General features: G+C 60.8%; 54 protein-coding genes and 1 tRNA gene (1 of these 55 only partly in view). 19 read left to right on the forward strand and 36 right to left on the reverse strand.

Annotation, left to right across the window (positions count from 1 at the left end; genetic code table 11):
• Positions 1 to 393: 393 nt before the first annotated feature.
• Positions 394 to 470, forward strand: a tRNA-Val gene (locus tag QCE58_RS26385).
• Between the two features lie 60 nt (positions 471 to 530).
• Here QCE58_RS26385 and QCE58_RS26390 read toward each other — a convergent pair.
• From QCE58_RS26390 to QCE58_RS26440, 11 genes are all read right to left on the reverse strand, one after another.
• Positions 531 to 749, reverse strand: a complete 219-nt coding sequence (locus tag QCE58_RS26390) for a hypothetical protein (protein WP_033536141.1) — start codon at positions 747 to 749, stop codon at positions 531 to 533.
• A 101-nt stretch (positions 750 to 850) separates the two neighbouring features.
• The gene (locus QCE58_RS26395) at positions 851 to 1,591 is read right to left on the reverse strand and encodes a DUF429 domain-containing protein (RefSeq protein ID WP_250521678.1); all 741 of its coding nucleotides are present in this window, start codon (positions 1,589 to 1,591) and stop codon (positions 851 to 853) included.
• Positions 1,592 to 1,699: 108 nt separating this feature from the next.
• Entirely contained in the window at positions 1,700 to 2,914 is a 1,215-nt protein-coding gene (locus QCE58_RS26400) for a porin (RefSeq protein WP_250521679.1), read from the reverse strand.
• Positions 2,915 to 2,924: 10 nt separating this feature from the next.
• Entirely contained in the window at positions 2,925 to 4,430 is a 1,506-nt protein-coding gene (locus QCE58_RS26405; protein ID WP_250521680.1) for an aldehyde dehydrogenase family protein, read from the reverse strand.
• A gap of 11 nt (positions 4,431 to 4,441) precedes the next feature.
• Entirely contained in the window at positions 4,442 to 4,900 is a 459-nt protein-coding gene (locus tag QCE58_RS26410) for a c-type cytochrome (RefSeq protein ID WP_409014173.1), read from the reverse strand.
• Positions 4,897 to 5,382 (reverse strand): cytochrome c, encoded by a 486-nt coding sequence (locus QCE58_RS26415; RefSeq protein ID WP_033536142.1) that lies wholly within the window; start codon positions 5,380 to 5,382, stop codon positions 4,897 to 4,899. Before QCE58_RS26415 ends, QCE58_RS26410 begins: the two co-directional genes overlap by 4 nt.
• Positions 5,379 to 5,900 carry a methylamine dehydrogenase light chain gene (locus QCE58_RS26420; protein ID WP_250435831.1) on the reverse strand — a complete coding sequence of 174 codons (522 nt, stop codon included), beginning with the start codon at positions 5,898 to 5,900 and terminating at the stop codon, positions 5,379 to 5,381. The genes QCE58_RS26415 and QCE58_RS26420 overlap by 4 nt, the downstream gene beginning before the upstream one ends.
• Positions 5,901 to 5,939: 39 nt before the next feature.
• Entirely contained in the window at positions 5,940 to 6,593 is a 654-nt protein-coding gene (gene mauD, locus QCE58_RS26425; RefSeq protein ID WP_250435832.1) for a methylamine dehydrogenase accessory protein MauD, read from the reverse strand.
• Entirely contained in the window at positions 6,590 to 7,147 is a 558-nt protein-coding gene (locus tag QCE58_RS26430) for a MauE/DoxX family redox-associated membrane protein (RefSeq protein WP_008353336.1), read from the reverse strand. Before QCE58_RS26430 ends, mauD begins: the two co-directional genes overlap by 4 nt.
• 9 nt (positions 7,148 to 7,156) lie before the next feature.
• Positions 7,157 to 8,287, reverse strand: a complete 1,131-nt coding sequence (locus QCE58_RS26435; RefSeq protein ID WP_250519904.1) for an amine dehydrogenase large subunit — start codon at positions 8,285 to 8,287, stop codon at positions 7,157 to 7,159.
• 241 nt (positions 8,288 to 8,528) lie between these two features.
• Complete coding sequence (locus QCE58_RS26440) at positions 8,529 to 9,470, reverse strand: helix-turn-helix domain-containing protein (RefSeq protein WP_250502983.1); 942 nt, start codon at positions 9,468 to 9,470, stop codon at positions 8,529 to 8,531.
• A 421-nt stretch (positions 9,471 to 9,891) separates the two neighbouring features.
• Here QCE58_RS26440 and QCE58_RS26445 point away from each other — a divergent pair, with 421 nt between their 5' ends.
• Entirely contained in the window at positions 9,892 to 11,301 is a 1,410-nt protein-coding gene (locus QCE58_RS26445) for an MFS transporter (RefSeq protein WP_250521682.1), read from the forward strand.
• A gap of 32 nt (positions 11,302 to 11,333) precedes the next feature.
• On the opposite strand, the gene QCE58_RS26450 is transcribed toward QCE58_RS26445, so the two are convergent.
• Positions 11,334 to 12,803 carry a sensor histidine kinase gene (locus tag QCE58_RS26450; protein WP_250435835.1) on the reverse strand — a complete coding sequence of 490 codons (1,470 nt, stop codon included), beginning with the start codon at positions 12,801 to 12,803 and terminating at the stop codon, positions 11,334 to 11,336.
• 224 nt (positions 12,804 to 13,027) lie between these two features.
• On the opposite strand from QCE58_RS26450, the gene QCE58_RS26455 reads away from it, so the two are divergent.
• The 3 genes from QCE58_RS26455 (at position 13,028) to QCE58_RS26465 (ending at position 15,414) form a co-directional block, all read left to right on the forward strand.
• Positions 13,028 to 14,203, forward strand: coding sequence for an acyl-CoA dehydrogenase family protein (locus QCE58_RS26455; RefSeq protein WP_250521683.1), 1,176 nt, complete (start codon positions 13,028 to 13,030; stop codon positions 14,201 to 14,203).
• Positions 14,204 to 14,246: 43 nt separating this feature from the next.
• Complete coding sequence (locus QCE58_RS26460; RefSeq protein ID WP_175979352.1) at positions 14,247 to 14,603, forward strand: hypothetical protein; 357 nt, start codon at positions 14,247 to 14,249, stop codon at positions 14,601 to 14,603.
• Between the two features lie 67 nt (positions 14,604 to 14,670).
• Positions 14,671 to 15,414 (forward strand): SDR family oxidoreductase, encoded by a 744-nt coding sequence (locus tag QCE58_RS26465; RefSeq protein ID WP_309780492.1) that lies wholly within the window; start codon positions 14,671 to 14,673, stop codon positions 15,412 to 15,414.
• Between the two features lie 10 nt (positions 15,415 to 15,424).
• Here the strand turns inward: QCE58_RS26465 and QCE58_RS26470 are convergent, their stop codons facing one another.
• Positions 15,425 to 16,057 carry a response regulator transcription factor gene (locus QCE58_RS26470; protein ID WP_250521685.1) on the reverse strand — a complete coding sequence of 211 codons (633 nt, stop codon included), beginning with the start codon at positions 16,055 to 16,057 and terminating at the stop codon, positions 15,425 to 15,427.
• 289 nt (positions 16,058 to 16,346) lie between these two features.
• On the opposite strand from QCE58_RS26470, the gene hpaC reads away from it, so the two are divergent.
• Positions 16,347 to 16,883, forward strand: coding sequence for a 4-hydroxyphenylacetate 3-monooxygenase, reductase component (gene hpaC, locus QCE58_RS26475; protein WP_008353320.1), 537 nt, complete (start codon positions 16,347 to 16,349; stop codon positions 16,881 to 16,883).
• A 43-nt stretch (positions 16,884 to 16,926) separates the two neighbouring features.
• Here hpaC and uraD read toward each other — a convergent pair whose 3' ends face one another.
• Both uraD and QCE58_RS26485 read right to left on the reverse strand, forming a co-directional pair.
• A complete protein-coding gene (uraD, locus tag QCE58_RS26480; RefSeq protein WP_250440617.1) occupies positions 16,927 to 17,451 on the reverse strand; it encodes a 2-oxo-4-hydroxy-4-carboxy-5-ureidoimidazoline decarboxylase in 525 nt (174 codons plus the stop codon).
• A gap of 110 nt (positions 17,452 to 17,561) precedes the next feature.
• A complete protein-coding gene (locus QCE58_RS26485; protein WP_008353318.1) occupies positions 17,562 to 18,509 on the reverse strand; it encodes a LysR family transcriptional regulator in 948 nt (315 codons plus the stop codon).
• Positions 18,510 to 18,797: 288 nt separating this feature from the next.
• On the opposite strand from QCE58_RS26485, the gene QCE58_RS26490 reads away from it, so the two are divergent.
• The 4 genes from QCE58_RS26490 (at position 18,798) to QCE58_RS26505 (ending at position 21,789) form a co-directional block, all read left to right on the forward strand.
• On the forward strand, positions 18,798 to 20,138 hold the full coding sequence (locus QCE58_RS26490) for an MFS transporter (RefSeq protein WP_250521686.1): 1,341 nt from the start codon (positions 18,798 to 18,800) through the stop codon (positions 20,136 to 20,138).
• 1 nt (position 20,139) lies between these two features.
• Positions 20,140 to 20,658: a hydroxyisourate hydrolase gene (locus QCE58_RS26495; RefSeq protein ID WP_175979356.1), complete on the forward strand. Its 519-nt coding sequence runs from the start codon at positions 20,140 to 20,142 to the stop codon at positions 20,656 to 20,658.
• 39 nt (positions 20,659 to 20,697) lie between these two features.
• Complete coding sequence (uraH, locus tag QCE58_RS26500; protein ID WP_008353315.1) at positions 20,698 to 21,036, forward strand: hydroxyisourate hydrolase; 339 nt, start codon at positions 20,698 to 20,700, stop codon at positions 21,034 to 21,036.
• A gap of 255 nt (positions 21,037 to 21,291) precedes the next feature.
• Positions 21,292 to 21,789 carry an H-NS family nucleoid-associated regulatory protein gene (locus QCE58_RS26505; protein WP_008353314.1) on the forward strand — a complete coding sequence of 166 codons (498 nt, stop codon included), beginning with the start codon at positions 21,292 to 21,294 and terminating at the stop codon, positions 21,787 to 21,789.
• A 70-nt stretch (positions 21,790 to 21,859) separates the two neighbouring features.
• Here QCE58_RS26505 and QCE58_RS26510 read toward each other — a convergent pair whose 3' ends face one another.
• The 5 genes from QCE58_RS26510 to QCE58_RS26530 form a co-directional block, all read right to left on the reverse strand.
• Positions 21,860 to 22,261, reverse strand: coding sequence for a VOC family protein (locus tag QCE58_RS26510; protein ID WP_409014174.1), 402 nt, complete (start codon positions 22,259 to 22,261; stop codon positions 21,860 to 21,862).
• Between the two features lie 58 nt (positions 22,262 to 22,319).
• On the reverse strand, positions 22,320 to 22,745 hold the full coding sequence (locus QCE58_RS26515) for an organic hydroperoxide resistance protein (RefSeq protein ID WP_008353310.1): 426 nt from the start codon (positions 22,743 to 22,745) through the stop codon (positions 22,320 to 22,322).
• Positions 22,746 to 22,928: 183 nt separating this feature from the next.
• Complete coding sequence (locus QCE58_RS26520; RefSeq protein WP_250521688.1) at positions 22,929 to 24,734, reverse strand: alpha/beta fold hydrolase; 1,806 nt, start codon at positions 24,732 to 24,734, stop codon at positions 22,929 to 22,931.
• A 312-nt stretch (positions 24,735 to 25,046) separates the two neighbouring features.
• Positions 25,047 to 26,045 carry a PDR/VanB family oxidoreductase gene (locus QCE58_RS26525; RefSeq protein WP_250521689.1) on the reverse strand — a complete coding sequence of 333 codons (999 nt, stop codon included), beginning with the start codon at positions 26,043 to 26,045 and terminating at the stop codon, positions 25,047 to 25,049.
• Positions 26,046 to 26,110: 65 nt separating this feature from the next.
• The gene (locus QCE58_RS26530; RefSeq protein ID WP_250521690.1) at positions 26,111 to 27,655 is read right to left on the reverse strand and encodes a Rieske 2Fe-2S domain-containing protein; all 1,545 of its coding nucleotides are present in this window, start codon (positions 27,653 to 27,655) and stop codon (positions 26,111 to 26,113) included.
• A 221-nt stretch (positions 27,656 to 27,876) separates the two neighbouring features.
• Here QCE58_RS26530 and QCE58_RS26535 point away from each other — a divergent pair, with 221 nt between their 5' ends.
• Entirely contained in the window at positions 27,877 to 28,569 is a 693-nt protein-coding gene (locus tag QCE58_RS26535) for a GntR family transcriptional regulator (RefSeq protein WP_008353303.1), read from the forward strand.
• Between the two features lie 77 nt (positions 28,570 to 28,646).
• On the opposite strand, the gene QCE58_RS26540 is transcribed toward QCE58_RS26535, so the two are convergent.
• Complete coding sequence (locus QCE58_RS26540) at positions 28,647 to 29,960, reverse strand: MFS transporter (RefSeq protein WP_175979360.1); 1,314 nt, start codon at positions 29,958 to 29,960, stop codon at positions 28,647 to 28,649.
• A 120-nt stretch (positions 29,961 to 30,080) separates the two neighbouring features.
• Between QCE58_RS26540 and QCE58_RS26545 the strand changes: the two genes are divergently transcribed.
• A complete protein-coding gene (locus tag QCE58_RS26545; protein WP_008353300.1) occupies positions 30,081 to 30,992 on the forward strand; it encodes a LysR substrate-binding domain-containing protein in 912 nt (303 codons plus the stop codon).
• A gap of 7 nt (positions 30,993 to 30,999) precedes the next feature.
• Here the strand turns inward: QCE58_RS26545 and QCE58_RS26550 are convergent, their stop codons facing one another.
• From QCE58_RS26550 to QCE58_RS26560, 3 genes are all read right to left on the reverse strand, one after another.
• A complete protein-coding gene (locus QCE58_RS26550) occupies positions 31,000 to 31,395 on the reverse strand; it encodes a hypothetical protein (protein WP_033536146.1) in 396 nt (131 codons plus the stop codon).
• A gap of 973 nt (positions 31,396 to 32,368) precedes the next feature.
• Entirely contained in the window at positions 32,369 to 33,898 is a 1,530-nt protein-coding gene (locus QCE58_RS26555; protein WP_250435852.1) for a HAMP domain-containing sensor histidine kinase, read from the reverse strand.
• A complete protein-coding gene (locus tag QCE58_RS26560) occupies positions 33,895 to 34,626 on the reverse strand; it encodes a response regulator transcription factor (protein ID WP_250521691.1) in 732 nt (243 codons plus the stop codon). Before QCE58_RS26560 ends, QCE58_RS26555 begins: the two co-directional genes overlap by 4 nt.
• A 183-nt stretch (positions 34,627 to 34,809) precedes the next feature.
• Here QCE58_RS26560 and msrB point away from each other — a divergent pair, with 183 nt between their 5' ends.
• Genes msrB through msrA form a run of 3 tightly spaced genes read left to right on the forward strand, consistent with a single transcriptional unit; the run spans position 34,810 to position 37,914 of the window.
• Positions 34,810 to 35,313: a peptide-methionine (R)-S-oxide reductase MsrB gene (msrB, locus tag QCE58_RS26565; RefSeq protein WP_250521692.1), complete on the forward strand. Its 504-nt coding sequence runs from the start codon at positions 34,810 to 34,812 to the stop codon at positions 35,311 to 35,313.
• A gap of 43 nt (positions 35,314 to 35,356) precedes the next feature.
• Positions 35,357 to 37,177 (forward strand): cytochrome c biogenesis protein DipZ, encoded by a 1,821-nt coding sequence (locus QCE58_RS26570; protein ID WP_008353295.1) that lies wholly within the window; start codon positions 35,357 to 35,359, stop codon positions 37,175 to 37,177.
• A 41-nt stretch (positions 37,178 to 37,218) separates the two neighbouring features.
• Positions 37,219 to 37,914 (forward strand): peptide-methionine (S)-S-oxide reductase MsrA, encoded by a 696-nt coding sequence (gene msrA / locus QCE58_RS26575; protein ID WP_250521696.1) that lies wholly within the window; start codon positions 37,219 to 37,221, stop codon positions 37,912 to 37,914.
• On the opposite strand, the gene QCE58_RS26580 is transcribed toward msrA, so the two are convergent.
• Positions 37,878 to 39,005 (reverse strand): aminotransferase class I/II-fold pyridoxal phosphate-dependent enzyme, encoded by a 1,128-nt coding sequence (locus QCE58_RS26580; RefSeq protein WP_175979366.1) that lies wholly within the window; start codon positions 39,003 to 39,005, stop codon positions 37,878 to 37,880. The genes msrA and QCE58_RS26580 overlap by 37 nt on opposite strands.
• Before the next feature lie 94 nt (positions 39,006 to 39,099).
• On the opposite strand from QCE58_RS26580, the gene QCE58_RS26585 reads away from it, so the two are divergent.
• Positions 39,100 to 39,993, forward strand: coding sequence for a LysR family transcriptional regulator ArgP (locus QCE58_RS26585; protein WP_008353291.1), 894 nt, complete (start codon positions 39,100 to 39,102; stop codon positions 39,991 to 39,993).
• A 3-nt stretch (positions 39,994 to 39,996) separates the two neighbouring features.
• On the opposite strand, the gene QCE58_RS26590 is transcribed toward QCE58_RS26585, so the two are convergent.
• From QCE58_RS26590 to QCE58_RS26600, 3 genes are all read right to left on the reverse strand, one after another.
• The gene (locus tag QCE58_RS26590; protein WP_250521693.1) at positions 39,997 to 40,374 is read right to left on the reverse strand and encodes a DUF427 domain-containing protein; all 378 of its coding nucleotides are present in this window, start codon (positions 40,372 to 40,374) and stop codon (positions 39,997 to 39,999) included.
• Between the two features lie 94 nt (positions 40,375 to 40,468).
• The gene (locus tag QCE58_RS26595; RefSeq protein ID WP_008353289.1) at positions 40,469 to 40,801 is read right to left on the reverse strand and encodes a DUF4148 domain-containing protein; all 333 of its coding nucleotides are present in this window, start codon (positions 40,799 to 40,801) and stop codon (positions 40,469 to 40,471) included.
• Between the two features lie 103 nt (positions 40,802 to 40,904).
• Positions 40,905 to 41,798, reverse strand: coding sequence for a ketopantoate reductase family protein (locus QCE58_RS26600; protein WP_250521694.1), 894 nt, complete (start codon positions 41,796 to 41,798; stop codon positions 40,905 to 40,907).
• A 458-nt stretch (positions 41,799 to 42,256) separates the two neighbouring features.
• On the opposite strand from QCE58_RS26600, the gene QCE58_RS26605 reads away from it, so the two are divergent.
• The gene (locus QCE58_RS26605; RefSeq protein WP_008353287.1) at positions 42,257 to 42,967 is read left to right on the forward strand and encodes a FadR/GntR family transcriptional regulator; all 711 of its coding nucleotides are present in this window, start codon (positions 42,257 to 42,259) and stop codon (positions 42,965 to 42,967) included.
• 176 nt (positions 42,968 to 43,143) lie between these two features.
• Entirely contained in the window at positions 43,144 to 43,617 is a 474-nt protein-coding gene (locus QCE58_RS26610; protein ID WP_250521695.1) for a bacterioferritin, read from the forward strand.
• 66 nt (positions 43,618 to 43,683) lie between these two features.
• Here QCE58_RS26610 and QCE58_RS26615 read toward each other — a convergent pair whose 3' ends face one another.
• Complete coding sequence (locus QCE58_RS26615) at positions 43,684 to 44,340, reverse strand: peroxiredoxin (protein ID WP_008353285.1); 657 nt, start codon at positions 44,338 to 44,340, stop codon at positions 43,684 to 43,686.
• A 432-nt stretch (positions 44,341 to 44,772) separates the two neighbouring features.
• On the opposite strand from QCE58_RS26615, the gene QCE58_RS26620 reads away from it, so the two are divergent.
• A complete protein-coding gene (locus QCE58_RS26620) occupies positions 44,773 to 46,281 on the forward strand; it encodes an amino acid permease (protein WP_175979570.1) in 1,509 nt (502 codons plus the stop codon).
• Positions 46,282 to 46,315: 34 nt separating this feature from the next.
• Here QCE58_RS26620 and QCE58_RS26625 read toward each other — a convergent pair whose 3' ends face one another.
• The 7 genes from QCE58_RS26625 to QCE58_RS26655 form a co-directional block, all read right to left on the reverse strand.
• Positions 46,316 to 48,316 (reverse strand): acyl CoA:acetate/3-ketoacid CoA transferase, encoded by a 2,001-nt coding sequence (locus tag QCE58_RS26625; RefSeq protein ID WP_250456793.1) that lies wholly within the window; start codon positions 48,314 to 48,316, stop codon positions 46,316 to 46,318.
• A 96-nt stretch (positions 48,317 to 48,412) separates the two neighbouring features.
• Positions 48,413 to 50,338 (reverse strand): potassium transporter Kup, encoded by a 1,926-nt coding sequence (locus QCE58_RS26630; protein ID WP_008353280.1) that lies wholly within the window; start codon positions 50,336 to 50,338, stop codon positions 48,413 to 48,415.
• Between the two features lie 122 nt (positions 50,339 to 50,460).
• A complete protein-coding gene (locus tag QCE58_RS26635; RefSeq protein ID WP_008353278.1) occupies positions 50,461 to 51,297 on the reverse strand; it encodes a shikimate dehydrogenase in 837 nt (278 codons plus the stop codon).
• Between the two features lie 82 nt (positions 51,298 to 51,379).
• Positions 51,380 to 52,114: an ABC transporter ATP-binding protein gene (locus tag QCE58_RS26640; RefSeq protein ID WP_175979375.1), complete on the reverse strand. Its 735-nt coding sequence runs from the start codon at positions 52,112 to 52,114 to the stop codon at positions 51,380 to 51,382.
• A gap of 662 nt (positions 52,115 to 52,776) precedes the next feature.
• Positions 52,777 to 54,720, reverse strand: a complete 1,944-nt coding sequence (locus QCE58_RS26645) for an ABC transporter permease subunit (RefSeq protein WP_008353274.1) — start codon at positions 54,718 to 54,720, stop codon at positions 52,777 to 52,779.
• A gap of 10 nt (positions 54,721 to 54,730) precedes the next feature.
• A complete protein-coding gene (locus QCE58_RS26650) occupies positions 54,731 to 55,603 on the reverse strand; it encodes a branched-chain amino acid ABC transporter permease (RefSeq protein WP_008353273.1) in 873 nt (290 codons plus the stop codon).
• Between the two features lie 764 nt (positions 55,604 to 56,367).
• Positions 56,368 to 56,557 carry the 3' portion of an ABC transporter substrate-binding protein gene (locus QCE58_RS26655; protein ID WP_008353271.1) on the reverse strand. 1,022 nt of this gene lie beyond the right edge of the window, so only the last 190 of its 1,212 coding nucleotides appear in the window; the start codon falls outside the window, past its right edge; it ends in the stop codon at positions 56,368 to 56,370.

The following is a 56,557-nucleotide window of genomic DNA, read 5'->3' on the forward strand; positions in this document are numbered from 1 at the left end:
GCTGGTTTCCGACTTCGACAATCAGATTCTCAGCTGAAACCACCACCGCCTTCAATTTCCCGCCTCAACTCCCCCGTACACCACTTCCGACTTTATCTCACGGTCGAGTTCGCGCATGTTCAATGTCACCAACGTTGCTGGCTTCATGGACGGCTCCTGCAGTGGTGCAGTCAGTCGCCAGCTTGCCAGTGGTCGCAAAAACACGACATTTGTATCTTGCTAGAACACGACATTCTCATGTTGCTCCTACAAATAAAACTCCGATAATTTGTGTTATGTAAACTGACGAAGTTGCGGTCGAGCGGTCTTCACGTCCGAAAAATCCTCGATCAAAAATTTTCGCCTGAGAATCCCCACAACGCGAAACTTTCCCCTATAATTCGCGGCTTCCGTAGGCTCGTAGCTCAGCTGGTTAGAGCACCACCTTGACATGGTGGGGGTCGTTGGTTCGAGTCCAATCGAGCCTACCAACGACATTCAGACGCACCGTCGCGATCGTATCGCCACGGTGCGTTTTCATTTCAGGCGCGTCAGTCCCAGCAGTTGCGGAACGCCACCGCGACGATCACCGGCACCGTCAGCACGAGCGGAATCGCGAAGTACGGCACTTCGAGATGGACGATCCACGTATAGATCAACCAGGCGACGCCCAATGCGAGCGTGGCAAGTCCGATGAGCGCCGTCAGCACGTTGAGCGTGCGTGGCGTCATCCGCTTGCGGGAGGCTTCTTTGCCCGACGGAGTTTCCATGGCAGCGGGCGCATTCGAGCGCGATACGAGTACGTCTCAATTTTATACCGCCGTGCTCGCCGTCGTATTTCGAATTCTTTTGACGAAACCGTCCGCCAACATCAGCAATGAATGGCCATGGGAAGACTTTCCGAATCGAACTCGATGTCGTCGGGCAGACGGAATGTCGTTCCCGAAACGATTCGGCGCGCGGTCCATAACGCCGCGAATGCGTCGAGCACGTCGTCCAGCGACGCTTGCGCGGGCTTGCGCGCCGCGAGCGCCGTATCGATCGAGCCGCCGAAGCATCGCACGAGCAACGCGCGACGCAATGCGAATCCCGATGCAATCGCCTTGCTTTCGCGCAGGCCGTGCGCCGGACCGCCCTGCTCCATTCGCAGATGCATGAAGCTCAACTCGGGATGCACTTCGAAGACGCGCACATCATCATCGGCGAGCGTGCGCAGCATGTCATCGACTTCTGCAATCTTGTTGCGAAGGTGAAATGCCTGAATGGAGATTCGTTTTCCGGTGACGGCCTGATTGACCGCACACGCTTCTTCATAGCTCGACGAGACTAAAGCCGCGCGAATCGGCGGCGTAAAGACAGAGCTTGCGCGCGGACGTCCGAGTATTTTTCGAGCGAGCGTGTCACACGTCCGAACGCCATTCGATGAAAGACCGATCGGCATATCCACAGCAACGATAGCATTCGCGCGCTTCCATTCGAGCAGATCTTCGAAGCGGCCGATAACTTTCGTCGCGATCGTTCCGGTGCGACCGCATTGCTTCGCGACGAACCAGCCCGCCTTGCAGCCATCGACTCCGTACAGATCGGCATGTACATCGCGCTTAATGTTCATGCTGCGATCGTATCAACGATCATCAAATCATGCGTATCTCTTGAACGCGAGAAAAAAAGCCCGGCGGGAAATCGTTCCGGCCGGGTCAAAGCACGCCCCTGGAAATACTTAAAAGTTATGCCGTATGCCGAGCGTCACGGACAACTGGCGATCGCTGTTCGAATTCGGCAGATTGGGAATCTGCGCGTAATTCGCCGGTCCACCCGTCGCCGGATCGATGCCTAGTCCCGCGCCGACCGCCTTCTGCATGATCGCGACGCCATACAGCGCAGTACGCTTGGACAGCGCATAGTTCGCGCCGACGTTCACTTGATGAAAACGCGTCGATGAACCCCCGTCCGGCTTCGCATTGTTATAGATGTAGGCAAGCCCGAGTTGCAGGAACGGCGTCGCGGCATAAGTCAGATTCACTTCGCCGATATCGAACGCGATGTCGCGGCCCTGCGGATTAGCGCTATCGGCAAAGTACTGGCTATGCTCGAGACGACTATGCGTATAAGTCAGCGCGATAGTCGCCGGCCCGATTGCATAAGATGCGCCCGCGCCATACGCCTTCAACGCTTCCGCGTTCTGCAATTGACAATAGAGTGCCGACGGATTCGAACACGCGAAATCGCCGATGTAGCCGTTTGCTCCGCCCAAAGCCGCATCGAGCGGATTGTGCAGGTTCAGATAACCTGCGCTGATCGAGATGGGCAAACGCGTATAAGCCGCGGCGAACGAATATCCGCGCCGTTGCCCGAAGTCGCCTGCAATGCCGCCGAGGCTATAAGTGCCGCCCACCGAAAAGCCACTCCAGTCCGGGCTCGTGTATTTGATCGCGTTGTTGAAGTTGAACGCTTCGTTAAGGTTATCGACGTCGCCGATATGCGAACCATAAAGCGTCGCCCACGAATTGCTCGATACGTAAGGCCCGAGGAAATCGCTATACGAGTCGTATTGACGTCCGAGGGACAACGTGCCGAACTGTTCGTGCGCGAGGCCCACCCAAGCCTGACGGTTGAATAGCGCCCCGCCCTGCACCAGGCTTCCCGTTCCCGTATAGAAACTGTTCTCCACGTTGAATTTCGCTTGCAAGCCGCCGCCGAGATCTTCCACACCGAGCAAGCCGAAGCGTGAAGGCACGAGATTGCCGCCGGAGAACGCGAAGTTATGCCCCGAACCGACGCTCCCGTCTGCATTGGTGACTTGCTGATTGGTCGTATAAGTCAGCCCTGCATCCACCGTTCCATACAGCGTCACATTGCTTTGCGCCGATGCGCTCGCGCACACGGCGAGCGCCGCTGTCGAGACAAGTTGCCGCGCGATCGTTTTAGTTGTCATGCAAGCGTCCTCACGCGTAGTTGATCAGCACCGACTTGGTCTCTGTGTACATGTCGATCACCGCGCGTCCGAGCTCGCGCCCGAAACCCGACTGCTTGAATCCGCCGAACGGCATCGCGTTATCCAGCAGCGAGTGGCAATTGACCCATACCGTGCCCGCCTTGATGCGCGGCACGAGCTTGTGAATTTCCGAGAGATCGTTCGACCAGATGCTCGCGCCGAGTCCATAAGGCGTGTCGTTTGCCTTGGCGACCACGCTGTCGATATCGTTGAACGGCATCGCGACGAGCACCGGTCCGAAGATCTCTTCGCGCACGACCCTCATCGAATGATCGGTATCGACGAGCACTGTCGGCTTCACGAAGAAACCGGCGCCGTCCTTGCGCGCACCGCCCGCGATAGCACGCGCGCCTTCATCGCGGCCCGCTTCGATATAGCTCAGCACACGATCCATTTGCCGTGCGGAAACCAGCGGGCCGATCTGCGTCGATTCATCGAGGCCCGGTCCCATCTGCAAGGATTGCGCGATCGCCGCGACACGCTCCATCACGCGATCGAATACTTTCTCGTGCACATAGACGCGCGAGCCCGCAGTGCAGACTTGTCCCGAGTTGAAGAAGATCGCATTGGCGACGCCTTCTGCCGCTTTATCGATATCGACATCCGGCAGCACGATAACCGGCGATTTGCCGCCGAGTTCGAGCGACATGCGCGTCATGTTATCGAGCGCCGCGTGACCGATAGCTTTACCCGTCGGCGTGGAACCCGTGAACGCGATCTTGTCGATGCCCGGATGACGCGCGAGCGCCGCGCCCGCCGTGCGGCCGAGGCCGGTGACGACATTCACGACACCCTTCTCGATGCCCGCCTCTTCGATCAGCATCGCGAGCCGCAATGCGGAAAGCGGCGTGTCTTCCGCAGGCTTCAGCACGACGGTGCAGCCAGTCGCGAGCGCGGGCGCGAGTTTCCACGATGCCATCAGCAGCGGAAAATTCCACGGAATGATTGCGCCGACGACGCCGACCGCTTCCTTGCGCGTATAGCCAAAGAAATCGTTCGACGGGCTATATGGAATCGATGCTTCCAGCGTGCTGCCTTCGATCTTGGTCGCCCAGCCGGCCATATAGCGGAAGCATTGCGCGGCCATCGACACATCGAGCCCGTGGGCGACCGTGACCGGTTTGCCATTGTCGAGCGATTCGATTTCCGCGAGCTCGCGCGCGTTCGCTTCGATAAGATCGGCAACGCGCAGCAAGAGACGCTCGCGATCGGTCGGTTTCATGCGCGACCATGCGGAGTCGTCGAACGCGCGGCGTGCGGCTTGCACGGCGCGATCGACATCGATTTCGTCGGCGCTCGGCACGCGTGCGAGCAGTTCTCCATCGGCGGGATCGATCACATCGAGTGTCGCGCCGCTCGCGCTATCGACCCATGCGCCATCGATGAGCATTTTCTTCGCCGATGCGAGGAATGCGCGCGTGGAATCGAGCATCGCGGGATGCCGGCTGTTATTCATCGGGTTGTCTCCTAGTAATGTTCCGGGACGGCGTTCACGCCGTTCTCCTGCAATTCCTTGACGAGCTTCATGCGGATACGCGCGACATCGGTGAGCGCGGGTCTGCGATGCGCCGCAATTTCTTCCGCCGTATAAGGCTTGAACGATGCGGGCCGCGATTGCTCGTTCATCGTCGCGAGCAACCAGTTCAAGACGTTCGCGAGCTCTGCGTCGTTCAATGCGGAATTGGCAGCGCCCGGTACTCGCATCACAAACCGACGGCCGTCGGGAAGCGAGACGAAATGACCGAGCGAGTTGCGCAATGCGGGCACCTTGCCGGGAATGCCCGAGCCATCGGCGGTGTGGCATCCCATGCAATTGAGCACCCAGTCCTGTCGCGCGCGCGCCGCGTCGTACGCCTGCGTCTGCGATGCCGCCGTCGTCGACAGCGCGGCCAGCGTCCCAGCGACGAGCATCGCCCGCGGCTTCATAGCCCCAGGCCCTTCACGACTGCTTCGCGACGCTGGTGCACGGCGGTCTGATCGAGCGGGCCCGCGCGCCATGCCTTGACTTCGGCGACGTCGAAAGGCTTCGCTGAACCATGCTGCGCGTTCAGATCGAACACGACGTAGTTCAACACATCCGCGATCTCTTCATCGGAGAGCGATGCGAAGCTCGGCATCTTGAAGTTATAGCTTTTCTCCTTGACCTTGATCGGGCCGAACATGCCATAGAGCACGGTGTGCCCTAATTGCGCGCGGCCATCGGCAGAGCCCGCATATTTGCCGGGATATTCGACGAGCGGCGGCGCAAGTCCGTCCATGCCTTTTCCGCCTGCCTGATGACAGACCGCGCATTTGCCATCGAAGGTCGATTTGCCGCCCGGGTAATGCACTGTCTGTGCAAAAGCGCCCGAAGCAAAGCTCATTGCGCCGGCGAGCAACGCCGCCATCAAAACAGTTGCAGTCTTCATTGCGTTGCCGCTCCCAACAGGACCGATACCGAGCAGTGGTAATTCGAATTGCCGTTCGCCATGCACCAGTTGATATCGTTATTGAGCGATAGCTTGTAAAGCGGCTTTTCGCGTTCATTGCGATTGCAGAAGCAGCGTCCGCAGCTCGTCTTGCCGCAGCAGTCGTTGTACGACACGATGTAATCCGAGCCGTCGTGCGGATTGCGGCACGTACCGATCCACGTGATCGGCGAAGGCGTCGTGCCCGGCGGGCAACTGCTCGACGTGCCGCCACAGCAGCTGCAAAGCCAGCCGTCGATCGCGCAATACTTCCAGTAGTCGCAACTCGTCGGATCATCGCTCGCCGATGAACCCGGCTTCTTCGGCTCCGTTGCATAGGCGGTGCGATCGACCGGCAACAGCGGCACCATTGCCGATCCGACCAGCACTTTCCCGAGCTTCGCCATCGCGCTGCGCCGCGAACTGCGTTGCGCGACGCCGCGCGCCTTTTGTTCGAAGAATGAATCCAGCCATTTCATGGACGCTCACCTGTAGGAATGGAAAAGTTATCGGCGTCTTCAGGCGTGCTGCCCGACTTGCGCTTCGTGGTCGTGATGGCCGTGATGCGCGTGGTCATCGTGCTTGCCGTGCACGAATTCCTGCAGCGACGCGACACCGCGTTCCTTCGCTTCGAACAGGCTTTCCAGATGTTCACGCGTGTTCACGAGACCTTTCGCGCGGACCTTGCCTTCGTCATCGAGCAGCACGGCATAGGGCAGCTTGCCGATCTGATAAGAAAGGCCGAGTTCCTGCGACAGCACATACGGATATTGCGAAAGACCGGACTTGCGATAGAACGCGGCGTGCTCTTCGAATTCGCCATCGCTGGCGAGCACGATGTCGACCGAACCTTCGCGCGCCTGGATCGACGGAAGCAAAGGCAGCAGCTTCTTGCACACGGGGCACGTCGGCGAAAGGAAGAAGACGAGCGTGTTGCGCTTCGAGTTCGACAGGCCGCCGACCTTCACTGCGCGGCCGGCGATATCGCCGAGTTCGAACACCGGTGCGATCGCGCCGACGGCCGGTCCCTTGTCGATCATGAGCGCGCCCGCGGGCATCATGCGTTCATAGAGAATGCCGACTTGGCGAACAAGTGCGAGACAGATCGCGCCGAGCGCGAGCAAAGCGGCCCACGACAGTGCGGCCGAAATCATCAGGGCGGTTTGCATCATGAATTCCTCAGAGAATCGAGCTTGGGAAGATTGACCAGCAGCACGTCGAGCGTGAACCACGCGGCGACGGCGAAAAGCGTGCAGGCGCCTGCGCTCAGATAGTCGAACCACATCAGCGCGCGGCTCGTAGCGGGAATGAGTGCGGCGGCCGCGAGCGCGGCGAGCATCAGAGCACGCGCGACGTGCCACCATCCGATCGACTTAGGCGTGCGCGTCGATGAGCTTGCTGCGACGAAGCCCGAGCAGCCACAATCGATGTCGGTATGACCGCGCAGCACGTTGATCGCGAGCGCCGCGCCGAAGAGCACGAAAAGCGCGGCCAGCACGATGGCGCTGACCATGCGGGTATCGGCGAACAAGACGCCGATCGCGCCAGCCGCTTCGAGTGCAGGCAACGCGAACGACAACGGCGTCACTGCGAACGACGGCAGCAAGGCGAACGCTTCGAGCGAAGCGCGAAAGCGTGATGGTTCGCGCCACTTCGGCGCCGTGCCCGCAAGTGCGATGATCGTCGCGCTTGCGATGCACACCATGAGAATGACGGGATCGATCATCGCGTCACCTCAAGGGTTGAGCAGCAACGTCGACGTCGTGCCGAGTTGCTTTTCGACGTGCTGGCGCTTGCCGGTCGTCGCGTCCATCACGACGAGATCGGATGTCGGCGTGAGGCCGTAGAAGAGCGGCTTGTCATCGGTGCTGACCTGAATCGCGAGCAGCGGATCGATCTTCTGCTTCGCGAGATCCCAGCGTGCTACGCGCTTCTTGCTCTGCGTGTCGTAGACCCAGATCTCCGTGCCCGGCTCTTTATGCGAACCGTCCGCGCCCTTGTGCATGGCCACGTAAAGACGATGTGTGCCCACATTCAGCGCGGTCTGCTGCAAGCCTCCCGGACGCCAGCCTGCCTTGCGTTCCTGATCGCTCAGCAAGGACCACGACGTTCCGAACACCGGTGCATCGCCGGAGAAATCGGCGGTACGCACGTTGCCGTTGAACGTGGTGAAGAGATACTGGTTGCCGTCGCGCACCGCGTTGATGAAGGCCGGGTCTTTATCGACGTCGATGAACGCGTCGGAGAGCTTGCGGCTCGCTTCCTTGCCGCTTGCATCGAGCTTGATGGTGAGCGCCTTGCCGCTCTCGCACAGTGCCGAGAAGCGGTCATTGCCGCTCGGATACGCGAGCACGCAAGCATCGGTGTCGATCTCTCCGAGAACCTTCTTCGCGGCCGTATCGATGACCGTGACCGATGTCGACGGCGTGATGTTCGACACGTAAAGTCGGCTACCGTCTTCCGAGAGGATCGTGCTGTAAGGCGTCGGCACGGTCTGACCGTGCTTGGCCGGGATCACGATTTCATCGGTCACCTCGAGCGTCGTGTTATCGATGATCTCGACTACATCGGTGCGTGCGCCATGGCTGCCGCGCGCGAAATACGTCGTCGCGACATAGCTCGTCTTGTGGTCGGGGGAGATCGTGAAGCCCGGAGCGAAGCCTGCATCGATCTCGCCGAGGAAGCGCTTCGTGTCGCCGTCGAAGACATGAACGCGCGCATCGGTCATGCTCGCAAACGACACATCCGTCACGAACACGCGATGCGGGCTATAGGGCGGGACCTTCGCAACCGTCAGTTCTTCCGGCTTTTCGGCCGCGCCCGCGTGCGGCTGACACGCAAGCAGTCCATACAGTAAGGCCCCCATGGCGGTGGCTAGCCGTCTCATCTCCATCTGTGCGTCTCCTTGTTTATCGTCGAAACGACTCTAAAGACGACAATAAAAAGAAGCACTTCGGAACCGGCAGCGCGTGCGTGCCGAAATGGAGCATTCGAAAGGGAGCCGACAGAGATGAGGCTTTTCGCGCAGATTTTCGAAGCACGAATGCCGATATCAAGCCGCGACAATGCGGCCTGTTATCGGCAACCAGGAATGCGTGAAGCGCTGTTCAGCGGGCGCGCGGCGTTTGAGAGGGAAGTTCGCCGAACAGGCTTTTGTAATCGCTCGCGAAGTGGCCGAGGTTGGAAAATCCCCAGCGCATTGCAGCCTCGCGAACCGGTACTTCGCTTTGCGATGTCGTCGTAAGAAGCCGTCTCACCTGAGCAAGGCGCACGGCTCGCAGATAACTTACAGGGTTCATCTGCGTGACGGATTGAAAGCTGTTTTGAATGGTGCGGCGGCTCACGCGCAGTTTTTCGCATAAATCCAGCACCGATATCGGCTGCTCCGGACGCGCAAGCACGAGATCGTGTGCGCGCCGCACGACGTCGGCGCGGCACGCATAAGTGAGCCGGTCCTCGCGCGTCGGTACATGAAACGTCAGGAGGTCGAGGATGCTTTCGGTGACCGTATGTGTGAAGCAATGCGCGCCATCATCGGACAAAATCGGATTCCGGTCCGCCAGCACGGTCTCGACCGCCGCGATGATGCGCTTACCCGCACGCGCGCCGGCCGCGCCGGGAATGCTCAGCACATGACGGCTGAGGATTTCGTCCTGCACATCGACGCCCGCCGCGTCCGCCGCTGAAGCAAGCAATTGCGCATCGATGGCGACGCCAAGCATCGACATATCGGGCGGCGAATGCAGAAGAAATTCCTTGTCGCCGGGCGCGACGACGAGCGCGTTTTCGTCGACCCGCACGCCCTGAAACGAGAACGGCGCGCCACCGCCGAGCACGAGTCCGAACGTGACGAATCCGGCCGGCAATTGCCCGCGCTGAACGATACGCACGTTCGCAGATTCCTGAAAGACCTGAACGCCCGCTAATGAAACCTGCTTCACCGTGCTGCGGAATGCGCCCTCGCCCACCTGGTCATAGCGCTGCTCCCACCCCGCCAGCGCATGCGCGTGGTGGTCGGCGTCCTCGAAGGTTTCGTAGTTGGCGTACATGCCCTCCTCCTGCTGCTTGCGTCGCCTCGACGCGACTGCTTATAGGTTTTCAATTTTTTTGCGTCAAGCTTTTCGATTCTTCTCCTCTAGTGCCTGTTGCGCAATCCTAGGAATGCACGATTGAAAAACACATGCGCTCATGCGTAGGCGATCACGCGCTATCGCGAAGTTCAGTAATTACTTTAACAACTAGTTCGCAAGGATTGCACCCTGATAGTGCGCCCAAGAAGGTTCGCAGATCAGAAGTCTGCGTTTTGACCTCGCGACACGGCAAATCAGTCAAAAGCGCATCTATCGATAAATTCCGCCGATGTCGATTCAAATTTGCCTCACTGATGATCGCATCCCTTTTCGGCGAATTTGACGCCGATATCCTCCGCATCGACACTGCCTCACACCCGAACCTCACTTCCCAACCACCATGAAGCCCAAAAGCAAGCGCTATACATACGAGTGGTATGTCGTCGTGATCTGCATGCTGGCTTATGTGTTCTCGTTCATCGACCGGCAGGTGCTCGCGCTTATGATCGAGCCGATCAAGCGCGATCTGCATCTCAGCGATACGCAGTTCAGTCTCTTGCACGGCTTCGCGTTCTCGCTGTTCTACGCGGTGATGGGCATGCCGATCGCGTACCTCGCGGACCGTTTCGCACGTCCGCGCATCATCGCTGCGGGCATTGCGCTGTGGAGCGTCGCGACCGCGGCATGCGGCCTGAGTCAGAGCTTCGTTCACATGTTCGTCTCGCGCATGAGTGTCGGCGTGGGTGAAGCCGCCCTATCGCCGGGAACCTATTCGATGCTCGCGGATTTTTTTCCCAAGGAAAAGATGGGCCGTGCAATCGGCATCTATTCGCTCGGCTCGTTCATCGGCGGCGGCATTGCATTTCTTGTCGGCGGTTATGTGATTGCATTGCTCAAGCACGCGAGCGTGTTCGCCTTGCCGCTGGTCGGCGAACTACGCGCATGGCAATTGACGTTCTTCATCGTCGGATTGCCGGGTCTTCTCGTCGCCTTCGTCTTCATGCTGACGGTACGCGATCCCGCGCGCAAAGGACTTGCGCAGGACGGGTCGGGCAAGGTCAAGCGAGTCGCGATGGGCGATGCGCTGCGTTTCATCGCCAATCATCACAAGACCTTTTTCTGCCACTACGTCGGCTTCTCGTTCTATGCGATGGGCCTGTACTGTCTGATGAGCTGGACACCTGCGTTCTATATGCGCCGTTTCGCTCTCTCGCCGGTCGAAACGGGTTATATGCTCGGCATCGTGATGCTCGTCGCCAATACGACGGGCGTCTTCTGCGGCGGCTGGCTCAGCGACTGGCTGCTGCGTCGCGGACACACCGATGCGCCGATGCGCGCAGCGTGGATCGGCGCGGCATGCATGCTCGCTCCTGCGATCGCGTTCACTCAGACGACGAGCCTCGCCGCATCGCTCGCATGGCTCGTCGTGGCGATGTTCTTCGCGTCGTTCCCGTTGCCGACTTCCGCCGCCGCCATGCAGGCACTTGCGCCGAACCAGATGCGCGCACAGATATCCGCGATGTTCCTGCTGGTATCGAATCTCATCGGACTGGGTCTCGGCACGACGCTCGTCGCGCTTATCACCGACAAGGTATTCGGATCGCCGCTCGCGGTTGGACACTCGATGGCCATCATCAATGCCGTGGCGATCGGGCTTGCTGCCGTGCTGCTTTTCGTCGGATGCAGTCAATACCGATCGAGTCTCGAACGCGAAACGCGTGAAGCGCGCGTGACGATCGATAGCCCGGGCCTGCATGAGAGCATGCCCAGCGGCGCAACGCCGACACCTCGATATGCCGAGCGCTTGTGATCCATGTTGCTCACTCAACGCGCAACGTCGTGTCAATCCGTATGGTGCAACAAGGGCAACGCGAAGCAGCATTCCAGTCCGCCGCCCGCCGCGCGTTGCGCCCAGATCCGTCCTTCGTGACGCGACACGATGTTCTTGCACAGCGACAGGCCGATGCCGTTGCCGCCCGCCTTCGACGACGAGAAGCCGTCGAACAGGCGTTCGAGCGCATCATCGGGCACGCCTGGTCCGTCGTCGATCACATGCAGTTCGGCTGTCTTTCCGTTCGTCATCGCGGCAAGCGTGACGGTGCCGGCAGACGGTTTCATGCCGCTCATTGCTTCGACTGCGTTGAATGCCAGATTGAGGATCACCTGACCGATAAGCACGCGCTCGCAACGTATCGGCAACGGCTCGTGCGATGGCTCGATCCTGACCGTCACGCCTTCGTCTCGCGCGCGCAACTGGATGAAGTAAGCGACATCCGCGAGCACGTCGCGAAGATCGGTCTGAGCTTCGGCAGGCTCCCGCTTCACGATGAACTCGCGCACGCTCTTGATGATATGCGCCGCGTGCTCTGCTTGCCGGTCCGCTGCACGCAGGCCCCAGATCGCGCTGTCGATGGAATCTGGCTGCGCGAGCCGCTGAATCGCGCCTTCGATGAAGTTGCGCACGGCAGCGAGCGGCTGGCTCAACTCGTGTGCGATCGCGGTCGCCATTTCGCCCATAGCGTTATAACGTCCCGCGTATTCGAGCATCCGCGCTTCGCTTCGCCGGGCTTCCTCGATCGCCACTTCATCGCTGATGTCGCGGAAATGAACCAGTGTGCCGTCTTCGATATCGATGCGCCTGCACGTTATGCGCAGCCATCGTTTCGCGCCGTCACGACGCGTGATCGCATAGCGTTGCGCGGGCGTCGAATGTTGGCGCGTCGCACTGCGCAACTGGGTGACGAGCCGGTCGCGATCGGATCTCGTGCAATAGTCGAGCGCGACGCCGAGCGGCGCATCGTTCGCGACACCGAGCACGCGTCGTCCCGATTCGCTGATGAAACTCACCTTGCCGCGCGGCGTCAGCACTGCAACGCCCTCACCCAGATCCTGCATGTATTCGCGCAAGCGTGTTTCATAGCGGCGCAATTTCTGCCGCATTGCATCTTCAGCGCTGATGTCGCGAAACTGCACCATCACAACTTCGCGTCCCGTGAGCGGTACGTATGTCGCGATTGCCTCGGACAGCATGTCGACGCCCGCGCGCGAGCGATAACACCACTCATAACTTTGCGGACCTTCCGTGATGGAGCGATCCATCGCATTCACGGCAATTTCGCGGCGATACCTGATGTCATCGCGCGTCATATCGTGCGCCTTGAGCGGAAGCAATTCTTCCACCGAAAAACCCAGCGCGATGCATGCTGCGCGATTGGCCCACACGATGGCCTTCGTTTCGGCGTCGTGTAGCAGCACGCATTGCGTCAGCGCATCGAGCAGGCGGTGGAAATCGTCTTCGGTGGGGAAGTTCATGTCGTGGCGCATGGGATACATGGTTGCAACGCTAACCATAGCATCGGCGCGTCCCGCACGTCCCTAAAGATTTCTTTAGCCGGACGGGAGGCTTCACCGAATCGCACGCTCGCCTTCCCAATTGTTTCAGCCTTTTTGCATTCCTAGACTGGCATTACTGCGTGTGGCTCGAAAGCACTTCAACTCAATCTCATGCGCCATACGAACGAAAAGGAGATGTCCCCATGTCAGCATCCGCGATTGCAGTCGCCCTTCGCGACGATCTGTCCAGTCAAACCGACGCGATAGCGCTCGACGATGTGATCGCCGAAATCGCCCGGCGTCGCGATGAATTCGACCGCGTGTCGCACGTACCGCGCGATGTCATCGACAAGCTCAAGCGCGCAGGTATCTATCGTGCGGCCACGCCAAAACGATTCGGCGGTGACGCGCGCGCACCGGGAGAATTTCTGCAGATGATCGAGCGCATCGCTGTCGCTGACGGCTCCGCCGCATGGGTCGCGAGTTTTGGATCAGCGAATCTCTATCTCGCCGCGTTGTCGCTTGCGACGCAAGCTGCAATCTACGCCGACGGTCCCGACCAGGTGTTTGCGGGCGGCCTCTTCCCCGTTCAGAACGCACAGCCAGCATCGGGCGGCTATCGCGTGAGCGGCACATGGAAGTTCGCGAGCGGCTGCAAGGGCGCGGACTGGCTCGGCGTCGGCATCAGCACCAGCAAGCCGGGTGAAGCACCAGGCAAGCCGCGTACGGCCGTGTTTCGCCCCGCGCAAGTCGAGATCGTCGAAAACTGGAACGTCGTCGGCATGCAGGGCACCGGGAGTCACGATTTGCGCGTGACGGATCAGTTCGTTGCTGAAGACTGGACCTTCGTTCGCGGTGGCCCATCAACGGTCGATGAACCGCTCTATCGCTATCCGACCATCGCTTATGCGGCGCAAGTGCTCGCCGTCGTGAATCTCGGTCTGGCGCGCGCAGCGCTCGATGTCGCGAATCATATGGCCGGAGGCCGCAAGACAACGACAGGCGCGCCGCAACTCGCCGACCGCGCCTATTACCGGATCGAGCTTGCAAAAGCGGAAGCACAACTGCGCAGCGCACGGGCCTTCTTCTACGAATCGACCGACAGCGTATGGCAATCGATTCTCGCGGGCAATGAAGTTATGCCGGAACAAGTGAGCCTGCTACGCCTCTGCGCAACGCAGATTGCGCGTGAGGGCGCCGATGTCGTGAATCGCGCCTATCGACTAGGCGGCACGATGGCGATCTATCGCACGCATCCATTGCAACGCCTGATGCGCGACGCCATGGTCGTCACGCAACACGCATTTCTCGGCGAAGGGAACTACGACGGCGCGGGTGCCGTGTTCGTCGGTGTGCCGCCCATTCCCGGCTATCTTTGATCCCCATTCATCGCATAACGCATAACATCAGGAGTAACGCTTCATGACCGATAACCGAAACCTGCCTTTGCGCGTGCTCTTTTGCTGCGGCGTAACGCAAAACTTTTTTGATTTGCCGCGCGAGAAGATCGGCGAAGTATGGCAAGCCTACGGCAAGATGCTCGCTGCTGTCGAAGCGATGGAGAACGTGCGCGTGCTGGGCGTGATGGACGACGATCGTCTCGTCGTCGGCCAATCCGATGGCGCGCCGTGGACCTTCTACATCATGGCCGACGTAGCAGACTTCGATACGGCCGCCGCGGTATGCAATCTCTATCGCACGACGCCCGTCGGCGAATACAACCTGTGGCGTTATGGAAAGATCGAGGCGCGTGTCGGACGTGCATTGTCGGTGCCGTAACGCAACGCTCTGCATCGTCGCCGCATACATTGCGGCCGCTCTCGCCCATTAGAAAAGGAACTCGAATATGTCCAAGAGAATCGCGCTCATCACGGGTGCCGCGCGCGGCCTCGGCGCCGTGGTCGCGCGCCGCTTTCATGCCGCAGGCTATAGGGTTGCGCTGGCCGATATCGCAATCGAAGCAACGCAATCGCTCGCATGCGAGCTGAGTGCGGACCAGAGCAGCGCATTCGCCATCAGGCTGGATGTGGCATCGAAGACGGACTTCGAACACGCACGCGATGCCGTGCATGAACGCTGGGGCCGAATCGATGCGCTCGTCAACAACGCGGGTGCATCGAAAGTCGTGCCCGTGATGGAGATTACCGCAGAGCAGTTCGATCAGGTCATCGATATCAATCTGCGCAGCGTGCTCTTCGGCTGTCAGGTATTCGGCCTCTATTTCGCGGATCGCGGCGCGGGTCGCATCGTCAATATCGCATCGCTGGCGGGACAGAACGGCGGTTCGGCGACCGGCGCGCATTACGCGGCCGCCAAAGGCGGTGCGATTACATTGACCAAGGTTTTTGCGCGCGATCTGGCCGCGCGCGGCGTGACCGTCAACGCGATCTCACCTGGTCCGCTTGACCTTCCGATCGTGCATGAGAGCCTGCCTGCCGACAAACTCGACAAGGTTATCGCCGGCATTCCCGTGGGACGTCTCGGCTCGGCCGATTACATCGCCGACGTGGCCGTGCTGCTCGCATCACCGGATGCGTATTTCGCCAACGGCGCATGCTGGGACGTGAACGGCGGCCTTTACATGCGTTAGCGAGTTCGAATCATGCGCGCTCGTCGCCGGACGGGCTCCATACTTCGAGCACATCGCGCACGAGCGTCGCGATGGACGCAGCTCCGAGCTTGTCCTTGATGCTCGCGCGATGCACGTCGACGGTCTTGACGCTGATCTGCAGATCGGCGGCGATGCGCTTGCTCGCTTTGCCCTCGATCACGCCGCGCAAGACCTCCTTCTCGCGCCCGGTCAGCGAGTCGACGCGCTCGCGCAACTCGCGTTGCCGCTGGTCTTTCGCGTGACGCTGCATCGCGAGCTTCATCGCGCGCTGCACGCGATCGAGCATTTGCTGGGAGTTATAGGGCTTCTCGACGAAATCGATCGCGCCATGCTGAAGCGCGCGAACGGACATCGGAATGTCGCCGTGACCGCTCACGAAGATGATCGGCAAAGCCGCACCGCGGCGGTTGAGTTCGGCTTGCACGTCGAATCCGCTCGCCTCCGGCATCCGTACATCGAGCACGAGACAAGCGGGACGACTCACATCGAATACGCGCAGAAAATCGGCGGCATTGGCGAACCCTTCCGACTTCACGCCGACTGAATCGAGCAGCCATGCAAGCGAGGTACGCATGCCGTTGTCGTCATCGACGATATAGACCATGGGAGCGGAAGAATTCATTGCGATTGCTCTTTCGATGCGCGCATCAGGGACCAAGCGCGCCGGAGGATTCGGCTGTCTCATCGCAGGGTCTGTTTTTTGATGCGCCAATGATAACCAGCCGAAATTCGCCGCGAAAGTCCTTTCTTTACCTCGATGACGCGAGATAGGTAAAAGCTTTAGTGCGTTCGGTAACTACGCCGGGCGAGCGGGCGGGACGTGCCGATTTTATTTGTGCGGTTCAGCGCGTACGCTTGATTGACCATTTGCTATACACAACCTGAACATGAAACGAACAGGAGACGCTCCCATGTCCGCGCTGCCCCGTCCCGACCTTTCCGATATCGATCAGGTGCGCAAGCTGTTCCGCCAGGCCATGGCTCATCTGGGCGCAGCAGTGAATGTGATTACGACGACAGGCACGCATGGCCGCTGCGGCATTACTGCGAGCGCGGTGTGCTCGGTCACGGATGCGCCGCCTACGCTGCTCGTCTGCATCAACAGGTCGAGCGCCATGCATGCCGCATTCGTGAACAATCGCAATGTGTGCGTGAACGTGTTGCCGGGTCATCTCGAACAGATCGCGCGACACTTCGCCGGTCTCACGCAATTGTCGATGGACGAGCGCTTTTCGTTACCGGTGTGGGACGAAGGCGCGAACGGCGTGCCGGTGTTGCGCGATGCGCTCGCCAGCCTGCAAGGCACGATCGTCGAGGCGAAGGAAGTAGGATCGCACTCGGTGATGTTCGTGCAAACCACCGCGATCCGCGTGCGCGACGACGGCGATAGCCTGATTTATTTCGATCGAAACTTTCATCGCGTGCCGCGTGCATGTGATGCGCGGTAGTGTGCGCGCGAGCCTGATTCGTTTTCAGGCTCGCGCACACTGATCAATTCAACGCCGAAAGACGCGTATTCAGCCGCGCACGCGTGATCGCTGCGATTTGCGCGAGCGCCTCATCGAGTTCCTGCTGCGTGCTGCGTCCAATGCGACGTTCGAGCGCGCTGAAGATGCCTTCGCGCGTGTAGTGCCGCACGCAGATGATGAACGGAAAGCCATGCCGCTCGAGATAAGCTCTGTTGAGACGATCGAGCGACGCTTCCTGTTCCATCGACATGGCATCGAGCCCGGCGCTCTTTTGTTCGGCATCGGAATCGGCCGTCATCGTTCCCGAGCGAATGTTTGCGCCCGATAACAACGGATGCAGGTTCAGAAATGCGCGCTGGCTTTTATCGTCCAGATTGCGGATGACATCCATCATCGCGTCATGCAAGGCATTGGCGGATGCGAACGGCCGCACGCTCCACGCGCCCTCCGCCGCTTGCGGAAAATGCTCGAACACGCTTGCGAATGTACCAATGAATGCCGCGCGGTCCAGCGAATTGACCGGCTCCAGGTTGATCGACTGTGACATGCTCGCGTCTCCTATGGCGTGTCGATGGCAATTCGTGCCGAGTATAGGAACCGCGCGATCGGGCGGCGAGACAGCCGATCCTATTGACCGCATAACAGAACACGATAGCGCTACGCGCGATGCATGTCGCGCAGCGCGCGCAATTCCTGAGCGGCCGCCGTCAGCATGCCGCGCAGCCAGACGTGCGATGCCGAGCGATGCCGCGACGGATGCCACAACTGATAAAAGCGCATGAACGGAAATTCAATCGGGGCGTCGAGCACAACGAGCGGAAGATGCTGCGCGTGATAATTCGCGAAATGCCTGCCGGTCGTGAGAATAAGATCGGTGCCCGGAATCAGGCTCGGCGCGAGATTGAAGTACGGGCAGCTCACGCGGTTATCGCGATGCACGCGCATGGTGCTGAGTCCCGTATCGACGACGCCGCGCTGATCGCGCGAATATGGCGTGGGCACGATATGCGATGCACTCAGATAGTCCTGGGCATCGAACTTGCCTGATTGCGCATAGACGCTATCGCGCGCGACCACGCACACGACATCGTCCTCCAGCAATACCGACAAATGAAGATGCTCGGGCGGATTGGGCCAGTTGCCGATCACGATATCGGGCGAGCCTTCGGAAAGCCCCTGTTCGTAATTGAATGAAGCCGAAAGCGGCACCGCAATGAGGCGCGCGCGTGGTGCAGCGTGCCTGAATTCGCGCACGACATGCGCAAAAAACGGGGGCGCCAGGTAATCGGGCATTCCGACGGTAAAGCTTTGCTCGGTTGTCGCGGGATCGAAATGATCGTCGGATACGAGCAGGTTATCGAGCGCACTCAATGCGGCCTGTGCGCTCTGCGCGAGCTGAATCGCGCGTTCGGTCGGCACCATCGCGTTCTTTTCGCGCGTAAGCAGCGGATCGTTGAAGATGGCGCGCAGACGCTTGAGCGCCGAGCTGATGGCCGGCTGCGACTGGTTCATACGAATGGCCGTGCGTGACACGCTGCGTTCCCCGATCAGCGTGCACAGCACGCGCAGCAGATAGGTATCGAATGGATCGTCGGTGCGATTCATGATGATTTCGGTGTCTCTATTGTTCGCGTGGCTGCGCCGCTATTTTGCCAGCCGGCACTGCGGGAACCGCTTCATGCGAGGCGCGCTAGGGTAATCCATAAGGCGTGAAAAGTGCGGCGAAAAACCGTGCAAAGCCCTATCGCACAAGGCTTTCGAACCCATATACATGTTGCTATGGGGCCTATTGGCTCGTCCCCCGTTCCCGATTTTTTGGCCGTTTCTATACTTGCTTCCAACCGAGCGCACGGCCGTGTCCGCGCGACGCAAACCGACTGGAAAGGAGAAACCATGTCGCTCATCAAACAGGAGATGCCGGTTTTCGCGAGCGCGGTCGAAAGCGCCGAAGCAAGCGTCTATCGCAAGGTTTCATGGCGCCTGCTGCCGTTCCTCGGCGTGCTGTGGGTGCTCGCTTGGCTGGATCGCGTCAACATCGGCTTCGCGAAGCTGCAGATGCTCGACTCGCTGCATTTCAGCGAAGCCGTATACGGTCTCGGCGCGGGCATCTTCTTCATCGGCTACTTTCTCTTCGAAGTGCCGTCGAACATGCTGCTGCAGAAGATCGGCGCGAAAAAGACCATCATGCGTATCACGATATGCTGGGGCGTCATCTGCATGTTGCAAACGCATGTCACCACGCCCACGCAGTTTTATGTCCTGCGTTTCCTGCTCGGCGCATTCGAAGCAGGGTTTTATCCGGGCGTCATTCTTTACCTCACTTACTGGTATCCGTCGCAGCGACGTGCGCGCGCCTTCGGCACGTTCATGTCGGCTTCTGCGATCGCGGGCGTGCTCGGCGGTCCTCTCGCCGGCTGGATCATGACGTCGATGGGCGGCGTGCACGGCATGCACGGATGGCAGTGGCTCTTCATCATCGAAGGTATTCCGTCGGTGCTGGCCGGTGTGTTCGCGTACTTCTACATGACCGACAAGCCCGAGCAGGCGCGCTGGCTTTCCGATGATGAAAAGCGCGTCGTGCTCGATGCCCTGCAACGCGACAACGCAGCGATGGGCGAACGCGGTCACGACTGGCGCTCGCTCTTCAAGAACCGCAAGGTGTGGCTGCTGATCGCGATCTTCTTCTGCCTGCTGTGTGCGAACTCGACACTCACTTTCTGGATTCCCACCGTCATCAAGGACGTTGGCATCAGCACGCCGATGGCGGTCGGCTGGATCGCAGCGGTCGCCTATTTGTGCGGTGCTGCGGGCATGATCATCAACGGCGCGCACTCGGATCGCAGCAATGAAGTGCGCTGGCACTTCAGCGGTGCGGCAATCGTCGGAGGCATATCGATGGCCGCGCTCGCGATGCTGATGGGTTTCGACAAGATCTCGCCGGTGATCGCGCTGCTCGCGATGACCGCATCGCTCATCGGCACCATGAGCGCGATTCCCGTTTTCTGGCAATTGCCCAACCGCTATCTCGCTGGCAGTGCGGCCGCAATTGGCGTGGCGCTCATCAATTCCGTCTCCAATCTCGCGGGCTTCGGCGCGCCCTATGTGATGGGACTCATCAAGAACGCGACGGGCAAGGTGACGACCGGCCTGTACGTCGTGGCCGTAATCGAAGTGCTGGCCGCGGTGCTCGTGATCGTCGGCATCCGCAAGCTCGGCAACAAACAAGAGGCCTGACATGCGCGACAAGAACACATCATCCCCTGCATTCGACGTGAGTCGCCGTCGCTTTGCTCTGCAATCTGTGGCACTTGGCGGCAGCATGCTGATCGCGAAGACGGCGCTGTCCGCCGATGCACCCGCGCCGAATCAGACGACCGGCCCGGTGCAACAGGATGGCCTGAGCCCACGCCTCACGATGCACGGCCTGGACACATGGCATGGCACGCCCGCTTCGGGTATGCGCGTCGAGCTGTTTGCGATCGACGACGGGCGTTCGAAGTTCCTTCAGACGATCACGCTGGCTGCAAGCGGACGCAGCGAGCCTCCCCTCCTGATCGGCGATACCTATCGCGCGGGGACTTATGAGTTGTTGCTGCATGTGGACGAATACTTCGCCGCACGCAAGGCGGATCTTCCGCAGCCGATGTTTCTCTCAAAGATCCCGCTGCGCTTTCGCATCACGGACGTCAATCAGCGCATTCATTTGCCGGTGCTGTTCGGACCGTGGAGCTACAACTACTACCGCGGCAGTTGAGCCGGAAAGTACTCGAACGCGAGATCAGGAGAAAACATCATGGCCGCAGGCATTACCACGCACGTACTCGACGTCGCACTCGGCAAACCCGCCGCCGGGATGCAGATCGAATTGTTCGATATCGGCAGCGAGCCGCCCACGCTGCTCGCGCGCACGCGCACCAATCGCGACGGACGCACCGACTCGCCGATCCTGCCGGCGGCGCAAGCGCGAGCGGGGAATTTCGAGTTGCGCTTCTGGGTCGCCGATTACTTCAAGACGCCCGATGTATTCGCGGACGTCGTGCCGGTTCGCTTCACGCTCGCCGATGCGACGCAGCACTATCACGTCCCGCTGCTTTGTTCGCCTTGGAGTTTCGGCACCTATCGCGGAAGTTGAATCAGCGCTTACTGCAATTGACGATTGATGTTTCGCAACATGGAGACGCGCACGAACGGATAAGAAAATGTCTAAAGCAACTTCCATTTCTTATTCGAACCGGAGTGAAATCTGGATTTGCAATGTGCGTCTCACCACTTACCGTCCTGGAGCGATATTCTAGACTTTCCACTGCTACGCATTTACACGAATCTCCTCTAGCGCATTGCGGATGTGCATGGCATAGTGCGATCGACGATCTATTAGAGGTAACTCATGTCAACGCTAGAAAGTATTCAGGCGCGTATCGAAGCACTTCAAGCGAAAGCGGATGCGCTCGTTGCAAAACAATCCGAGAATGCGCTGCAAAAGATTCATCACCTGATGTCGAGCCATGGATTGACCATCTCGGACATCGAAAGCTATTCCGGTTCACGCAAGAAGGCGGGCAGTTCGGCTTCCGCGAAGAAGCCCGGCGCAGTCGCCTATCGGGATCCAAAGACCGGTGCGACCTGGAGCGGCCGCGGACGCGCGCCGGGCTGGATCGCCAATGCAAAGGACCGTAGCAAGTTTGCGGTTGGAGCAAGCGCGCAGGGAACCAAGGCCAAAGGAAAAACGCGCGCTGCGGTCAAGCGCAAAGCAAAGGGACAACCGCGCGGTCCTCAACCCGCGCTCTATCGCGATCCGGAAAGCGGCGCAACGTGGAGCGGTCGTGGCCGCGCACCCGCATGGCTCGCATCGGTTAAAGATCGGACACCGTTTCTGATTGCCTGACACTGTATTCACGCAAACGGCGGAGTTCGTGCACGACTCCGCCGTTTTCTTTGCGGTCCGGAGTTTCAATCTATACACGCGGATCGAAATCGAATTCGATCCTGATGCCGCCCGGTTCGTAAATCATCATGTGGCGCTTTGGACCGGCTCCTAGCAGTTCCGGCGCGAATTCCACTGCCACTCCCGGCCATGTCGACACGCGCTCGAGAATCGTCGCGAGTGCGGCTTCATCCGTTGCGCGCAATGCGAGATGATGAAGCCCGATATTCGTTCGCCGATCGAATGCTATAGGCGCCGATTCATCCTTCACCTGCCATAACGTAACCAGCAGCTTTCCGTCCGATACGAATACGGCGGGATACTCGGACCGCTCGCCGACGATCTGCCAGCCGAGACATTGAACGAAAAAGTCACGCGTTGCGTCGAGATTGCGCACAGTGAGACCTACGTGATCGATTCCAGATGTCAGCATCGCTTCCTCCGCGTGCATTCGAGCGTTCAGGAGAAAGGCCCCCGAACATTCGACATGCTTATGCCAGCGTCAATTTGACGTCGATATTATTGCGCGTTGCATTCGAATAAGGACAGACGATATGCGCCTTGTCTACAAGCGCCTGTGCCTCGCTGCGATCCATTCCCGGTAGCGAGATCTTCAATTCGACCTCGATGCCGAAACCGTTCGGGATTTGACCGATGCCCACGCTGCCATCCACCGCGACATCTTTCGGCAGCGTGATCTTGTCGCGAGCGGCGACGAATTTGATCGCGCCGATAAAGCACGCGCTATACCCTGCGGCGAAGAGTTGCTCGGGATTGGTGCCATCGCCACCACCGCCGCCGAGTTCTTTCGGGGTTGTCAGCTTGAGATCCAGATTGCTTTCGGGCACGGTCGCGCGGCCGTCGCGCCCGCCAGTGACATGAGCATGTGCACGGTATAGAACCTTTTCAATCGACATCGCCAGACTCCTGTGCGTTGTGTTGAGCGGATCTCGCGGCGCGCATGTGCCGGACGAAGTCCGCCGACATGAGTTCCCCACTGGACGCTGCCCGATATGGGCACGTTCCAATAGCGAAGGATACTCAAGTCACGGCGAGCTCGCCTGACGCATGACCGACGCGCCGAAGCAAGCTCGCTTCAATCACAAGACGACGGGTTCTCTGCCTGAAAAGACCGGATCTGCAACGGGCGATGTGTTTTCCTTCGCGATACGTTCGCACACCGCAACCACATGCGCCGAACCGGTCGTCATGAAGAGGGCGTGATCGAGGTCCGAAAAGATCGCCATTCGCACGGATGGATAGCGCGACAGTCGCGCGCCCTGCTTGCCGAAATGCGCGGCGATCAGATCCATGCCCGCATCGTACGCGCCATAGACGAGCGCTGTCTTTACGCCTTTGGCATCGAGCGCACGAATGATCGGTCCCGGTTCGGTCGCGAGCTCCGGCGCCGTGCTGCTCAGGCGGTCGAGCCTCAACACATCGACGATACGCGAACGCGCGCGCGTCGCCATATAGCCGAGCACGAAGCGCAATACGCGCATCAACTGCTTTTCGCCGCGCAGGATCGCTTTCCATTTCTGTGGATCGAGCATCGAGAATGCATAACCCGCCATGGAATTGCGCGTCGATTGACGCAAGCCGTCGGGCGCGACGTCCGCCGGTCTTTTAAACGTCGGCAGATTGACTGTGACGACACCGTTGATCGCATTCTCGGCGACCGCCGCCTTGAGCGCGTGATAAGCGCCCGAGCACACGCCGAATGCAAAGATCGACTTGTAGCCCTGCCGCGCGAGCCAGCGTGCGGCGGCCGCGGTGTCGTCAGTCGCGATCTGGTTATAGATTCGGCCGAACGCCGTATCCGATTGCACTGCGCCGGGCGCGGCCGGACTGTCGCCTCGGCCTCGCGCATCGAAACGCAATGATGCGATGCCGCGCCGCGCAAGCTCGCGTGCAATGCGAACGGATAGCCGGCTGTCGCCGACGCGCGCACTCGCCGATGTATTCGCAATGAGAAACACCGGACCTCGCGCGGCCCCCGTGCGCGGCTCGCACAAAATGCCGAAAAGCTTTTCGTCGCCGATGCGTACTGGGCGTTCGATAGCTTCGGGTGTGTCTATCTTTAGAGCGGACCAGTCAAAGGCATCGGCCGACGACGGCGCTTGCCTGTTTGATGAATCCTTGCCAGCGATCCATTCCACGACTTGGGCGAACGCTGCGCGCGGCAATGCGTTGAATGCAGTTTCCTGAAGAAAGCCAGTGAGATCTTCGAACGGACGCGCCTGTGCTTCCACGCCCTTTTCGATGAGCGCGTCGCACAATGGATCCGTGCCGCCCGCCTTCATATTCATGACCAACGCGCGACGCGCTGGTGCCGCCGCAGCGTCTCTTACGCTCGCGACGAGATCGATCGCCTGCAATGAGCCTTTGAATTCATCGCTATAAACCTGGCCGAGGACGTTGAGCCGCGCGTCGTCCTTTTGCATCTCACGCAAAGGCGGTGCAAGCAGTTCGAGCCATGTCTTGCGCACGATGCTCAACTCGCGCATATACACGCGGCCACTCGCAACGGGTGCGAGCAGTACGAGGTCATCGACCGGTTGACGCAATGCGGCCTCGAGCGCGAACGCGGCGCCCACGCGAAAGCCGCATAACGTGACGTGCTCTATGCCTGTCGATGTCTTCAGCCATTCGATGGCCGCGTCGACGTCATCGACCGACGATTGGAATTGATCCGGTGCGAGATCGGCGCCCGCCGAGTCGCCCGTGCCTCGATAGTCGAAACGCAGCACCCATATGCCTCGCGCGGACAGCGCTTCGGCGAGATGCCGCATGCCGCTATATGTCCACACGTATTCGTGCCCATAGGTATTGCTGAGCACTACGCCGCGCGTGCCGCTTCCGGCGTGCAGCCATCCGAATCGGTTCCCGAATACAACCGGTCTCATATCGATCTCGTCCTCGTCTTTGGTGGCGCGCAAGGATCGATGACTCGTCGTCCCGTTCTTGCAATGCCTGGCCGTCAACGTCCCGCCGAATGCGGGATCGCGAGGTATTGAGACGATTATATTAAGCGTCCTCTTCGTAACACGGCTTGCACCGGCGAATAGGTGCGAATGAGCTACCTATTGGCGCATAAGACATAGCTTGTGTGAGCTACCGCTCATTTCTTTATGCAAGGTTCGTCGGCATAACGTCAGATTGGCCGCAGACGAGTCCCCTCGCCTGCCTATATGACTTTTTGGAAGATCGATTCTCTATCAGAGATCCAATACGAGTACCTTGCTCGTCGCACGCGACACGCACGCGGTCAGAAAGTCGGTCTTTTCTTCTTCGCTCATGATGCAGTCGTTGTGCTCGACGTCTCCTTCGAGATAACGCACCTTGCACGTACCGCACAAGCCCGCGCAGCATGATGTGTCGATGAACACGCCCGCTCTCGCCAGTGCATCGGCAATGCTCTCGTCCTTCGTCACTTCGATTTCCTGTCCTGTGCTCGCGATACGCACGATGAAGCTGTCGTTCGCATCGTTGGCGGCCTGCTCGCCAGCGTTGCGCTCAGGTGCCTTGAAGTGCTCGAAATGCACCGTTCCGGACGGCCAGTGCCGCGCCGCATCCGCGCACGCTTGCATGAAGCCGCCTGGACCGCAGTAATAGACGTGCTCGCCTTCGCCGGGCGCATTCAGCAAGTCCCCGATATCGAGGCCCGCCGATGGATCGCCGCCATCGAAATGAAAATGCAGACGCCCGCTTGCGCGCATGAGCTCGAATTCCTCGGCGAACGCTGCGCTGCCCGCATCTTTCGCGCAGTAATGCATTTCGTATTCGATACCGGCATCGTCGAGTTCATGCGCCATCGCCTTCAATGGTGTGATGCCTATCCCGCCCGCGATCAGCAACACGCGGCGCGCGCCGTCGACGAGATGAAAGTTATTGCGCGGCCGGCTTACACGCACGATGTCCTGCACGCGCAATTGCTCGTGAAGCGCCTTCGAACCGCCGCGCCCGCGTTCATCGCGCAATACGGCGATCACATAGCGATGCCGCTCGCGTGGCGCATTGCTGATCGAATACTGCCGCACGACGCCGCCCGCGAGATGAATGTCGATATGCGCGCCCGCTGTGAAAGGCGGCAATGGCGCACCGTCGGGATCGACGAGTTCGTATGAATTGATGCCTCGGCCTTCGAAGCGGACCTGACGCACGAGCAGATTCAAGGTCTGACTCTGCGCGTCGGTCGAGATGGATTGTGTTGACATGGTCGACTTCCTCGAATCGATGATCCCGCATCGCGAGAGCGCCGTGCGCCCTCGCGTCGGCCGGCTTATTGCTTCATCGCGAGTTCGAGTTCCTCGAAGCGTTCGCGTACGAATGCGGCACGCGCATCGCCCTTCAGCTTCTCGCTTTCCGCAAGGATCGCAACGATCTGCTTCGTCACCTTGCGACGGCGCATGACTTCTTCTTCGACGGTTTCGCCTTCGGGGATCTCGAACACATTGCCCGAGCAGAAGCTATTCGGCGCGCCCGCGTTCTCACGAAACCATTCCGCGAAGTTTTGCGCCGACGCGGCCGGATTCGAACCGCGCAACGCGTCGCGCAGCATCTTGCGGAACAGGAACAGGCCCGCGTCGAACTTCGTCGGATTCTCGAGCGCATGCACCGCGATTGGCCGTTGGCTGATGATGGCTTCGTAGTCGCCGGGCGCGTATTGCGCCTGCTTGTAGTTCGCACGCTCACGATGATTGGGCGGAATCGGCACGATGTCCTCGATCGTGTATTCGGCGAAGCGCTCGGGACGACGCATCGCGACCTGGCCGTCGAGGAAGTCGATCGACTCATAGCCCACCAGTTCCTTCTTGCCGATACCGCGCGTATCGATGCCGGGGCCCATGACGCGCCAGCCGATCATCTTGCTGTTTTGGTCGTCGACCGGAACCGTCCATCGGATGATATGAAAGCGGCTGAAGAGCTTCTTCTTCGAACCATCTTCCGATGTATAGGCATGCAGGCTCAGATTTGGCAGCACTTGATGCTGCACGCGCACGAACAAGCGGTCCTTGTTCACGCGGCGCGCGCCCGCGCACGCGAGACTGCGGCCTTGTTGGACCGGCTGAAAATGCATGTCGGGCGCGACTTCCATCGACGCTGCGCCGACTTCGTCGAACGTCGTGCCCTGGAACTGTCCTTTCACCACGTTCTTCGCGGCATGCAATGCGGTCGGATGAAAGTTATCGGCGGCGTTGTCCTGAACCTGCAACCAGTTGCAATGCTGGAAATTGCTGTAGGGCACGAGTTCGTCGCCGGGCATCACGGTGTAGTCGCCTTCCCACTCCGGAAACGGCGGCTCGTTTTCCGGCGGTCCCATGTAAGCGAACACGAGACCGTGACGCTCGACTGCCTTATACGCACCCTGCCGAATGGAACACGCGTACTTTTCGGCCTCTTTCTCTTCGCCCTTCGGAAACGGCACATGCAGGCACGCGCCGTCCACGTCGAACACCATGCCGTGATAACAGCACATGATGCCGCGCTCTTGAATCGCGCCGTATTCGAGCGATGCGCCGCGATGCGCGCAATGCGCGTGCAGCAGACCCACACGCCCGCTGCCGTCGCGGAATGCCACCAGTTCTTCGTTGAGGATCTTCAGAAAGCGCGGCGTGTCGGTCAGCTCCATCGACATGCAGACCGGATGCCAGAAGGCGCGCATGTATTCACCCATCGGCGTCCCGGGGCCCGTCTCCGTCAGTTCCGGATCGTGGCCCGGCACCTTATTCACGTAGTAACCGCCGTAGGGCACGAGCTTCTTGACTGTCGCGGCCGCGCCGCCGCTGCTCTGATGCCCTTCCAGCTTGTCCGATTTGATGGTCATGGGAAATCCTGTTTCGAGTGGGGTTGAATCGATCGATGCCTGAGACCTGAATTCCGGCTTCCGAACTCCGAACTCTGTATACAGAGATTAGCGATGTGGATCGGCGTTGTCTCTATGGGTAAACGTGAATGAAAACAGGCACGCGATAACGTTGCGTTGACGCGTAAGGCCGGCCCGCTGTACCCTTGCCGTATTCTGTATCCAGAATTTACGCTCGAATCATGCCCGCCAAACTTCTCAAGCTCCAGGCCCGCACCGACTATGTCGACGAGGTCTACAAAGTTCTGCTCGACGCCATCAGTTCGGGTTCGCTCGCGCCCGGCACGCGCATCACGCAGGAAGAGATCGCCGAACAGCTTGCGGTTTCGCGCTCACCCGTCCTGCAGGCGCTGCGTCTGCTGAAGAAAGACGGTCTTGTCGTCGATGCGCCCGGACGCGGTCTCCTCGTCACGCCGCTCGACCCCGCATGGATCAGTCATCTCTATGAGATTCGCGGCGCGCTGGATTCGCTCGCTGCGCGTCTCGCCGCCGAACGCGGCGCGAAGATCGACAAGGCGATCATCACCAATGGCAGGCGCGCGTCGAAGAGCGACGATGTCAAGGCGATGATCGATGCCGACATGGCCTTTCATAACGCGATCTACGTGGCATCGGGCAATCCGTTGATCGCCGAGACCGCGCAGACGCACTGGGTTCATCTGCGCCGCGTGATGGGCGCCGTGCTGCAGGCATCGGGACAACGCAAATCGATCTGGGACGAACATGCTGCCATCGCGGCGGCCATCGCGGAAGGCAACGGCCACCGTGCCGCCGAACTTACCGATCTGCATACCGCCAACGCGCGAAGAAACCTCGTCGAACGGCTCGGCGTCGTGCTGAGCGAGCAACGCGAACGGGAATCGGAAGCAACGTGATCTCACGCACGGGTTGCGAGTTGCATCGACGGCGAAAGCCCCTGTTTCAAGGGGCCGTTTCGCTTGGCGTGCGCGAGTCAGTCGCTGCGACGGCGGCTGTTCACGAGCGCGGCGGGCACCGCGAACACGAGCAGGCTGCCGATCACGCAACTCGCCGCGAGACCGAGCACGCCGCTGCCCGTCGAACCCGACTGCGTCTGGATCACGCCGATGAGCCAGGGACTCACGACGCCCGAGATGCTGCCCACGGAATTCGCAAGCGCAAGGCCCGCGGCTGCAGCGCCGCCGCTGAGAATCGCGGGCGGCAGAACCCAGAACTGCGAGATGGTCGTGACTACGCCCATCGTCGCGAGCGTGAGACCGATCATGCCGAAGAACGTGGAGTGCGCGTACATCACGCTCATAAAAAGGCCGAGCGCGCCGACGAAACCCGCGCCCGCAAGATGCCAGCGTCGCTCGCCACGCTTGTCCGAGCTATGGCCGACCGCGAGCATCGCAATGGCGCCCGCTGCATAGGGAATCGCCGAGAGCAGGCCGATATCGAGCGGATCGGTCACGCCGCTCGCCTTGACGAGCGTCGGCAGCCAGAAGCTCACGCCGTAGAGCCCCATCGTGAAGAAAAAGTACGTCACGGACAGCAGCAGTACTTTCGGATGCAACAATCCATCCTTTACCGAATGCAGCGCATGCGCCGGCTCTTCGTCGCGCAGATTGGCTTCGAGCATTGCTTTTTGCGAGTCGTTGAGCCACTTTGCATCGGCGACCTTGTCGTCGAGATAGAAGTACGCGACCACGCCCAGAACGGCCGTCGGAAGGCCTTCGAGCAGGAAGAGCCATTGCCATCCCGCGATGCCGTGCGCGCCGCCCATATGCGTCATGATCCAGCCGGACAGCGGCCCGCCAACGACGCCGGACATCGGAATGCCCGTCATGAAGAGCGCGGTTACTTTGCTTCGGCGCGAAGCGGGAAACCAGTACGTGAGATACAGCAGGATCGCCGGAATGAAGCCTGCTTCGGCCACGCCGAGCATGAAGCGCATGATGTAGAAGCTCGTCGGCGTCGTGACGAACATCATGCCGGCAGAGATCACGCCCCACGTCACCATGATGCGCGCGATCCAGCGACGTGCGCCCACGCGCAACAGAATGAGATTGCTCGGCACCTCGAACAGCAGATAGCCGACGAAAAACACGCCCGCGCCCGCACCGTAGACGGCGTCGCTGAAATGCAGATCGTTGAGCATCTGCAACTTCGCGAAGCTCACGTTGATGCGATCGAGATACGCGCACAAATAGCACACGAAGAGAAATGGCAGCAGACGCCATGTCACCTTCGCATACGTCGACGATTCATCGCCTGTCAGATACGCAACCGGACTGTGGGAACTCATGCTTTGTCTCCTGGTTATGTCATGCGTCTGGATCGCTCACATGTTCGTCACCTCAAACCAGAAAGACAAACGATGCCTGTTCATCCATCCATGACAGGCTCTCATGCATAAGGTGTTTCCATGAGGCGCATTCCGAACTTCGTACTCCTGCGCGCATTCGAAGCAGCCGCGCGTCTGGAAAGCTTCACGCTTGCCGCAAGCGAGCTTCATCTCACGCAGTCGGCGATCAGTCATCAGGTCAAGGAACTCGAGCAGTATTTCGGTAGGCCGCTCTTTCATCGGCGCAACCGGCGCGTGGAGACGACGTCCGAAGGCCGTCGCCTGCATGAAAGTCTCGGACGCGTGTTCGATGTCATCGAAGCCGCATGCGCCGAAGTCACGCTCGATCCGCTCGCGCAAGTGCTCGCCGTTCATTGCGCGCCGAGCTTCGCCGTGAAATGGCTCGGGCCGCGTCTGCCCGAATTCATGCAGGCCCATCCGAACGTGACGATACGTCTGTCGTCGGACGCTGAGCCCGCCGATCTCGCACGCGCGCGCGAAGTCGACGTTGCCATTTCATATGGCTTCGCACACGAACGTGCCGGTGTCGTCTCGCGCGCACTGGGCACGGAGCGCATCATCCCGATGTGTTCTCCGTCCTTGTTGCAGGAAGGCGTGCCAGCGCCGGAGCACATTGCGAGGATGACGCTGATCGACTCGCAACTCAGCCGTGTGACGTGGCCCGGCTGGTTCGAGCTCAATGGGCTCGACATGCCACGCGGGCCGCGGCCTTCGTTCGACCGTGCGGCGCTCGCGATATCCGCGGCGGTGGATGGCATGGGCGTCGCGCTGGAAACGACGCGCCTCGCCGAGCGCGAGCTTGCGCGCGGCGATCTGATCGAGTTGGGCGCGGGTGTGTTCGCGCCGCTCGCAAGGGAGACGCACTTTCTCTCTTATCGCGCCAACGAACGTGATGTCGAAAAAGTGAAATGTTTCTGTGACTGGGTGCTGGCGAAGGCTGGCCTCGAAGACGCGAAAGAAGTCGAAGCGTGAGGCGAAATCATGCCGCCTGTCTCGCCCGCTCCTCCTCGACCATCCGGGCGTGTGCATACACGCGATCGCGTTCGCGCGCGACGAGCGTGCGCTTGCGTGCAAGCGTCTGTCGATGATATTTCGGGTCGCCCATCTGCATCACGTATTCACCGTGACGATGACGCAGGTAGCGCTGGAAAAACTCGGCGCCCGGCAAGCCGCTGTCGAGCGCCATGAGCACGCCGTAGTCGATGTCGTGCACATCCCCGAGTGCCTTGATTGCGGATTCGAGCGCGGCATAACGCTGCGGCAGTGGCACCCCCTTGTCGCATAGCGCATGAAAGCGCTGATAAGTCAGCACTTGTCCGTGCGATGCACACCGCCATAACACTTTCGCAAGCCGTTGACTGAGTTCCGTTTCCACGTTTCCTCCCGCAAGGTGCGCGGATCGTATGAGTGTGACATTCCACCGTCATTCGGATTTCGAAGACGGCATGCGGTTGCCTGGAAAATCACCTGCAACGCCAGAAGATGTGCGCAACGCTCGCCATTGCGCCAAATCGCCTTGCGCGCATCGCCGAAAGCGTCATGCAATGCGGCCAGGTCGAAGAAACCTGTCTATGAAGATTCAGTTGAGCACGTTTTAATAATTCGCATGTTTCTATTTCCCACGCTGAAAGAAAGAACTCATATAGCGAAGAACACGAAATGCGATAAACGTCTATGCTTATTAGACCTTTCACAATGCACATATAGCATTGCGCACGAATCCGCACCGCTGCATGATGCAGCAGTGGACTCGCGGGAACCTTCTGACACGAGCGACTCGGCGCGACTTGTGTGCGCTTTCGCTTAATATTGACCTCGGCGGGTCTTATTGATTGCCACGCCACAGCGCCGTAACTTTTGACCAGCAACCATGCGCGGCGGCTGCGACTCGATTACATGCTAGCAAACATATTGCAGGAAACCAAGGAAAGATTCCACATGAAAGAACGTTCCGCGCTTTCGCGCGGCTGTCGTTCGGCATTTTTTTCCATCGTCGCCTGCGGCCATATCGGCCGATCAATTCGCAATGCAATGAAGAGGAGCCTCTAAAGAAACCATATAACTTGCTTAAGCAAAGACGCCACGCAGATTACGCGCCGTTTCACCTGCGCCGCTCGACGCGCACTTCACACGCGGCACACTTCTTAAGATTGGTTTAAGTCTGAGAGACTAAAACGTCATCAAACGCGGGCAAGATAGTGCCCCTTGCAATTTGCTTCGTATCGGTTTTCACGAAAACGTCCACGCGGATGGTCAGGCCGGGCAACGCCGCACGCGCAATCCAACAGCGCGATCAGGCGCAGGCGACGACCATCCCATTCAGCCCGGCAGAAATGCCGGGCTTCTTTTTAACCGCGCCCTCCGCGCACTTGCGGCGCGCCATTGCCGGTCTGCGTAATGGCGACGGGCAGATCGAAGTGAAACGTGGTGCCCGTGTCTTTCGAATCGATCAGGCGAATCTGGCTGCCGTGCAATTGCAGCATGCGTTGTACGATGAGCAGCCCTAGCCCGCCGCGATGCGCGCCGCCCGAAGCGAACGGACGCATGAAAAGCGCCTTGCGCATTTCCGGCGGAATGCCCGTACCCGTATCGCTGATCGTGACTTCCACTCTGTCAGATTGTTCGCGCGCAAGTGCAAGTGTCACGTCGACGACGCCTTGCGCAGGCGTATGACGGATCGCGTTATCGAGCAGATTCGTGAACACGCGCTCGATCATGCCGAGATCCGCCGTTACGTTCGGCAAGCGTGGCGCGATCTGGGCATTCAGGCGCACGCCCCGCGATTGCGCGGGCAGTTCGAACTTTTCGAATACGTCCTGCACCAGATCGGCGAGAGAGAACGCCTCGGCTTCGGGCGCGACCATGCCGTGTTCGAGTTTCGCCAGTTCGAACAATGACTGCGCGAGATGACCCACCTTCGCGCTCTGTGCAAGCGCGATCGACAGATAACGACGCCGATCGGTATCCGGCAGCGTGTCGGACTTGAGCGACAGCGTCTCGAGATAACCATGCAGCGATGACAGCGGCGTGCGCAAATCGTGCGAGATGTTCGCGACCATCTCGCGACGCTCGCGATCCTGCTGACCCAGCGCGCGCCACTGCTCGCCGATGCGTTCCGCCATCTGCGCGAACGCGCTTTCGAGCACGACGATCTCGTCGCGTTCGTTCGCCCGCGCATCGGGCGTGTCGATGCGCGCGAGCGCCGGCGGTTCTGCTGGCGCGCCACGCGCGTCGAACTTGCGCATTGCTTCGGTGAGGCGGCGCAGCGGCCGCGTAACGAGCCCGAATGCAACCAGGCCCGCGACGAGCCCGAGCAATGTGACGAGGCCCATCGACGCGAGCGTGGTGCGCAACACCGCGCTCGCCGATGCCTTCGCAGCCAGCGCATCGTGCTCCTCGCCGAGCAGCACGACATAGACATAGCCGAACGGCGGCTTGCCGGGCGCGGCGAGCGGCGCTGCGCTGAAGACTTTGCGCTTGCCCTCGCTGCGCGGATCGTCACCGAGAATCGGCAACACGGCGCCGTCGAGGAACTGCCGCACCGGCGCGAGATCGACATGATCGCGCTTGAGATGTCCGGGCGGCGCATCGTCGGCACGCACGCGCCCCGTGTTATCGAGCAGATAGACTTCGACGCTCGGGTTCACCACCATCAACTGACTGAAGAGCCGGCGCACGGCGGGCGCATCGATGTCGTTGGCATCGGCGAGCGCGCCGTCACGCGCGATATGCGCCGCAAGCCCGCGCGAAAGACTCTGAATGACTTCCTTCTCGCGCAGATCGCTCGCGCGAATCTGCAGCCACGCCGATGCGCCGCAGCACGCGAGCAACAGCACGCAGAACACCGCGAAGAGCCGTTGCGACAAGGTGAGTTTCACGGCGCGCCAACCTTGCCGTCAGGCGATTGCGCCGCGAGCTTATAGCCGTGGCCCCATACCGTGAGAATGCGCTTCGGATCGGCGGCATCTTTCTCTACTTTCGCGCGCAAACGATTGATATGCGTATTGACCGTGTGCTCATAACCTTCATGCCGATAACCCCACACCGCATTGAGCAGGTCCATGCGCGAGAACACCTTGCCCGGATGACGCGCGAAGTGATAAAGCAGATCGAACTCGCGCGGCGTGAGTTCGATGCGCGCGCCATCCACCCATGCTTCGCGCGCGAGCGGATCGATCGCGATGCCCGCCACTTCGATGCGCCCCGTCTCCAGCCGCGAGTCCTTCGCGACCGCATTGACGCGGCGCAGCAGCGCCTTCACGCGCGCGACGAGTTCGAGCACCGAGAACGGCTTCGCAAGATAGTCGTCCGCGCCGAGTTCGAGGCCGAGAATGCGATGCACCTCGCTCGAACGCGCGCTCGTGATGATGATCGGCGTATAGCGTGTCATCGCGCGCGCACGCCGGCAGATTTCGAGGCCGTCGACGCCGGGCAGCATCAGATCCAGAATCAGCGCATCCCATCCGCCCTGTTCGAGCAGGCGCAGCCCTTCGGCGCCATCGGCGCTATGCACGACTTCGTAGCGTTCGTCGCGCAGGTTGAGACTCAGCACATCGGCGATATGCATGTCGTCTTCGACAATCAGAATGCGTTTCGGATGATCCATGAGGAATGTTATCGGCAGAGAAAAACACGCGCGCCCAATCCGCAGAACAATGGACGAGCGTCTGTGCCATTGTGCAGAAAAGCGCGCGGCCAAGTATCACATTTAATTTAACTTTCGGTGAGGACTCGGGGATGCGCGCGCGAATACGATGCCGCTACACCACTCGAACACGAGGCACGCATCATGCAAACCCGCCGCCGCTTTCTCCTCACAGGCACCGCGGCCGCCGCCGCAGCGTTCGCACTGGGCGGACGCTTTCGCGCGCTCGCGGCCGATCCGAAGACGCAGGAAAGCTTCGAAATCGTCCATAGCGACGATGAATGGCATCGTCTACTCGATCCGGTGCAATTCGACGTATTACGCCGCCAAGGCACCGAACGCCCTTATACGAGCCCGCTCAACGACGAGCATCGCGCGGGCACGTTCAGTTGCGCGGGTTGCAAGCTGGCGGTGTTCTCCTCGCGCACCAAGTTCGACAGTCATACCGGCTGGCCCAGTTTCTGGGCGCCGCTCGATCATGCGGTCGCGACGCGCATCGACGGCTCGTTCGGCGTCGTGCGTACCGAAGTGCATTGCCGGCGCTGCGGCGGTCATCTGGGCCACGTCTTCGACGACGGTCCGAAGCCGACGGGCCTGCGCTACTGCATGAACGGCGTCGCGATGAACTTCGCGCCCGGCGCAGCCTGAATCGCGCCAGCACTCCGATCAACCTCGACCACCCGATACCATCATGCTGCTCATCGTTCTTGCCTATCTCGGCGGCGCGCTGACGATTCTCAGTCCGTGCATCCTGCCGGTGCTTCCCTTCGTGTTCTCGCGCGCGGATCAGCCGTTCGTGAAAAGCGGCTTGCCGTTGCTCGCGGGCATGGGCCTGACCTTCGCCGTCGTCGCGACGCTCGCGGCCGTCGGTGGCGGCTGGGTCACGCAGGCCAATCAATACGGTCGCTGGGCGGCCATCGTCCTGCTCGCAGTGTTCGGCCTCACACTGCTGTTGCCGAGTCTCGCCGAGCGCGTGATGCATCCGCTCGTGAGCGCGGGCAATCGTCTCACCGCATTCGCGCAACGCGGCGACGGCAAGCCGAGCTTCGTCGGATCGTTCATGCTCGGCATCGCGACCGGTCTTCTGTGGGCGCCCTGCGCAGGCCCGATCCTCGGACTCGTGTTGACGGGCGCGGCGCTCAACGGCGCGAGCGTCGGCACGACTCTGCTCCTGCTCGCGTATGCAGCGGGCGCGGCGACCTCGCTCGCGGTTGCCTTGCTGATCGGCGGACGCGTGTTCGCCGCGATGAAGCGCTCGCTCGGCGCAGGCGAATGGGTGCGGCGCGGCATCGGCGGGGCGATGCTGCTCGGCGTTGTCGCGATCGGGCTCGGGCTGGACACCGGCGTGCTCGCTCGTGTATCGACGGTCGCGACCTCGGGCATCGAACAACAGCTCGTCGACAAGCTCTCGAACAAGAACCAGGGCGCGATGATGATGTCCGCGAACACGGCGAACGTCGATAACAACGGACCCGCGATGATGCGCGCGAGCACCGAGCCGCCGAAGTCGCCGAACCCCGCGCCGCTGCCCGTGGAAGGCACGCTGCCTTCGCTCGATGGCGCGGTGCAATGGCTCAACTCGCCGCCGCTTACAAAGGAAGCGTTGCGTGGCAAGGTCGTGCTCGTCGATGTATGGACGTACTCGTGCATCAACTGCCTGCGCACGTTGCCGTATGTGAAGACGTGGGCGCAGAAGTATCGCGATCAGGGGCTCGTCGTGATCGGCGTGCATGCACCGGAGTTCGCATTCGAGCGCAACGTCGATAACGTGAAGAAGGCGGTTCACGATCTCGGTATCGATTATCCCGTTGCGATCGACAACAACTTCGCGATCTGGCGCGCGTTGAATAATCAGTACTGGCCGGCGCATTATTTCATCGACGCCAAGGGGGATATCCGCTATCACCACTTCGGCGAAGGCGATTATGCGCACTCCGAGCAGGTGATTCAGCAACTGCTTGCCGAAGCGGGTCACGGCGCCGCGCCTGCCATGGCGATGAGCGCGAAGCATGACGATAACGACATCGGTCAGGGCGCGATGATGCAGGCCGACAACGCGGACATGCGTTCGCCTGAAACGTATATCGGTTACGAACGCGCGCAGCAGTTCATGTCGCCGGGCGGCGAAACGCAGGATCGCATTCACGACTATGCCGCGCCCAACGCCCTCGACGTCAACGACTGGGGACTCGCGGGCGCGTGGAAGGTCGGCGCCGAGCACGCGACGCTCGAAGGCGCGACGGGGCGCATCGTGTATCGCTTTCATGCGCGCGATCTGCATCTCGTGCTCGGGCCGTCGAAAGATGGCAAGCCGGTGCGCTTTCGCGTGAGCATCGATGGCGCGGCGCCGGGCGCATCGCATGGCAGCGACATTCAGGCGGACGGAAGCGGCACCGTGACCGAACAGCGCCTCTATCAGTTGGTGCGGCAGGCGGGCCCCGTCGCCGACCGCACGTTCACCATCGAATTTCTCGACCCCGGCGTCGAAGCGTATGCCTTCACGTTCGGTTGAATGCGACTTCTTGAGGAGCAGACATGTTCAGGACCAACAGCATGACATTCAAGGCCGTCAGCGTGGCCGTATTGTTCGCGGGCGCGTTCGCACTGCAGCGCGTCGCGCATTCGAGCGAGGAAGCCGTGAAGATTCCGCCGCCCGCGCATGACGAAAGCGCGACGGCCGTGCATACGGAAACGGCCGTATTCGCGGGCGGCTGCTTCTGGGGCGTGCAAGGCGTGTTTCAGCACGTTCGCGGCGTGAAGGAAGCGCTGTCGGGCTATGCGGGCGGCGCGGCCGGCACGGCGCAATACGATCGCGTGAGCGAAGGCGATACCGGTCATGCGGAATCGGTGCGGATCACGTATGACCCGGCGCAGGTGTCGTACGGCAAGCTGCTGCAGATCTTCTTTTCGGTCGCGCACGATCCGACGCAACTGAACTATCAAGGCCCCGATCACGGCACGCAATATCGCTCGGCCGTATTCCCGACGAACGCAGCGCAGCGCGAGATCGCCAATGCGTATATCGCGCAGCTCGACAAGGCGCATGTGTATGGCGGCAAGATCGTCACGAAGATCGAAGACTACAAGGGCTTCTATCCGGCCGAACGCTATCACCAGAACTATCTGACGGAGCATCCGGAAAGCCCTTATATCGCGATCAACGATCTGCCGAAAGTGGCGAACCTGAAGCAGATGTATCCGGACGCCTATCGTCAGGACGCGGTGCTCGTGACGGTCGCATCCAAATAGGCATCGACGATCGCGAGCACATCGGGCATGTTGCGCCTGCCGAAACCGAGGCGCACATGCTCGTCGCCGTGATCGACCAGCGTCGAGGGCAAGAGGAGCACGCCCGTGCGTTCGAGCAGTTCTGCGCAGAACCGCTCGGCGCCTTCGCGCTTCAACCGCACGAAACCGATCGTGCCCGCGCGCGGACGATGCCACTCGAAACGATCCGCATGGCGCGCGAAGAAGGCGTCTAGCACGCCCAGATTCGCGCGGATGATCGAAACATTGCGTTCGATAAGCGCATCAGTGTGGCGCACTGCAATCGCCGACAGATACTCGCTCGGCGCGCTGTTGCTGATGGTGAGATAGTCCTTGAACGTGCTCATGCGTTCGAGCACTTGCGCGCTCTTCGTCGCGATCCAGCCGAGGCGCAGGCCGGCGAGCCCGTGCGTCTTCGAGAGCGCACCGAGTGAAATCGCGCGCTCGTACACATCGCATGCGGCGGGCAGACGATCCGCGCGATCATGTTCGAGCCCGCGATACACCTCGTCGCTGAATAGCCATAGTCCATGCTTGCGCGCGAACGCGACGATCGCATCGAACACGTCGCGCGACGGCAGATAACCGGTCGGATTGTGCGGCACGCACATCACGAGCGCGCGTGTGGCCGGCGTGACGAGCGTTTCGAGCTCCGCCGGATCGAGCGACCAGCCCGCTTCTTCCCGCGCCTTCCACGGCGCAACGCTCACGCCCAGCGCCTCGGCCACCGTGTAATGCGACTGATAGCCCGGCATATGCACGATCATGTGATCGCCTGGCGCGAGCATCGTGTTCATGAACGAATAGATCGCTTCCTGAGCGCCCGTGTGCACGATGATCTCGTCAGCATCGATGTTCTCGTACAGCGTCGCCAGTTCGCGCCGCAGCGCGGGTGCGCCGGGATATTCCGTATAACCGAGCCAGGTATCGCGCAGACCGTCGATCGAGTCCGGTTCATATGCAAGCAGTTCGCCGATCGACATCGATTCGGGATCGGAAGTGCACAACAGATGGCGCGCGGTGAATTCGTGCTGCGAGAAATAGCGTTCGAGTTTGAACGGGTTCGGTTGCATCGCGTCGCTTGATCGGAATGGAAGAAGGCTCTAGTTTGCGCGTCTGATGTACATTCACACAGCTAAACTTTCTAATTCCGATTAAGGAACGCTAATGCTCGAGTACGCTCTCCTCGATTCGCTGCTTGCCGTCGTGCGCACCGGTTCTTTCGAGCGTGCGGCGCGCGAACTGAACGTCACGCCTTCGGCCGTCTCGCAGCGCGTGAAGCTCCTTGAAGAGCGCGTAGGCGCCCTGCTCGTCAAGCGCGGCCAACCATGCGAAGCAACCGCTTCCGGCGCGCTCTTGTGCCGCCACACCGAACGCGTGCAATTGCTCGAAGCCGAACTCGGCGGGCACATGCCAGCCTTACCGGGCGCGCAGAGCGGGCGGCGCGCGAAATTGCGCATCGCGGTGAACGACGACAGCATGAGCACATGGTTCATCGACGCCGCGGCGGACTTTTGCATCGAACGTGAACTGCTGCTCGATGTCGTCGTCGACGATCAGGATCACACGGCGCAACGCATCCGCGAAGGCGATGTGCAAGGCGCGATCACCACGCAAGCCGAGCCCGTTCCCGGCTGGCGTTCGATGAAGCTCGGACGCATGCGTTATCGCGCGGTATGTTCGCCCGCGTACTTCGCGCGCTATTTCGCCGATGGCCTCACGCGCGATGCGTTGCGCCGCGCGCCCTGCGTCAATTTCAACGAAAAGGATGAATTGCAGAAGCGCTTCATCAAACGCATGAGCCGCGCGGAGATCGAACCGCCCGCGCATGTCGTGCCGCATGGCGAGGGCTTCGTGCGCGCGTGCACGTCGGGGCTGGCGTGGGGAATGTGTCCGCAACGGCTCGTCGCGCAGCACGTCGAAAACGGCGACCTGGTGGAAGTGTCGCCCGGTGCGCGCTTCGACGTCGATCTTTACTGGCAGAGCTGGCGTCTTTCGATCGGCTGGCTGGACGACTTCAGCGCGATGCTCAAACATCGCGCCAGATCGTTTCTCGATTGAGCATTACGCTTCGCGGGTTTCGATCGAATCCACGCGATCTCGATAGAACGCGAGATGATCTTTTATCGACGCAACAGCCTCATAAGGAGACTCATACGACCACACCGCGTTGGCCGACTTTTGTCCACCTGAAGGGATACTGTAATAGTTGCACTCACCCTTGTAAGGGCAGTATGTCGAGTGCGACGTGCGTTCGAGTTGCGACATGTCCACGTCCTTGCGCGGCACATATAGCACCTCGGGATACGATGCCTCGCGCAATGAAAGCGCTTCGGTCGTATCGGCGATCACGCGTCCGCCCGCTTTGACCAGCACGCGCGACGGACTGCGCTCGATCGTGATCGGATGATCGGGACCGGGAATCTTGACGGCTTTATCCATGAGTGTCTTCCTGCGAACGAACGCACCATAGCGAACGGAAGAATCGATGGTAACGCCGTTGCGTCGAACACGCAGAACCCGGCCCCTCGCAGCATCAATGACCGAAATAAAGGGGCTTGGTGCCGTCGTTGTCCATCCGCGGCATCGCGCGCATGCCTGCAGCCGAGCGGCCGCTGGTCGCGCCGCCGTAGGAATTCATATCGGCGTTATAGGCATTGTTCTGCCCCGATGCGCGGCGCTCGGCGCGCTGGATATCCGACGGATACGAAGTCTGGTCCGAGCGCGACGGATCGTAGCCCGCTGCTTCGACCTGCCTCAGATCTTCCTTCACCTGACCCCGCGTAAGCGACGAATCGGTTTGCGCGAATGAAAGCGCCGGCGCCACCACTACAGCGGCGACGGCCACGGCTTTGACGAACGATTTCATGGTGAACCTCCGGTATGTTGGCCTGCGCACGGTGATTTCTGTGCGTGCTTCATACTCAGCATCGCCCGTGCCCGGCAACGACCGTCGTCCGTCTAAAACGCGCCTACGAACCCTTGCGCTCGATTGCCTTGACGAGCGCATGCAGCACGCGATTCGCCGGCGTCGGCACGCCGAGCGCTTCGCCACGCCGCACGATCAGCCCGTTCAGATGATCGATCTCGCTCTTCTTGCCGCGCGCGAGATCCTGCGCCGTCGACGAGAACTGATTCGGCATCGTCTCGGCGATACGGCGCACGGCGGCATCGACATCGCCGGGAATCGTCACGTTGTCCGCTTTCGCGACCGCAAGGCATTCGTCGACGACATCGCGCATCGTGCGTGTAATGCCCTCGCCCTGCACGAGCTTTCCATAAGGCAACTGCGTGATCGCGGACAGCGCGTTGTAGGCGCAATTCAGCACGAGCTTCGCCCATAGCGCGCCGCGCACGTTGTCGGAGATTTCGGTCGGCACGCCCGCCGCCACGAGCGCACGCGCAACGCCTTCGCTCTTCGTCGATGGCTCGATCACGAGTTCACCGCGTCCGTTGTGCTTCACGTGCCCCGGCCCCGCCATTTCCGTCGCGACGTACACGACAGCGGCCGCCGCCTCTTGCGGCAACAGTTCGCGCAGGCGCTCCGCATTCTCGACGCCGTTTTGCAGCGACAGCAGCAGCGCATCGTGTTCGAGATAAGGCGCGAGTGCCTTCGCGGCGCTTTCGGTGTCCGTGGACTTCACGCAGAAGAGCACGAGTTGCGCGCCCTTCACGGCGCTCGCATCGGTGCTCGCGGCGACGTGTACCCGTTCGTCGAAATGCTGCGTGTCGAGCCGCAAGCCGTCGCGTTCGATCGCCTCGACATGCGTCGGCCGCGCGATCAGCACGACCTCGTGACTCGCGCGCGCGAGCATGCCGCCGTAATAACAACCGACCGCGCCCGCACCCATGACGGCGACTTTCATGTTTCGCTTCTCCCGTTGCGATGTTGAACTGTGGCTCGAAAAGGTAACACATGGCTGCGGACGGTTCGTTACGTCACGGATGTTGCGCAAACGCTTGCGGACTTCGCATGGATTCGCGCATCTGCCCGTGTCCACGCGATTTTGTGGTCGGACGCACCATAGTCAGTCGAATTCGCGGCTCACCATATTGTTAAAACGGGCCACGCACAATACGCTTCTTTCAGCGGATCGACGATGCTGTCCAAACAATGCCGACCGCTGCGGGGTGTGCGGCCAAGGCCGCATCGAGTAGTCAAATCCGGGGGACCAAATACACGGCGTGCCGGGCAAGCGCATCGCGCGAGCGGTCGACCGTGCGGCGCACCGAGGCGCCGTGAACTTAGACAAGCGCTGGCCTTGCCGCTCGGCGACGAGCAGCTCGAAGCCGCAGGCGCGGGCGTTATCACGAGAACAAAAACATGAATCATGGATATGAAGCATCGCTCGTCAAGCGCGTGGTTAATCAACTCGTCGCGGGCATCGTGAGCGGCGAATACCAGGACAACGTGCTTCCGCCACAAGTCATTCTTTCGAAGAAGCACGGTGTGAGCCGGACCATCATGCGAGAGGCGTTGAGCATTCTCATCTCGCGCCGCATGCTCGACGTGCGGCCCAAGACGGGGACGCGCATCAAGCCTGCCCGCGAATGGCTCATCATGGACCCGGAAGTCGCCGAGTGGCGGATGCGTGCGCTGCACGATCCCGACTGCATCCGCAGGCTGATGGAATTTCGTGCGCTCGTCGATCCGCCTGCCGCCGCGCTCGCCGCGACGCGTGCGAACCGGCATCAGCGCATCGCCATCAACGCGGCCTATCAGCGGCTCCTGCATGCGAGCCCGTCCGAACCCTTGCAGTCCGCCGCCGAAGAGGCGCTGCAGGCCGCCATCGTCGATGCAAGCGGCGATGAAGTGCTACGGCAGATGGGCAGCGTCGTGCGCGTCGGCATCCGCACCATGAAGGCGGCGCTGCGCAATCAGCCCCATGCGCTGCCGCGCGTGCCCGATTCGCAGCTCGGCGATTACGGCAGGCTCGTGCGCGCGATCGAAACCGCCGACGGCGACGGCGCGCGAGCGGCCATGTCGCAAGTGCTGTCGCGCACTGCCTCGCTCTGGATCGAAGAAATCGCCTGAAGCCGCTGAATCACCATTCGGATGCAGCGGCGGGCAGGCCGCCCGCATCGCCTCCATGGCCCGCCGGGAGCGCATCTTGCGCGCCCGGACGCCGCACTTTCGCCTCGCATGCGCCGCGCGCGTGACTACAATGAGTCATGCCTGTGCATGCGCGGCGTTGAAAAACGGAGGCAAGAATGGCAGAGCTCGAAAAGGAAAGGGTCGTCGGCGTCCTGAACAAGATTCTCGAATCCGAACTGGCGGGTGTCGTGCGTTACACGCACTATTCGTTTCTCGTCTTCGGCTTCGGACGCATTCCCATCGTCTCGTGGCTGCGCGCACAGGCCGATGAATCCCTGCTGCACGCGCATCAGGCCGGCGAATGGATCACGACGCTCGGCGCGTATCCGTCGCTTGAAATAGGCCCGCTGCTCGACAATCACACGTTCGACATCGCGACGATCCTGCGCGAATCGCTGCAATCGGAAAACGTCGCGCTCGGTCATTATCGCGAGTTGCTCTCGCTCGTCGAAGACCGTTCCGTCGCGCTGGAGGAATACGCGCGGCAGATGATCCAGGTCGAGGAACTGCACGCGGGCGAAGTGGACAAGATGCTGCGCAAGCCCGGCGAAGTCGAAACGTCGCCCGAGCGACGCACGGGGCATAACTGAGCGAAATGAAAAGCGCCGGTCCGCATTTCGCGGGCCGGCGCCTGAGACGCCCGGAAGCGCCGTGGCTTACTTCGGCTGCGCGACCGTGCGCAGATAGGGCTTCAGCGTCTTGAAGCCTTCGGGATACTTCTTCTTCGCGTCTTCATCCGAGACGGACGTCGGAATGATGACGTCATCGCCCGGCTTCCAGTTCACCGGCGTCGCGACCGTGTGCTTCGCGTTCAGTTGCAGCGCGTCGAGCAGGCGCAGCACTTCGTCGAAGTTGCGGCCCGCGCTCATCGGATACGTGAACGTGGCCTTCACCTTCTTGTCCGGACCGACGATGAACACCGCGCGGATCGTCGCGTTGTCGTTCGCCGTGCGCGGATTCGCGCCGCTCGCGTTCGGATGGATCATGTCGTAGAGCTTCGCGACGTTGAGATCCGCGTCGCCGATCATCGGATAGTTGACCGCCGTGCCCTGCGTTTCCTCGATGTCCTTCGCCCACTGCGAGTGATTCGTCACCGGGTCGATCGAGAGGCCGATCACCTTCGTATTGCGCTTGTCGAACTCGGGCTTGAGCTTGGCCATATAACCGAGCTCGGTCGTGCAAACCGGCGTGAAGTCCTTCGGATGCGAGAACAGGATTGCCCATTTGTCGCCGATCCACTCGTGAAAGCGAATCGTGCCTTCGGTCGTCTCTGCCGTGAAATCGGGGGCTTCATCACCAATGCGTATAGCCATATCAAATCTCCACGTGAGGAAAAGGCCGGTGAACGTTCCATATGCATAAGAACGGTTTCCGGGTTAAGGATTGCAATCGTGAATGTGATTATAGTGCGCGATGCATCGGCAATTGATGACCGCTGGCGTCGTGTGGTCATGCGTCGCGCCGCACGAGCCACGGCGGATATAGTCAGCGGCACGTTTCCTGCTCCGTACCCGCGACGCCGTGAATAAGCATATTTCGTAAATGTCCGTTGCTCGCGTTTCGCACGGCGCCGCGCTCGAATTCGCCGGCGAAATCTGCTATCACGAGACACATACGTCAGACCGAACGTGCAAGTGCAAGGCCGCAGGCACCTGGATCATCGCGCAGTCGAACGGGCGACAGAATTCGCCGCGCCACCCGGCGTGGCCGCGCTGCCGCCGCATAAGGAGGCGATCGTGACCGTCATGCAAAGAAAGTCCGTTGCTGCGTTGCAAAGCGAAGCGGCCGAAAGCGAGGAAGTGCTTCAGGAACACGGCGGCCACGCGCTGAAGCGTTCGCTCACCGCGCTCGATGTCGTGTTGCTCGGCATCGGCTGCATCATCGGCGCGGGGATTTTCGTGCTGACGGGCCACGCGGCCGCCACCAACGCCGGCCCCGCGATCATCATCTCTTTCGTGCTCGGCGCAATCGTTTGTGCGCTCGCTGGCCTGTGTTATGCAGAGATGGCTTCCACCGTGCCCGTATCGGGGAGCGCGTACACCTACGCTTATGCGACGATGGGCGAACTGATTGCGTGGCTCATCGGCTGGGATCTGATACTCGAATACGCGGTCGGCGCAACGACCGTCGCGATCGGATGGTCGGGTTATGTCGTGAGCTTTCTGCATTCGATCGGCATCGACATACCCGAACAGCTTGCGAAAGCGCCTTTCGCTTACGATCCCGGTCACGGCTGGAGTCATGTCGGCGCGATCCTCAACGTGCCCGCGATGGTGATCGTCGGGCTCATCACGATTCTTCTGGTTATCGGCATACGCGAGTCGGCGCGTGTGAACAGCTTCATCGTCGTCATCAAGGTGCTGATCGTGCTCGCGTTCATCGCGGCGGGCATCGCCTATGTCGATACGAACCACTGGGTCACTCCGCAAAATCCGACCGGCGCGTTCATACCGCCGAATACCGGCGAGTCGGGCGTGTTCGGCATGAGCGGCGTCTTGCGTGGCGCGGCCGTCGTGTTCTTTGCCTATATCGGTTTCGATTCGGTATCGTGCGTCGCGCAGGAGACGCGCAATCCGCGACGCGACATGCCGATCGGCCTTCTCGGTTCGCTCACGATCTGCACCATTCTCTACGTGCTCGTTTCGTACGTACTCACCGGCATCGTGTCTTACGACAAGCTGAACGTGTCGGACCCGATCGCAGTCGGCGTCGATGCGATCGGCATGCGCTGGCTTTCGCCCATCGTGAAACTGGGCGCGATTTTCGGTCTGACGTCGGTGATTCTCGTGCTGTTGCTGTCGCAGCCGCGCATCTTCTATTCGATGGCGAAGGACGGACTCTTGCCACCGTTCGCATCGAAGATTCACCCGCGCTTTCACACGCCCTATATCACGACCATCATCACCGGCATCATCGTGATGATTCTTGCGGGACTGTTGCCCATCGGTCTCGTCGGTGAACTCGTGAGCATCGGCACGCTGTTCGCGTTCATGGTGGTGTGCATCGGCGTGCTCGTGTTGCGCATCACGCAGCCGAATCTCGAACGCGCATTCAAGACGCCCGCGGTGTATGTGGTCGCGCCGCTCGGCGCGTTGTCATCGCTCTTTCTGATGTCCGGCCTGCCCGCCGATACGTGGATACGGCTCATCGTCTGGATGGCGATCGGCGTCGTCATTTACTTCGGCTACGGCATACGTCATAGCAGGCTGCGCAATCAGCGAGAAGCCGCGCCGCGTCGCCCCGCTCGCGGATGACATTCGAAGGGCCGCTCGAATCGCGGCCCTTGCTTCATTCCGACGCGCGTTTCGATTCGTGTTCGCGCGCTTCTTCAGGGCTTTCGTAGATATACGGCGCGACGCCGCGACGTTTCAGTGCGTCGCCGAGTTTCAGCCTTAGAAAGCTGCTCGTCGTATAGCGCGTCACGCGGTCATAGTGTCCATCGACGAGCTCCGTGACCATTTCCGAATACGCGTCGAGCATGTCGGGGCGAATCGAAAAGTTATCGTAGTTCACGATCGCGTGCGGCTTCGTCGTCACGCCCGCTAACTGCTTTTCGACTTCGCGGCGAATCGCTTCGACATCGCTCAGGCTCTTCACTTCATGGCCTTCGAAGTTGATGAAGAAGAGATTCTTCTCCGCGTCGTAGCTGAAGCGTTCGGAGAGATCGAGCCTCAGCAGGATATTGCGCAAGCCCATTGGCGCATCGCGGAAGATGCGTTCGTCCATCAGACGCGGCGGCGTGTCCATGATCGGCGCGAAACCCATTTGCGCGACGATGTCTCGCTCGATATCGACGCCCGGTGCGACCTCGGTCAGCGCAAGTCCCTTGTCCGTGAGTTCGAACACGCAGCGCTCGGTGATATAGATCACGGTCTGCCCGCGCTCCGCCGCATAACGCCCGCTGAACGTGCGATGCTCGACGGCATCGACGAACTTGCGGCATTCGCCTTCGCGGCGAATCTCGAGCTTGCCTTCGTTGATCGCGACATCGAGCTTGCCCGCATTGAAAGTGCCGACGAACACGACCTTCTTGGCCGCCTGGCTGATATTGATGAAGCCGCCCGCGCCCGCGAGCTTCGGCCCGAACTTGCTCACGTTGAGATTGCCTTCGCCGTCCGCTTGCGCAAGGCCTAGGAACGCGATGTCGAGGCCGCCGCCATCGTAGAAGTCGAACTGATACGGCTGATCGATGATCGCCTGCGTATTCGTCGCCGCGCCGAAATTGAGGCCGCCCGCGGGAATGCCGCCGATCACGCCCGGCTCCGTCGTCATCGTGAAGAGATCGATCACCTGCTCTTCGTTCGCGACGCTCGCGATGCCCTCCGGCATGCCGATGCCGAGATTCACGACGCTATTGGCCATCAATTCGAACGCCGCTCGCCGCGCGATGATCTTGCGTTCCGTAAGCGACATCGGCGGCACCGAACTCGCGGCCACGCGCAATTCGCTCGAAAACGCCGCGCTGTATTGCTCGCCGAAGGTCTGCCAGTGATTGTCGGGCTTTGCCAGTACGACGCAGTCGACCATCACGCCGGGTATCTTCACTTGGCGCGAGTTGAGCGTGTTCGATTCCGCAAGCCGCTCGACTTGCGCGATCACGATGCCGCCCGAATTGCGCGCGGCCATCGCGATGGACAACGCTTCGAGCGTCAGCGCTTCCTTTTCCATCGTGACATTGCCGTTGAGATCGGCGGTCGTTCCGCGCACGATGGCGACGTCGATCGGAAAGGTCTTGTAGTAGAGATAATCCGTGCCGTCGATCTCCATGAGCCGCACGAGATCTTCCGTCGTGCGCGCATTGAGCTTGCCGCCGCCGTTGCGGGGATCGACGAAGGTGCCGAGCCCGACCGTCGAAAGTTGCCCTGGCCGATGCGCGGCGATATCGCGAAAGAGCTGCGAGATCACGCCTTGCGGCAGGTTATACGCTTCGATGCGATTCTCTATCGCCATCTTCTGAAGGCCCGGCACGAGTCCCCAGTGCCCGCCGATCACGCGCTTGACGAGCCCTTCGCGCGCCAGATGATTGAGGCCTTTGCTGCGGCCATCGCCCTGACCCGCCGCATACACGAGCGTGAGGTCCGCGATGGGATCGTCGCCTTCGACGAAGCGTTCTTCGAGCGCGATCGCCACTTCTTCCGCGAAGCCGATGCCGACGAAACCGCTCGTCGCGATCGTGTCGCCCGAGCGTATCAGCCGCACGGCCTCGCGCGCGGACGAGATCTTGCCGCGTTCGACGAGGCGCGCTGTCGATGGAAACGGATGGCGGGTCGGCGTGTTGCTGGCGGTCATGGCGTCTCCTGTCTGCCGCATTTCTTATCGTGAGTTTCGCTTGAATACGCGCCGCCTGCTTGCGTCGAACGCACGCAAATCAGCTGATTTGCGCCGTCATATCTCGACGCGCGCGCCGAGTTCGATCACGCGATCGGCCGGTAATCGCAAATAGGCCGCGACGTTGCCGACATTGTGCAACATGATCGCGAACAGCCGTTCGCGCCATAAGGCCATGCCGGCGCCGGGCGTCGGCACGACGGTCGCGCGCGACATGAAGTACGAGATCGTCGCGCGATCGAATTTCAGCCCGGCCCCGCGGCACTTTTCCAGCGCGGCGGGAAGATCGACTTCGTCCTTGAAACCGTAGTTCACCGTCACCTGGAAGCAGCCGTTGCCGAGCGTTTCGATCGACACGCGGCGCGCTTCGTCGACCCATGGCACAGGCTCGGTCGCGACCGTCAAAAAGACCGTGTGTTCATGCAGCACGCGGTTATGCATGAGGTTGTTCAGCAGCGAATGCGGCACGCCGCTCGGATCGTTCGACATGAAGATCGCCGTGCCTTCCACGCGCGCCGGCGAACGTTCGAGCAGGTTGGCGAGAAACGGCTTGAGCGGCATCGTGCCCGCACGCGCGCGCGCTTCCTGAATCATCATCTGCGCACCGCGTCCCCACGTCGCCATGATCGTGAACATCACGAGACCGATCGCCACCGGGAACCAGCCGCCGTCCGCAATCTTCAGGCAATTCGCCGAAAAGAACATCGCGTCGATCACGAAGAAGAATGCGGTGGCGAAGATACATAGTGCCCAGTTGTATCGCCACGCATAGCGGATCACGAAGAACGTCAGCAACGTGGTGATGAGCATCGTGCCCGTGACCGCGATGCCGTATGCGGAGCCGAGCGCCGTCGACGAGCCGAAGCCGAGCACGGCCGCGACCACTGCGAGCAGGAGCGTCCAGTTGATGCCCGGCACATAGATCTGCCCGATCTCCCGCGCCGATGTGTACACGACGCTCATGCGCGGCAGAAAGCCGAGCTGCATCGCCTGCTTGGTCATCGAATAGGTGCCCGAGATCACGGCCTGCGATGCGATCACGGTCGCGATGGTGGAGAGCACGACCATCGGATACAGCATCCACGATGGAAAGAGCCGGTAGAACGGATTCTGCAACGCGGCGGGATCGGCGATAAGAAGCGCGCCCTGACCGAGATAGTTGAGCGCGAGCGCGGGGAAGACGATCGCGAACCATGTCAGGCGGATCGGCCGCGAACCGAAGTGGCCCATGTCGGCATAAAGCGCTTCGGCGCCCGTGAGCGAAAGCACGACCGCGCCCAGCGCAACGAATGCGAGCCACCGATGCCGCATGCAGAACTCGAGTCCTTCGAGCGGATTGAGCGCCGCGAGGATATGCGGCGAATCCTTGATGTTCATGAGCCCCGACACGGCCAGCACGATGAACCACAGCACCATCACCGGCCCGAAGACGGCGCCGATGCCCGACGTACCGTGCTTTTGCATCACGAACAGCGCGACCAGCGCGACGAGCGTGAGGGGCACGACATAAGGCTGAAGGCCGGGCGCCGCCACTTCGAGGCCTTCCACTGCGCTCAGCACGGAAATGGCGGGCGTGATGACGCCATCGCCGTAAAAGAGCGCCGCGCCCATCACGCCGACGAGCAGCAGCACATGCTTCAGCCGCTTCTTCGATTCCACCGACGATGCCGCGAGCGCGAGCAGCGCCATGATGCCGCCTTCGCCGTGATTGTTGGCGCGCAGGATCAGCGTCACGTACTTGAGCGACACGATGATGGTGAGCGACCAGAAGATCAGCGACACGATGCCGATCACGTTCGCCGGCTGCAAAGGCAGGCCGCCCGCGGGATCGAACACGGTCTTGAGCGTATAGAGCGGACTCGTGCCGATATCACCGTAGACTACGCCGAGCGCCGCGAGCGAGAGCCCCATCAATGCCGGATGGCCGTGCGGCTTCGGCGCGTGATTGTCATCGGCCGGCAAGCCGGGTGCAGTCGATCCCATGATTCCTCCCTGCTTTTCCGAGCCGCGCATACGGGCGGCCTATTTGTCAGAGGATGAGCGTCTGCCTTGCTGTGTCGATAAAAGTATAGGAACGAAGCGCGGTTATGTCCGCGCAGGCTTCGTTACGCGTATTTGATCTGAGCGACCGCGCGCAGCTCGTCGGCAGTGGCGGTGCCGTAGCCGAAGAACTCCAGATACGCCGGAATCATCTCGAACAGCATGTCCGTGCCGACCTGCACGGCGCAGCCCTTGTCTTTCGCGGCGCGCAGGAGCGGCGTGTATTCCGACTTCATCACCACTTCGCCGACGAACGTGCCTGGCGCGATGCGGTCGATATCGAACGGCAGCGGGTCCGTGTCCTTCATGCCGAGCGGTGTCGCGTTGACGATGACGTCGAAGCCGTCGGGATCTTTCGTATCGGTTCTGACGATCAGGTTCGGATAGTGCTCGCGCAAGCGCGAGGCGAGCCCTTCGACGGACGCCGTGTTGGTGTCGAAGATAGCGAGTTCCGCGACGCCCGCCGCCGCGAGCGATGCCGCGATCGGCGAGCCGACGCCGCCGCTGCCGAGCACGAGCACGCGTGTGCCCGCGAGTTTGCGGCCCTTGCGCTCGACGCCGCGCACGAATCCCGCGCCGTCGAACTGATCGCCGACGAGCCTGCCGTCTTCGCGCTTCAGGATTGCGTTGCAGGCTCCGGCGATGCGCGCGGTGGGACTCACTTCATCCATCAGGCCGACGGTCGTGATCTTGTGCGGCATGGTGACGAGCGCGCCGCGGATGTTCGTCAGCTTGAACAGATGCGGCAGGAACGCGACGTAATCGTCGGGTTTGACGCCCATCGGCACGACGACCGCATCGATGCCCTGTTTGTCGAACCAGGGGTTGTAGATCATCGGCGCCTTGAACGCTTCGGTCGGGTAGCCGAGGTGAGCAATCAGAGTGGTCTTGCCGCTGATCATGGCAGCTCCTTTCACGATGTCGGACGCGCGCGGTCGCGCTCCGATCATGATAGAGCGGATTGCGTCTGCCGCAGTGCGGCAATCAGTGACTCGCGCCGAGGTAGGCCGCCTTCACCGACGGATCATTGCGCAACTGCTCTGCCGGGCCGTGCGTCGCGACGCGCCCGTTTTCGAGCACGTAGCCGTAATCCGCGACATTGAGCGCTGCGGCTGCGAACTGTTCGACTAGCAGCATCGTGACGCCGTCCGCTTTGAGGCGCTCGATGATGCGAAAGACTTCGTCGACGAGAATGGGCGCGAGACCCATCGACGGCTCGTCGAGCAGGACGAGGTCCGGATTGAGCATGATGGCGCGCGCCATGGCGAGCATCTGCTGTTCGCCGCCCGATAGCGTGCCGGCGAGTTGATTGCGGCGTTCTTTCAGACGCGGAAAGAGTTCGATCGCGCGTTCGAGATCGGCGCTGACATCGCCCTTCGGGCGCGACCATGTGAGACGCGGGAAAGCGCCGAGCAGCAGGTTATCGGTGACGGACATGGTCGCGAATACGCGGCGTCCTTCCGGTGAATGCGCGAGTCCGAGGCGCGCGATCTTGTGCGAATCGAGCGAATCGATGCGCTTGGAGTTGCTGCCGACGCCCATTGTGATTTCGCCCTCGGTCGGCTTGATCATGCCGGAGATGGCGCGCATCGTCGTGGTCTTGCCGGCGCCGTTCGAGCCGATCAGCGTGACGACTTTTGCCTTCGGCACGGTTAGTGAGATGCCGTGGAGGACTTTGACTTTGCCGTAGCCGGCGTGGAGGTTTGTTATCGTCAGCATTTTTCTTTTTCGGCTTTTGGGGGAATCCTGTGATCGTGTCGGTCTATTAGCACTGCCCCTGTGCGGGGCGGCACTCACTTTCTTTGCTGCTGCAAAGAAAGTAAGCAAAGAAAGCAGCTTCCGATACGCCCGCGGTCACACGCAATTTGGGTAGTCCTCTCGTCCTTCGTGGGCTGCCTAACGAGTGCCCTCATAGGCCCAACCGGGCTTGGCTCGCGCACGGTCCGCCTCGTCGCACCACACAACAAACTGGTTCAGCACCAAACAGCTCCAGCCCGCTTCGCGGCCGACCGGTCAATCGGGTCCGCGCGTGCTTCTCTACTAACGTCTCCATCTCACTGCAATCGCCGCCCTTTGGTTTCCCTTGCGGACCCGGCGGCAGCGCGTAGCGCTGTGCCGAAGCTCTTTCGTGCTGAACCAGTGTCCTCAGCGTTTTCGGGCGGCGGACCGTGCGCGAGCCAAGCCCGATTGGTCCTTCGAGGGCACTCTTTAGGCGAGTGCCATCGAGGACGAGAGAACTACCCAAATTGCGTGTGACCGCGGGCTTGAAAAGCTGCTTTCTTTGCCTACTTTCTTTGCAGCAGCAAAGAAAGTAGGTGCCGCCCCGCACAGGGGCAACGCTAATAGACCACTAAAAAAACGGGATCCGGCGAAAACAAAACCTAAGCCACCTGCGCCGCCTGTCCCCCCAAATAAGCCTCGATAACCTTCTCATTAGCCTGAATCTCGGAAGGCTTCCCTTCGGCGATTTTCTGCCCGAAGTCCAGCACGGAAACCGTATCGCAAACGCTCATCACCACATCCATATGATGCTCGATCAACACAAGCGTGATGCCATGATTGCGCACCTTGCGAATGATCGCGACGAGTTCGCGAATATCCGGCGCGGTCAATCCGGCCGCGGGTTCATCGAGCAGAAGCAATTGCGGATCGAGCGCCAACGCACGCGCGATTTCAAGCAGACGCTGCTTGCCGTAGGGCAGATTGCGCGCTTCCTCTCCGGCGACATGCTCCAGGCCCACAAAACGAAGCATGTTGAACGCACGCTCACGCGCCGCGCGCTCTTCGCGCCGATATCGCGGACTCATCACGCCGACATCCGCGATGTTCGATCTGAACGTGTGATGCAAGCCGACGAGCACATTCTCCAAAGCCGTCATCTCGCCGAAGAGCTGCACGTTCTGAAACGTCCGAGCGATGCCCGACAGCGCAATCTTCGACGACGTACGCCCCGCGAGCGATTGCCCCTCGTATTCGATCGCGCCAGCAGTCGGGACATAGATGCCCGTCAGCACGTTCATCATCGTGCTCTTGCCGGAACCGTTGGGACCGATGAGGCCGTGGATCGTGCCGCGCTTCACAGTGAGATTCACATCGTTCAACGCCTTCAGGCCGCTGAACTGCATCAGCACGCCGCGCACGTCGAGGATCGTATCCGCGCCTTCCGTATCGACCGCCGCGACGGCATCGTCCTGGCGCGTATGGCTCGCGAGCTCATCGGTATCGACCTTCGTCACGCGCACGCGGCCAAGGTTCAGCGTCTTGCGCACGAAGCCGACGATGCCATCCTGCAGGTAATAAACGACGAGCAGGATCATCAGACCGAAGATGGTCAGACGCCAGTCGGTGAGCGCCTCGATCCAGAACGAAAACACCGCGAGTCCCGCCGTGCCGACGATCGGCACCGCAACGCGCTGCGGCGTCGTGGTCTTCTTCGCGAGCGCAAGCGCGGCGCCCGCGACGACGACGACCGCCAGCGCCGTCGCGACGACGCGGAAGTTGGAGATATCGTCGAGCAGCTTGGGTAACATGACGATCACCGTCGAACCGATGATCGCGCCCGTGCGCGTCTTGCGTCCGCCCATGATGATGGCGAGCAGGAAGAGGATGGTCAGTTCGAAGTTATAGGTGTTAGGCGAAATGTATTGCTCGGAATACGAGTACAGGCAGCCCGCGAGGCCCGCGAATCCCGCACTGATTACGAATGCAATTACCTTGTAGCGATACACCGACACGCCCATGCAGTCCGATGCGATCGGGCTGTCTCGCAGCGCTTCGAATGCGCGCCCGAGATGCGACTTCAGCACGCGATGCACGACGATCAGCGACACGACGAGCAGCGCCGCGACGAGCCAGTAGTACTGCACCTCATCGAGCCTGTGTCCCGCGAACATCGGCTTCGGGATCTTGAGACCCATCGGTCCGTTGGTGAGGAAATCCATCTCGTTGATGAGAATCTGGATGATCGTGCCGAACGCGAGCGTCACCATCGCGAGATACGGACCGGACACGCGCAGCGCGGGCAACGCAAGGATCGCGCCGAAGCCGGCTGTGATCAGAATCGAAAGCGGCGCGGTCAGATAGAACGGCATGCCGAGCTTGATGAACAGCACGCCCGCCGTGTATGCGCCCACGCCGAACAATCCCGCGTGACCGAGCGACACTTGCCCCGTGTAACCCACGACGATATCGAGCCCGAACAGCAGGATCGCGTAGATCATGATGGTTTCGACGAGGTGGATGTAGTACGGATTGCCCGACGCCACCGGGAAAATTGCGAGTGCGGCGAGTCCGACGAGCGCCGCGATCCAGTTCTTTGCTTTCATCGTCGCCGCCTCAGACTTTCTTGATCGCCGTCTTGCCGAAGAGACCTGCGGGCTTGACCGCGAGCACGATCAAGAGCAGCACGAGTCCCGGCACGTCCTTGTAGCCGGTGGAGATATAGAAGCCGGTCGTCGTCTCCGCGATGCCCAGGATCATCCCGCCGACGATGATGCCCATGCCGCTCGACAAGCCACCGATGATCGCCACGGCAAACGCCTTGAGGCCGAGCACCGCGCCCATCGTCGCGCCGGTCAATGTCAGCGGCGCGATCAAAACCCCTGCAAATGCAGCGGTCAACGAGGAAAGCGCATATGAAAACGTGATGACGAGGCCGGTGTTGATGCCCATGAGCGACGCTGCATCGCGATCGTTCGCGGTCGCGACGACGGCCTTGCCGAAGATCGTCTTGCGGTTGAAGAACTCGACCGCGAGCATCATCACGAGCGCGCCGCCGACGACGAGCAGTTCCATCGGCAGCACGTTTGCGCCGAAGACCTTCAGTGGCGCTTCGGGCAGGGGCGAAGGAAAGCGCAGATCGTCGCGGCCCCAGACGTTTTCCGCGACGTTCTTGAAGATGATGCCGAGCGCGATCGTCGACATGATCCAGCCGAACTCGGACTTGATCTTGATGGCGGGCCGCACGCCGATGCGTTCGACGAACGCGCCCTGCGTGAGGCCGAAGAGACACACGAGCGGAATCATCAGCCAGTAGTTGACGCCAGCGGATACGAGCGTGAGGCCGACGAGCGCGCCGAGCATCAGGGCATCGCCCTGGCCGAAGTTCAGCGTGCCGGATGTGGCGAAGGTGAGTTGATAGCCGAACGCGATCACGGCGTAGATCATGCCGAGTGCTATGCCGCTATAGACGAGTTGAAGGAGGATCATGGTCGGTGTTTTTCTTGTGCAGGTCTGCGCTTCTTGAGATTCCTGATTTCGCTTCGGTCTATAGCTTTTGCGTGATGCTGTTTTGCTGGATCGCGTTTTCGTGTCGGCTCGGTGTCGTCGCCGGATCCCGCTCTCGCGTCGGTCTATTAGCACTGCCCCTGTGCGGGGCGGCACTCACTTTCTTTGCTGCTGCAAAGAAAGTAAGCAAAGAAAGCAGCTACTGATACGCCCGCGGTCACACGCAATTTGGGTAGTCCTCTCGTCCTTCGTGGGCTGCCTAAAGAGTGCCCTCAAACACCTAATCGGGCTTGGCTCGCGCACGGTCCGTCTCATCGCACCACACGCCAAACGGGTTCAGCACCAAATAGCTCCGGCCCGCTTCGCGGCCGACCGGTCAATCGGGTCCGCGCGTGCTTCTCTACTAACGTCTCCATCTCACTGCAATCGCCGCCCTTTGGTTTCCCTTGCATACCCAACGGCAGCGCGTAGCGCTGTGCCGAAGCTCTTTCGTGCTGAACCAGCGGCCATCTGAAACTAGCTCGTCAGACCGTGCGCGATCCAAGCCCGATTGGTCCTTTGAGGGCGACACTTAGGCGAGTGCCATCGAGGACGAGAGAACTACCCAAAATTGCGTGTGACCGCGGGCTTGAAAAGCTGCTTTCTTTGCCTACTTTCTTTGCAGCAGCAAAGAAAGTAGGTGCCGCCCCGCACAGGGGCAACGCTAATAGACCGACACGAATACGGGATCCGGCGATATAAAAAAATCAATTCGAAGCAGTAGTGGTCTGCTTGGACCGCAGAGTCCCGCCGCCTTTCTTATCGGCGTCATACGCATAGATCACCCGCCCGCCCTTCACCTCCCCGATAACCGGCACATTCGGCGTAATAGCCTCGTGATCGCCCTTCGTAAAGGGCTTGTCGTACACCATCACGACACCTTCCACCTTAGTGTTC

Source organism: Caballeronia sp. LZ028 (assembly GCF_031451415.1).
Lineage (GTDB): Bacteria > Pseudomonadota > Gammaproteobacteria > Burkholderiales > Burkholderiaceae > Caballeronia > Caballeronia zhejiangensis.

Bases quoted from the DNA above. Each gene is read 5' to 3' on its own strand.
- QCE58_RS26390 (WP_033536141.1), bottom strand. From the start codon at position 749: ATGGAAACTCCGTCGGGCAAAGAAGCCTCCCGCAAGCGGATGACGCCA.
- QCE58_RS26395 (WP_250521678.1), bottom strand. From the start codon at position 1,591: ATGAACATTAAGCGCGATGTACATGCCGATCTGTACGGAGTCGATGGC.
- QCE58_RS26400 (WP_250521679.1), bottom strand. From the start codon at position 2,914: ATGACAACTAAAACGATCGCGCGGCAACTTGTCTCGACAGCGGCGCTC.
- QCE58_RS26405 (WP_250521680.1), bottom strand. From the start codon at position 4,430: ATGAATAACAGCCGGCATCCCGCGATGCTCGATTCCACGCGCGCATTC.
- QCE58_RS26410 (WP_409014173.1), bottom strand. From the start codon at position 4,900: ATGAAGCCGCGGGCGATGCTCGTCGCTGGGACGCTGGCCGCGCTGTCG.
- QCE58_RS26415 (WP_033536142.1), bottom strand. From the start codon at position 5,382: ATGAAGACTGCAACTGTTTTGATGGCGGCGTTGCTCGCCGGCGCAATG.
- QCE58_RS26420 (WP_250435831.1), bottom strand. From the start codon at position 5,900: ATGAAATGGCTGGATTCATTCTTCGAACAAAAGGCGCGCGGCGTCGCG.
- mauD (WP_250435832.1), bottom strand. From the start codon at position 6,593: ATGATGCAAACCGCCCTGATGATTTCGGCCGCACTGTCGTGGGCCGCT.
- QCE58_RS26430 (WP_008353336.1), bottom strand. From the start codon at position 7,147: ATGATCGATCCCGTCATTCTCATGGTGTGCATCGCAAGCGCGACGATC.
- QCE58_RS26435 (WP_250519904.1), bottom strand. From the start codon at position 8,287: ATGGGGGCCTTACTGTATGGACTGCTTGCGTGTCAGCCGCACGCGGGC.
- QCE58_RS26440 (WP_250502983.1), bottom strand. From the start codon at position 9,470: ATGTACGCCAACTACGAAACCTTCGAGGACGCCGACCACCACGCGCAT.
- QCE58_RS26445 (WP_250521682.1), top strand. From the start codon at position 9,892: ATGAAGCCCAAAAGCAAGCGCTATACATACGAGTGGTATGTCGTCGTG.
- QCE58_RS26450 (WP_250435835.1), bottom strand. From the start codon at position 12,803: ATGAACTTCCCCACCGAAGACGATTTCCACCGCCTGCTCGATGCGCTG.
- QCE58_RS26455 (WP_250521683.1), top strand. From the start codon at position 13,028: ATGTCAGCATCCGCGATTGCAGTCGCCCTTCGCGACGATCTGTCCAGT.
- QCE58_RS26460 (WP_175979352.1), top strand. From the start codon at position 14,247: ATGACCGATAACCGAAACCTGCCTTTGCGCGTGCTCTTTTGCTGCGGC.
- QCE58_RS26465 (WP_309780492.1), top strand. From the start codon at position 14,671: ATGTCCAAGAGAATCGCGCTCATCACGGGTGCCGCGCGCGGCCTCGGC.
- QCE58_RS26470 (WP_250521685.1), bottom strand. From the start codon at position 16,057: ATGAATTCTTCCGCTCCCATGGTCTATATCGTCGATGACGACAACGGC.
- hpaC (WP_008353320.1), top strand. From the start codon at position 16,347: ATGTCCGCGCTGCCCCGTCCCGACCTTTCCGATATCGATCAGGTGCGC.
- uraD (WP_250440617.1), bottom strand. From the start codon at position 17,451: ATGTCACAGTCGATCAACCTGGAGCCGGTCAATTCGCTGGACCGCGCG.
- QCE58_RS26485 (WP_008353318.1), bottom strand. From the start codon at position 18,509: ATGAATCGCACCGACGATCCATTCGATACCTATCTGCTGCGCGTGCTG.
- QCE58_RS26490 (WP_250521686.1), top strand. From the start codon at position 18,798: ATGTCGCTCATCAAACAGGAGATGCCGGTTTTCGCGAGCGCGGTCGAA.
- QCE58_RS26495 (WP_175979356.1), top strand. From the start codon at position 20,140: ATGCGCGACAAGAACACATCATCCCCTGCATTCGACGTGAGTCGCCGT.
- uraH (WP_008353315.1), top strand. From the start codon at position 20,698: ATGGCCGCAGGCATTACCACGCACGTACTCGACGTCGCACTCGGCAAA.
- QCE58_RS26505 (WP_008353314.1), top strand. From the start codon at position 21,292: ATGTCAACGCTAGAAAGTATTCAGGCGCGTATCGAAGCACTTCAAGCG.
- QCE58_RS26510 (WP_409014174.1), bottom strand. From the start codon at position 22,261: ATGCTGACATCTGGAATCGATCACGTAGGTCTCACTGTGCGCAATCTC.
- QCE58_RS26515 (WP_008353310.1), bottom strand. From the start codon at position 22,745: ATGTCGATTGAAAAGGTTCTATACCGTGCACATGCTCATGTCACTGGC.
- QCE58_RS26520 (WP_250521688.1), bottom strand. From the start codon at position 24,734: ATGAGACCGGTTGTATTCGGGAACCGATTCGGATGGCTGCACGCCGGA.
- QCE58_RS26525 (WP_250521689.1), bottom strand. From the start codon at position 26,045: ATGTCAACACAATCCATCTCGACCGACGCGCAGAGTCAGACCTTGAAT.
- QCE58_RS26530 (WP_250521690.1), bottom strand. From the start codon at position 27,655: ATGACCATCAAATCGGACAAGCTGGAAGGGCATCAGAGCAGCGGCGGC.
- QCE58_RS26535 (WP_008353303.1), top strand. From the start codon at position 27,877: ATGCCCGCCAAACTTCTCAAGCTCCAGGCCCGCACCGACTATGTCGAC.
- QCE58_RS26540 (WP_175979360.1), bottom strand. From the start codon at position 29,960: ATGAGTTCCCACAGTCCGGTTGCGTATCTGACAGGCGATGAATCGTCG.
- QCE58_RS26545 (WP_008353300.1), top strand. From the start codon at position 30,081: ATGAGGCGCATTCCGAACTTCGTACTCCTGCGCGCATTCGAAGCAGCC.
- QCE58_RS26560 (WP_250521691.1), bottom strand. From the start codon at position 34,626: ATGGATCATCCGAAACGCATTCTGATTGTCGAAGACGACATGCATATC.
- msrB (WP_250521692.1), top strand. From the start codon at position 34,810: ATGCAAACCCGCCGCCGCTTTCTCCTCACAGGCACCGCGGCCGCCGCC.
- QCE58_RS26570 (WP_008353295.1), top strand. From the start codon at position 35,357: ATGCTGCTCATCGTTCTTGCCTATCTCGGCGGCGCGCTGACGATTCTC.
- msrA (WP_250521696.1), top strand. From the start codon at position 37,219: ATGACATTCAAGGCCGTCAGCGTGGCCGTATTGTTCGCGGGCGCGTTC.
- QCE58_RS26580 (WP_175979366.1), bottom strand. From the start codon at position 39,005: ATGCAACCGAACCCGTTCAAACTCGAACGCTATTTCTCGCAGCACGAA.
- QCE58_RS26585 (WP_008353291.1), top strand. From the start codon at position 39,100: ATGCTCGAGTACGCTCTCCTCGATTCGCTGCTTGCCGTCGTGCGCACC.
- QCE58_RS26590 (WP_250521693.1), bottom strand. From the start codon at position 40,374: ATGGATAAAGCCGTCAAGATTCCCGGTCCCGATCATCCGATCACGATC.
- QCE58_RS26595 (WP_008353289.1), bottom strand. From the start codon at position 40,801: ATGAAATCGTTCGTCAAAGCCGTGGCCGTCGCCGCTGTAGTGGTGGCG.
- QCE58_RS26600 (WP_250521694.1), bottom strand. From the start codon at position 41,798: ATGAAAGTCGCCGTCATGGGTGCGGGCGCGGTCGGTTGTTATTACGGC.
- QCE58_RS26605 (WP_008353287.1), top strand. From the start codon at position 42,257: ATGAATCATGGATATGAAGCATCGCTCGTCAAGCGCGTGGTTAATCAA.
- QCE58_RS26610 (WP_250521695.1), top strand. From the start codon at position 43,144: ATGGCAGAGCTCGAAAAGGAAAGGGTCGTCGGCGTCCTGAACAAGATT.
- QCE58_RS26615 (WP_008353285.1), bottom strand. From the start codon at position 44,340: ATGGCTATACGCATTGGTGATGAAGCCCCCGATTTCACGGCAGAGACG.
- QCE58_RS26620 (WP_175979570.1), top strand. From the start codon at position 44,773: ATGCAAAGAAAGTCCGTTGCTGCGTTGCAAAGCGAAGCGGCCGAAAGC.
- QCE58_RS26625 (WP_250456793.1), bottom strand. From the start codon at position 48,316: ATGACCGCCAGCAACACGCCGACCCGCCATCCGTTTCCATCGACAGCG.
- QCE58_RS26630 (WP_008353280.1), bottom strand. From the start codon at position 50,338: ATGGGATCGACTGCACCCGGCTTGCCGGCCGATGACAATCACGCGCCG.
- QCE58_RS26635 (WP_008353278.1), bottom strand. From the start codon at position 51,297: ATGATCAGCGGCAAGACCACTCTGATTGCTCACCTCGGCTACCCGACC.
- QCE58_RS26640 (WP_175979375.1), bottom strand. From the start codon at position 52,114: ATGCTGACGATAACAAACCTCCACGCCGGCTACGGCAAAGTCAAAGTC.
- QCE58_RS26645 (WP_008353274.1), bottom strand. From the start codon at position 54,720: ATGAAAGCAAAGAACTGGATCGCGGCGCTCGTCGGACTCGCCGCACTC.
- QCE58_RS26650 (WP_008353273.1), bottom strand. From the start codon at position 55,603: ATGATCCTCCTTCAACTCGTCTATAGCGGCATAGCACTCGGCATGATC.